56 protein-coding genes and 2 pseudogenes (2 of these 58 only partly in view) are annotated in these 54811 nt (G+C 66.3%); 16 read left to right on the plus strand and 42 right to left on the minus strand.

The genetic code is table 11. The features are described from left to right. The 10 genes in view from flgK to flgB are tightly spaced (at most 24 nt apart) and all read right to left on the minus strand, a layout consistent with a single transcriptional unit that may run on beyond the window. Positions 1-865: the 5' portion of a flagellar hook-associated protein FlgK gene (gene flgK, locus ACX17K_RS07000; protein ID WP_493774258.1), read on the minus strand. The gene continues 503 nt to the left of window position 1, outside the view; the window shows 865 of its 1368 coding nt (coding positions 1-865); the start codon lies at positions 863-865; the stop codon falls past the left edge of the window. 12 nt (positions 866-877) lie between these two features. Next, positions 878-1300, minus strand: coding sequence for a rod-binding protein (locus ACX17K_RS07005; RefSeq protein ID WP_493774259.1), 423 nt, complete (start codon positions 1298-1300; stop codon positions 878-880). After that, positions 1300-2406, minus strand: coding sequence for a flagellar basal body P-ring protein FlgI (locus tag ACX17K_RS07010; protein ID WP_046159087.1), 1107 nt, complete (start codon positions 2404-2406; stop codon positions 1300-1302). Before ACX17K_RS07010 ends, ACX17K_RS07005 begins: the two co-directional genes overlap by 1 nt. An 8-nt stretch (positions 2407-2414) precedes the next feature. Further along, positions 2415-3068 carry a flagellar basal body L-ring protein FlgH gene (gene flgH / locus ACX17K_RS07015; protein WP_493774260.1) on the minus strand — a complete coding sequence of 218 codons (654 nt, stop codon included), beginning with the start codon at positions 3066-3068 and terminating at the stop codon, positions 2415-2417. Further along, entirely contained in the window at positions 3065-3853 is a 789-nt protein-coding gene (gene flgG, locus ACX17K_RS07020) for a flagellar basal-body rod protein FlgG (RefSeq protein WP_231151382.1), read from the minus strand. The genes flgH and flgG overlap by 4 nt, the downstream gene beginning before the upstream one ends. 24 nt (positions 3854-3877) lie before the next feature. After that, positions 3878-4609: a flagellar basal body rod protein FlgF gene (locus ACX17K_RS07025; protein ID WP_493774261.1), complete on the minus strand. Its 732-nt coding sequence runs from the start codon at positions 4607-4609 to the stop codon at positions 3878-3880. 4 nt (positions 4610-4613) lie between these two features. After that, positions 4614-5795: a flagellar hook protein FlgE gene (locus ACX17K_RS07030; RefSeq protein ID WP_493774262.1), complete on the minus strand. Its 1182-nt coding sequence runs from the start codon at positions 5793-5795 to the stop codon at positions 4614-4616. Positions 5796-5814: 19 nt separating this feature from the next. Then, on the minus strand, positions 5815-6483 hold the full coding sequence (locus tag ACX17K_RS07035) for a flagellar hook capping FlgD N-terminal domain-containing protein (RefSeq protein ID WP_493774263.1): 669 nt from the start codon (positions 6481-6483) through the stop codon (positions 5815-5817). Further along, positions 6480-6884 (minus strand): flagellar basal body rod protein FlgC, encoded by a 405-nt coding sequence (gene flgC, locus ACX17K_RS07040; protein ID WP_021477632.1) that lies wholly within the window; start codon positions 6882-6884, stop codon positions 6480-6482. Before flgC ends, ACX17K_RS07035 begins: the two co-directional genes overlap by 4 nt. Before the next feature lie 3 nt (positions 6885-6887). After that, a complete protein-coding gene (flgB, locus tag ACX17K_RS07045) occupies positions 6888-7241 on the minus strand; it encodes a flagellar basal body rod protein FlgB (RefSeq protein WP_493774264.1) in 354 nt (117 codons plus the stop codon). 130 nt (positions 7242-7371) lie between these two features. Here flgB and flgA point away from each other — a divergent pair, with 130 nt between their 5' ends. The 5 genes and pseudogenes from flgA to ACX17K_RS07070 form a co-directional block, all read left to right on the plus strand. After that, entirely contained in the window at positions 7372-8070 is a 699-nt protein-coding gene (gene flgA, locus ACX17K_RS07050) for a flagellar basal body P-ring formation chaperone FlgA (protein WP_493774265.1), read from the plus strand. Between the two features lie 59 nt (positions 8071-8129). Continuing rightward, positions 8130-8387: a hypothetical protein gene (locus tag ACX17K_RS07055; RefSeq protein ID WP_493774266.1), complete on the plus strand. Its 258-nt coding sequence runs from the start codon at positions 8130-8132 to the stop codon at positions 8385-8387. Between the two features lie 361 nt (positions 8388-8748). After that, a complete protein-coding gene (locus ACX17K_RS07060; protein ID WP_493774267.1) occupies positions 8749-11325 on the plus strand; it encodes a TonB-dependent receptor plug domain-containing protein in 2577 nt (858 codons plus the stop codon). A 183-nt stretch (positions 11326-11508) separates the two neighbouring features. After that, positions 11509-12273 (plus strand): annotated as a pseudogene (locus tag ACX17K_RS07065) (PAS domain-containing protein); the annotation flags it as partial. 219 nt (positions 12274-12492) lie between these two features. Continuing rightward, positions 12493-12834: pseudogene (locus ACX17K_RS07070) on the plus strand (methyl-accepting chemotaxis protein); the annotation flags it as partial. 83 nt (positions 12835-12917) lie between these two features. Here ACX17K_RS07070 and ACX17K_RS07075 read toward each other — a convergent pair. The 11 genes from ACX17K_RS07075 to ACX17K_RS07125 form a co-directional block, all read right to left on the minus strand. Beyond that, on the minus strand, positions 12918-14114 hold the full coding sequence (locus ACX17K_RS07075; protein WP_493774268.1) for a tryptophan--tRNA ligase: 1197 nt from the start codon (positions 14112-14114) through the stop codon (positions 12918-12920). A 73-nt stretch (positions 14115-14187) separates the two neighbouring features. Beyond that, complete coding sequence (locus ACX17K_RS07080; RefSeq protein ID WP_493774269.1) at positions 14188-14829, minus strand: site-2 protease family protein; 642 nt, start codon at positions 14827-14829, stop codon at positions 14188-14190. 78 nt (positions 14830-14907) lie between these two features. Then, complete coding sequence (locus tag ACX17K_RS07085) at positions 14908-15549, minus strand: site-2 protease family protein (RefSeq protein ID WP_493774270.1); 642 nt, start codon at positions 15547-15549, stop codon at positions 14908-14910. A 25-nt stretch (positions 15550-15574) separates the two neighbouring features. Further along, positions 15575-16198 carry an L-threonylcarbamoyladenylate synthase gene (locus tag ACX17K_RS07090; RefSeq protein WP_493774271.1) on the minus strand — a complete coding sequence of 208 codons (624 nt, stop codon included), beginning with the start codon at positions 16196-16198 and terminating at the stop codon, positions 15575-15577. Positions 16199-16216: 18 nt separating this feature from the next. Beyond that, positions 16217-17074 (minus strand): 3',5'-nucleoside bisphosphate phosphatase, encoded by an 858-nt coding sequence (locus ACX17K_RS07095; RefSeq protein WP_493774272.1) that lies wholly within the window; start codon positions 17072-17074, stop codon positions 16217-16219. Next, positions 17061-17255, minus strand: coding sequence for an oxidoreductase-like domain-containing protein (locus tag ACX17K_RS07100; RefSeq protein WP_493774273.1), 195 nt, complete (start codon positions 17253-17255; stop codon positions 17061-17063). The genes ACX17K_RS07095 and ACX17K_RS07100 overlap by 14 nt, the downstream gene beginning before the upstream one ends. Before the next feature lies 1 nt (position 17256). Next, positions 17257-17472, minus strand: a complete 216-nt coding sequence (locus ACX17K_RS07105; RefSeq protein WP_115618681.1) for an RNA-binding S4 domain-containing protein — start codon at positions 17470-17472, stop codon at positions 17257-17259. A 207-nt stretch (positions 17473-17679) separates the two neighbouring features. Beyond that, positions 17680-18237, minus strand: coding sequence for an AAA family ATPase (locus ACX17K_RS07110; RefSeq protein ID WP_493774274.1), 558 nt, complete (start codon positions 18235-18237; stop codon positions 17680-17682). Between the two features lie 587 nt (positions 18238-18824). Next, on the minus strand, positions 18825-19820 hold the full coding sequence (locus ACX17K_RS07115; protein WP_493774275.1) for an asparaginase: 996 nt from the start codon (positions 19818-19820) through the stop codon (positions 18825-18827). Positions 19821-19901: 81 nt separating this feature from the next. Continuing rightward, positions 19902-20405: a hypothetical protein gene (locus ACX17K_RS07120; RefSeq protein WP_493774276.1), complete on the minus strand. Its 504-nt coding sequence runs from the start codon at positions 20403-20405 to the stop codon at positions 19902-19904. A gap of 36 nt (positions 20406-20441) precedes the next feature. Continuing rightward, the gene (locus ACX17K_RS07125; protein ID WP_493774277.1) at positions 20442-20954 is read right to left on the minus strand and encodes a hypothetical protein; all 513 of its coding nucleotides are present in this window, start codon (positions 20952-20954) and stop codon (positions 20442-20444) included. Between the two features lie 499 nt (positions 20955-21453). Between ACX17K_RS07125 and ACX17K_RS07130 the strand changes: the two genes are divergently transcribed. The 7 genes from ACX17K_RS07130 to ACX17K_RS07160 all read left to right on the plus strand — a co-directional run bounded on the left by ACX17K_RS07130 (position 21454) and on the right by ACX17K_RS07160 (position 28510). Then, a complete protein-coding gene (locus ACX17K_RS07130; RefSeq protein WP_031296427.1) occupies positions 21454-21765 on the plus strand; it encodes a (2Fe-2S)-binding protein in 312 nt (103 codons plus the stop codon). Then, positions 21762-23168, plus strand: a complete 1407-nt coding sequence (locus tag ACX17K_RS07135; protein WP_493774278.1) for an FAD/NAD(P)-dependent oxidoreductase — start codon at positions 21762-21764, stop codon at positions 23166-23168. Before ACX17K_RS07130 ends, ACX17K_RS07135 begins: the two co-directional genes overlap by 4 nt. A gap of 1 nt (position 23169) precedes the next feature. Then, positions 23170-24429, plus strand: coding sequence for a cyanide-forming glycine dehydrogenase subunit HcnC (gene hcnC, locus ACX17K_RS07140; protein WP_231151394.1), 1260 nt, complete (start codon positions 23170-23172; stop codon positions 24427-24429). 180 nt (positions 24430-24609) lie between these two features. Then, positions 24610-25710, plus strand: a complete 1101-nt coding sequence (locus ACX17K_RS07145) for an ABC transporter substrate-binding protein (protein ID WP_021477296.1) — start codon at positions 24610-24612, stop codon at positions 25708-25710. Positions 25711-25774: 64 nt separating this feature from the next. Continuing rightward, a complete protein-coding gene (locus ACX17K_RS07150) occupies positions 25775-26686 on the plus strand; it encodes an ABC transporter permease (RefSeq protein ID WP_493774279.1) in 912 nt (303 codons plus the stop codon). Then, positions 26683-27483, plus strand: a complete 801-nt coding sequence (locus tag ACX17K_RS07155) for an ABC transporter permease (protein ID WP_168227015.1) — start codon at positions 26683-26685, stop codon at positions 27481-27483. The genes ACX17K_RS07150 and ACX17K_RS07155 overlap by 4 nt, the downstream gene beginning before the upstream one ends. Positions 27484-27502: 19 nt before the next feature. Then, a complete protein-coding gene (locus tag ACX17K_RS07160) occupies positions 27503-28510 on the plus strand; it encodes an ABC transporter ATP-binding protein (RefSeq protein ID WP_231161878.1) in 1008 nt (335 codons plus the stop codon). A 3-nt stretch (positions 28511-28513) separates the two neighbouring features. Here the strand turns inward: ACX17K_RS07160 and ACX17K_RS07165 are convergent, their stop codons facing one another. The 9 genes from ACX17K_RS07165 to ACX17K_RS07205 all read right to left on the minus strand — a co-directional run bounded on the left by ACX17K_RS07165 (position 28514) and on the right by ACX17K_RS07205 (position 38756). After that, positions 28514-30364: a methyl-accepting chemotaxis protein gene (locus ACX17K_RS07165; RefSeq protein WP_493774280.1), complete on the minus strand. Its 1851-nt coding sequence runs from the start codon at positions 30362-30364 to the stop codon at positions 28514-28516. A gap of 80 nt (positions 30365-30444) precedes the next feature. Continuing rightward, positions 30445-31014 carry a nucleotidyltransferase family protein gene (locus ACX17K_RS07170; protein WP_046158576.1) on the minus strand — a complete coding sequence of 190 codons (570 nt, stop codon included), beginning with the start codon at positions 31012-31014 and terminating at the stop codon, positions 30445-30447. Continuing rightward, positions 31011-32015 (minus strand): XdhC family protein, encoded by a 1005-nt coding sequence (locus ACX17K_RS07175; protein WP_493774281.1) that lies wholly within the window; start codon positions 32013-32015, stop codon positions 31011-31013. Before ACX17K_RS07175 ends, ACX17K_RS07170 begins: the two co-directional genes overlap by 4 nt. Next, the gene (locus tag ACX17K_RS07180; protein ID WP_493774282.1) at positions 32012-32557 is read right to left on the minus strand and encodes a hypothetical protein; all 546 of its coding nucleotides are present in this window, start codon (positions 32555-32557) and stop codon (positions 32012-32014) included. Before ACX17K_RS07180 ends, ACX17K_RS07175 begins: the two co-directional genes overlap by 4 nt. 11 nt (positions 32558-32568) lie before the next feature. Next, positions 32569-34740 (minus strand): xanthine dehydrogenase family protein molybdopterin-binding subunit, encoded by a 2172-nt coding sequence (locus ACX17K_RS07185; protein ID WP_493774283.1) that lies wholly within the window; start codon positions 34738-34740, stop codon positions 32569-32571. A 9-nt stretch (positions 34741-34749) separates the two neighbouring features. Then, positions 34750-35202, minus strand: a complete 453-nt coding sequence (locus ACX17K_RS07190) for a (2Fe-2S)-binding protein (RefSeq protein WP_046158572.1) — start codon at positions 35200-35202, stop codon at positions 34750-34752. A gap of 147 nt (positions 35203-35349) precedes the next feature. Further along, the gene (locus ACX17K_RS07195; RefSeq protein WP_493774284.1) at positions 35350-36582 is read right to left on the minus strand and encodes a DUF1615 domain-containing protein; all 1233 of its coding nucleotides are present in this window, start codon (positions 36580-36582) and stop codon (positions 35350-35352) included. 66 nt (positions 36583-36648) lie between these two features. Then, positions 36649-37359: a substrate-binding periplasmic protein gene (locus ACX17K_RS07200; RefSeq protein WP_493774285.1), complete on the minus strand. Its 711-nt coding sequence runs from the start codon at positions 37357-37359 to the stop codon at positions 36649-36651. Between the two features lie 77 nt (positions 37360-37436). Next, positions 37437-38756, minus strand: coding sequence for a sodium-dependent transporter (locus ACX17K_RS07205; RefSeq protein WP_493774286.1), 1320 nt, complete (start codon positions 38754-38756; stop codon positions 37437-37439). Positions 38757-39359: 603 nt separating this feature from the next. Between ACX17K_RS07205 and ACX17K_RS07210 the strand changes: the two genes are divergently transcribed. Further along, complete coding sequence (locus tag ACX17K_RS07210; protein WP_046157466.1) at positions 39360-39839, plus strand: hypothetical protein; 480 nt, start codon at positions 39360-39362, stop codon at positions 39837-39839. Positions 39840-40158: 319 nt separating this feature from the next. Further along, positions 40159-41094, plus strand: a complete 936-nt coding sequence (locus tag ACX17K_RS07215; RefSeq protein WP_493774287.1) for a GGDEF domain-containing protein — start codon at positions 40159-40161, stop codon at positions 41092-41094. Here ACX17K_RS07215 and ACX17K_RS07220 read toward each other — a convergent pair. Further along, positions 41073-41561 (minus strand): hypothetical protein, encoded by a 489-nt coding sequence (locus ACX17K_RS07220; protein ID WP_493774288.1) that lies wholly within the window; start codon positions 41559-41561, stop codon positions 41073-41075. The two genes, ACX17K_RS07215 and ACX17K_RS07220, sit on opposite strands and share 22 nt — an antisense overlap. Before the next feature lie 6 nt (positions 41562-41567). Next, entirely contained in the window at positions 41568-42938 is a 1371-nt protein-coding gene (mpl, locus tag ACX17K_RS07225; RefSeq protein WP_493774289.1) for a UDP-N-acetylmuramate:L-alanyl-gamma-D-glutamyl-meso-diaminopimelate ligase, read from the minus strand. Positions 42939-43146: 208 nt separating this feature from the next. Here mpl and ACX17K_RS07230 point away from each other — a divergent pair, with 208 nt between their 5' ends. Next, positions 43147-43923, plus strand: coding sequence for a type 2 periplasmic-binding domain-containing protein (locus tag ACX17K_RS07230; RefSeq protein ID WP_493774290.1), 777 nt, complete (start codon positions 43147-43149; stop codon positions 43921-43923). 90 nt (positions 43924-44013) lie between these two features. On the opposite strand, the gene ACX17K_RS07235 is transcribed toward ACX17K_RS07230, so the two are convergent. From ACX17K_RS07235 to hemG, 9 genes are all read right to left on the minus strand, one after another. After that, positions 44014-45429 (minus strand): sodium:proton antiporter, encoded by a 1416-nt coding sequence (locus ACX17K_RS07235; protein WP_493774291.1) that lies wholly within the window; start codon positions 45427-45429, stop codon positions 44014-44016. A gap of 198 nt (positions 45430-45627) precedes the next feature. Then, positions 45628-46017 carry a lactoylglutathione lyase gene (gloA, locus tag ACX17K_RS07240; protein WP_046168771.1) on the minus strand — a complete coding sequence of 130 codons (390 nt, stop codon included), beginning with the start codon at positions 46015-46017 and terminating at the stop codon, positions 45628-45630. 20 nt (positions 46018-46037) lie between these two features. Then, positions 46038-46748, minus strand: coding sequence for a M48 family metallopeptidase (locus tag ACX17K_RS07245; RefSeq protein ID WP_493774292.1), 711 nt, complete (start codon positions 46746-46748; stop codon positions 46038-46040). After that, the gene (locus ACX17K_RS07250; protein ID WP_343481679.1) at positions 46708-47484 is read right to left on the minus strand and encodes a lysophospholipid acyltransferase family protein; all 777 of its coding nucleotides are present in this window, start codon (positions 47482-47484) and stop codon (positions 46708-46710) included. Before ACX17K_RS07250 ends, ACX17K_RS07245 begins: the two co-directional genes overlap by 41 nt. Positions 47485-47500: 16 nt before the next feature. Further along, the gene (gene gmhB / locus ACX17K_RS07255; protein WP_493774293.1) at positions 47501-48040 is read right to left on the minus strand and encodes a D-glycero-beta-D-manno-heptose 1,7-bisphosphate 7-phosphatase; all 540 of its coding nucleotides are present in this window, start codon (positions 48038-48040) and stop codon (positions 47501-47503) included. Positions 48041-48128: 88 nt separating this feature from the next. Beyond that, a complete protein-coding gene (glyS, locus tag ACX17K_RS07260) occupies positions 48129-50189 on the minus strand; it encodes a glycine--tRNA ligase subunit beta (RefSeq protein ID WP_493774294.1) in 2061 nt (686 codons plus the stop codon). Between the two features lie 15 nt (positions 50190-50204). After that, on the minus strand, positions 50205-50627 hold the full coding sequence (locus tag ACX17K_RS07265) for a surface-adhesin E family protein (protein WP_021475762.1): 423 nt from the start codon (positions 50625-50627) through the stop codon (positions 50205-50207). Between the two features lie 64 nt (positions 50628-50691). Further along, entirely contained in the window at positions 50692-51582 is an 891-nt protein-coding gene (glyQ, locus tag ACX17K_RS07270) for a glycine--tRNA ligase subunit alpha (RefSeq protein ID WP_046157480.1), read from the minus strand. Positions 51583-51638: 56 nt separating this feature from the next. After that, on the minus strand, positions 51639-52949 hold the full coding sequence (gene hemG / locus ACX17K_RS07275) for a protoporphyrinogen oxidase (protein ID WP_493774295.1): 1311 nt from the start codon (positions 52947-52949) through the stop codon (positions 51639-51641). 171 nt (positions 52950-53120) lie between these two features. Between hemG and ACX17K_RS07280 the strand changes: the two genes are divergently transcribed. Beyond that, positions 53121-54635 carry a methyl-accepting chemotaxis protein gene (locus tag ACX17K_RS07280; protein ID WP_493774296.1) on the plus strand — a complete coding sequence of 505 codons (1515 nt, stop codon included), beginning with the start codon at positions 53121-53123 and terminating at the stop codon, positions 54633-54635. Between the two features lie 63 nt (positions 54636-54698). Here ACX17K_RS07280 and tdh read toward each other — a convergent pair whose 3' ends face one another. Further along, positions 54699-54811, minus strand: the final stretch of a protein-coding gene (gene tdh, locus ACX17K_RS07285; protein WP_021478204.1) for an L-threonine 3-dehydrogenase. Its footprint extends 913 nt past the window's final position; 113 of the gene's 1026 nt are visible here — the last part of the coding sequence; its start codon lies off the right edge, out of view; it ends in the stop codon at positions 54699-54701.

Here is a 54811-nt window from a genome sequence, read left to right on the forward strand (position 1 = left end):
CCTGGGTCTGGACCGGCCGCAGGTTTTCCGTTTCGAAGCGGTTGAGTCCGCCCAGTTGACCGCCCAGATCGCCGCCCGGCATCGCGTACTTCTCGGTGCCGAAGGCCAGTTTCAGTTGCTGGCTGCCATCCGGCTGGCCTTCGCTGGACAGCGTCGCGGCGCTGTCGGAGAGCACCAGCGGCAAGCCGTTCTTCAGCGAAACGGCCTTGCTGCCGTCCGGCTGCGCCATCACTCTCACCTCGATCAGCGAGGAGAGCGCGTCGATCTGACGGTCGCGCTCGTCCTCCAGGCCGGAGGTATTGATGCCCTGGGCCTTGGCCGACATCAGTTTTTCATTCAGTTGCGCCAGGTTGGCGGTGGCGCTGTTGATCTGCGTCAGCGTGGCGTTGCGCTGCTCGGCGATGGCCGCCAGCTGCGAGGTGAGCACGCCGTCCAGATTGTTGAAGCGCTGCGCCAGCGCGCCGGCAGAACGGACCACCTGGTCGCGCATGGTGTTGGAATCCAGGCTGGCGGCGTTCAGCGCGGCGAAGAACTGGTCGAAGCCCTCGGACAGGCTGCCGCCCTTGCTGCCCATCACATTTTCCAGCTGCGCGAAGTAGGGCTGGGCCGCTGCCAGCGAGCCGAGATTGGAGCCGGCCTGCCACTGCAGCAGGTTCTTGTAATCGTCGCTGAAGCGGCGGACGTTGCTGACGTTGACGCCGTAGCCGGCGCTCAGCGGATCGCCGGCGCCCGGCGCCTGGGTGGCCAGCACCACGCCCTGGCGCGAATAGCCCGGCGTCTGCTGGTTGGCGATGTTCTGGCTGGCCGTGTTCAGCGCGACCTGCGCCGCCTGGGCGCCGGACAACGCGTTATTGATCATGCGCATGGTTGGCTGTCATCACTTGGTGAGTGGGAACATGGGCGGGGCGAAGGCCACCAGCCCCTGGCCGGCATCCCGGCCCTGCTTCAGACTGGCGACGGCGGCGTCCGCGTCCTTAACGGGAATATTCCCATTCTCCGGCAGCAGCTGCGCCAGGATGACCTTGGCGATGCCGAAGGTGCGCTGGCTGGCCAGCTGGTCGGCCAAGGCGCCGTCGGCGATGTCCAGCATGTCGGCGTTCATGGAGTTGGCGAAAATGCTGTCCTCGCCCGCCACCTCGCGCGTGGTCTTGCGCATCTGCTTGAACATCTCGCGGACGAACTGGGCCTCGAACATCTCCGCCGCCTTTTCCGCCTTCTTGCGGTATTCCGGGCTGGCGGCCGCCACCGGGGCGTCGCCTCCTCCCCCGGCGGACGGGTTCTGCAAATCGTTGTTCAGCATCAGATCACCACCAGTTCGCCGTCTATCGCGCCGGCCTGGTCCAGCGCCTGCAGGATGGCCATCACGTCGTCCGGCGTGGCGCCGGTGCGGTTGACCGTGTCGATGATGGCGCGCAGGCTGGCGCCGGCCGGCCACTTGAACATCCGTCCCTGGCCCTGCTCCACCTGCACCCGCGAATCGGGCACCACCTGGGTGGTGCCATTGCTGAACGGGCCGGGCTGGCTGACCTGGGACGACTCGGAAATCACCACGCGCAGGCTGCCGTGCGACACCGCCGCCGGGCGCACGGTGACGCCCTCGCTGATCACCACGGTTCCGGTGCGGGAATTGAACACCACGCGCGGAATTTCCGCGCCGACGTCCACGTTCAGCTTCTCCAGCCGCGCGACGAAGGCCACGCGCTCGGTCGGGTCCCCCGGCGCCCTCACCTCGATGGTGGTGGCGTTGCGGGTGGTGGCGATCTTGCCGTAGCTGCGGTTGATCGTCCGCACCACGTTGGTGGCGGTCTCGAAACTGGGGCGGCGCAGGCTCAGGCGTATGCTGTCGCCCTGCTCGAAATCGCTGGGAATCTCGCGCTCGATCGACGCGCCGTTGGGAATGCGGCCGGCGGTGGGCGTGTTGACTGTGACGCTGGAGCCGCTCTTGCCCTGCGCCGACAGGCCGCCTATCACCACGCTGCCCTGGGCCAGCGCGTACACTTCGCCGTTGGCCGCCTTCAACTGGGTCAGCAGCAGCGTGCCGCCGCGCAGGCTCTTGGCGTCGCCCAGCGACGACACGGTCACATCTATGGTCTGGCCGCGGTTGTAGCCGGGCGGCAGGCTGGCGCTGACCATCACCGCGGCCACGTTCTTGACGCGGGTGTCGGTCTTCTCCGGCATCTTCAGGCCGAACTGCTTGAGCATGTTGGCGACCGACTGGCCGGAGAATTTCACCTGCGAGTTGTCGCCGGTGCCGTCCAGACCCACGACGATGCCGTAGCCTATCAGCTGGTTGTCGCGGATGCCTTCCACATTGACCAGCTGCCGCAGCGGCCGCGCCGCGGCCGGCAGCGACAACGCCGCCAGCAAGGCGGCGGCGATCAGGCTTCGAATCTGTCTCGATATCATGAAAAACCTTAGAACGGCATCAGCGGGCTGGCGAAGAAACGCATCAGCCAGCCAGGACTGTTGGCGTCGGCCAGCGCGCCGCTGCCGGAATAGCCGATGCGGGCGTTGGCGATGCGCAGCGAGGAGACGCGGTTGTCGGTGTCGATGTCTTCCACCCGCACGTAGCCGGCCAGGCGCAGCATTTCCTCGCCCTGGTTCAACGCCAGCTGCTTCTCGCCCTTGACCTGCAACAGGCCGTTGGGCAGAACCTTGTGCACCACCACGGTTAGCGAGCCGGCCAGCGCGTTCTGCTGCGTGGAGCTGGACGAGCCGTTGAAGTCGCGGCTGGCGTCGATGCCGACCTGGGCGTTGAAGGTGGTGTTGCCGATCAGCGAGGGGCCGATCTTGGCGCCGGACTTCTTGCCGAAGCTGGTGCCGGCCTGCTTGCTGGCCTGGGTGGTTTCTTCCAGCACCACCGTCAGCACGTCGCCAGGACGGAAGGCGCGGTTGTCCGAGGTCAGCGACAGCGAGCCGCCGGACGTGAACACGCCGCCGCCGATCGGCAGCGAAGTCTGCTGCCGCATCAGCTCCGGCAGCGGGTCCGGCTCCGGCGGCGCCGGCTGAAACTGGGCGCAGGCCGCCAGCAGCAAGGCGGCCAGCGGCGCGAGGCGGGCAAGCGTCATCGTACCGACTGGCCCAGCTGCTGCAGCATATTGTCGGCGGCGGACAGCACCTTGGTGTTCATCTCGTAGGTCCGCTGCGCGGCGATCATGTCCACCATCTCTTCCACCACCTGCACATTGGAGCCTTCCAGGCTGCCCTGCTTGAGCTTGCCCAGCGCGCCGCTGCCCGGATCGCCGGCGTTGGCGTCGCCGCTGGCGTCGGTTTTCTGGAACAGGTTGTCGCCCAGCGCCAGCAGGCCGGCGGGGTTGATGAAGCCGGCCAGCTGGATGCGGTCCACCACTTCCGGCGTGGTGCTGGTGCCGCGCGTCACCGATACCTCGCCGGTTTCGCTGATGGAAATCTTGCCGGCGTCGCTGGGGATGCGGATCTCCGGCTCCAGCGGCAGGCCCTGGGCGTTCACCAGCTGGCCGTTGGGACCCGGCTGCAACTGGCCGGCGCGGGTATAGCCGATCTCGCCGTTGGCCATCTTCACCTGCAGAAAGCCCTGGCCGATGATGGCCACATCCAGGCTCTGGTTGGTGGTGGTGATGTTGCCCTCGGTGAACACTTTCTGGCTGCCCACCAGCCGGGTGCCATTGCCCATCTGCACGCCGGACGGCGAGGTATTGTTGTCGTCCACCTTGCTGCCCGGCTGCTTCTCGACCTGGTAGAACAGGTCTTCGAATATCATGCGGTCGCGCTTGAAGCCGGTGGTGTTGACGTTGGCCAGGTTGTTGGCGATGGCGGTCAGGCGCGCGTCTTGCGCCTGGATGCCGGTTTTGCTGATCCAAAGTGCCGGATTCATTGTCTCTCCCAATCAGTCTGGCGTTCAGCCGCGCACCAGGCGGTTGCCCGCCTCGTTCATGTCGCTGGCGGCGTTGAACAGCTTCATCTGCATCTCGAAATTGCGGTTGAGCGTCATGGTGGACACCATTTCCTCCACCGCGGACACGTTGCTGCGTTCCAGATGGCCGCTTTGCACGCGCACGCTGTCGTCCACCGGCAGCGGGCCGCCCTGGCGCGCGGCGATCAAGCCGTCGGGGCGCTTGCCCACTTCGCGCGCCTCCGGCTTGACCAGTTTGAGCTTGTCCACCGGCTGCATCGCGGGGTCATCCGGGTTCAGCACGGAAATCGTGCCGTCGGCGGCCACGCTGACCTTGAGGAAGCCTTCGGGCAGGCGGATCTGGCCGCCGTCGCCCAGCACCGGGTGGCCGTTGACGCTCAGCCCGCCGTCGGCGCCCACCGTCATGCTGCCGGCGCGGGTGTAGGCCTCGCTGCCGTCCGGCGCGGCGACGGCGAAGAAGCCGTCGCCCTGCAAGGCGATGTCTAGCTCGCGGCCGGTCTCCACCACGGTGCCGTTGCGGTCGGACAGCGCGGTCGGCGCGTTCAGGCTCAGCAGGCGGGCGTCGTAGCCGTAGCCCGGCACTTCCTGGCTCACGGCGGTGTCGATGTCGGCGCGGAAGCCGCCGGTTTCGGCGTTGGCCAGGTTGTTGGCGTGGATCTGCTGCGCGCGCAGCATCCGGCCGGCCCCGCTCATCGCGGTGTAGATCAGCTTGTCCATCGCCTTACACCGCCTGCATCAGCGCCTGCATCACCTGGTTCTCGGTGGAGATCACCTTGGTGTTGGCCTGATAATTGCGCTGCGCGGTCATCAGCGACACCAGTTCGGAGGTGACGTCGACGTTGGATTGCTCCAGCGAGCTGGTGACCAGCTTGCCGGCCATATTGCTGCCGGCCGGCGACAACAGCGCCGGACCGGAAGCGGTCGATTCCTGCCAGCTGGTCTGGGAGGCCGCGGTCAGCGCGCCCTGGTTGGCGAAGTTGGCGATGGCCAGACGCGCGACCACCTGCTTCTGGTCATTGCTGTAGCTGACGATGACTTCGCCGTTCTCGCCCAGGCTGACGCCGGTGCGCGCGCCCGGCGGATAGCCGTTGGCGGTGCTGCGGGTGGTGCTGCCTTCGCCGGCGTACTGGGTGGTGCCGCTGTAGTCCAGCGCCACTTTCAGCGCGCTGGCGCCGGCCGGGGAGCCCAGGTCCAGGTCCACCGGGGTGACAGGCTGCGTCATCTTGCCGTTGGTGTCGAACTTGAGATCGGTGGTGGCGGCCAGCATTTTGTCGCCCAGCTGGTAGTGGACGGTGATGGTGCTGTCGGCGCTCTTGCAGAAGTACTGGGTCAGGTTGTGCTTGTTGCCCAGCGAGTCGTACACCGGAGATACCGTGGAGTGGTTGAAGCTCTGCTGCAAGGCCTTATCGAACGGCACCGTCTGCACCGCCCAACCTGCCGACATATTGCCGGTGTATTTCAGCTGATCGCTGGGTTTGGCCGGAATATTGCCGGTGGGGATCTGAATGTCGCCCAGCCCGCCCAGCGCGCCGCCTTCCGACTGGGCGTAGCCCTGCACGCGGCCGCTGTAGTTGTCGACCAGATAGCCTTCCTTGTCGGTGTCGAAAATGCCCACCCGGCTGTAGGTCACCGCGCCGGCGGCGCTGCGCGACACATAGAAGCCGCGGCCATCGATGGCGGCGTCCAGCGCGCGGCCGGTATTGACCAGGCCGCCGTTGCGGCCGATGTTCTGGCTGTTGGGATTGGCGTTGACCCCCATCGCCTGGCTGCCCGCGTAGGCGGAGGCGAAAGTCACCCGGCCGGACTTGAAGCCGTAGGTGCCGGAGTTGGCGATGTTGTCGCTGACGCTGCCCAGCTGGTTGTTGACGGCGTTGATGCCGGAAAGGGCGATCTCGAAGCTCATGGTTATCTCCGGGGTGACTTTAAGCGGAAAGCAAGGCGGATACGGAAGAAGCGGGGAAGTCGCCGATGCCGGCCAGGCTCAGCACCGGCTCGCCGCCGTTGACCGGCAGGCGCACGCCGCCGACCTCGGCCTTGAGCTCGAACAGCCCCTTGCTGCCGGACGCGGTGGACAGCTCCAGCTGGTAGTTGCCGGCGGCGAGGTGGTAATCGGCCAGCTTGATCTTGAAATCGGAGGCGCCCGCCGCGCGCTTGCCCAGCTCGATGCGGGTGCGCTGGCCGGCTGCGTCGGTCAGGATCAGCGTCGCGCCCTCCTCCTGGCCGGCCAGCGTCAGGCGGCCGTTCAGCTCGCCCTGGCCGTCGCTGCGGATGCGGTCGGTCTGCACCAGCACCGGCTTGCCCACCTGCGCGCCCAGCGCCACGCCCTGCAGCTCGCGCAGCATCGCGCCCTGGCTCTGCAGCTGCTTGAGCATGTCCTGGGTGCTCTGCATCTGGCTCATCTGCGCCAGCTGGCTGACGAACTGCGACGGATCGGCCGGGTCCAGCGGACTCTGGTTGCGGATCTGCGCCAACAGCAGCGTCATGAACATGTCGTTGGTCGGCTGGGCGCCGTTCTTGGCCACGTTCTGCGCGCCGTCCTTCTGGCCGCCGTTGGCGGCGAGCTGCCTCGATTGCGCCTGTTCCACGCTCATGCGGTATCTCCCAGTTTCAGCAGGTCCTGCTGCATGGTTTTCACCTTGGCCAGCACCTCGACATTGGTCTGGAAGGCGCGGGTGGCGGACAACATGTCAGTCATCTCTTCCACCGCGTTGACGTTGCTGTAGAAAACATTGCCGTCGGTATCGGCCAGCGGATTGCCCGGCTCGTGCGCCTTGCGCACCGGCTCCTGGTTCTGCACCACGTCCAGCACCTGCACGCCCATGCCCTCGCCCTGCATCTGGCTGCTGAACACCGGCTTGCGGCCGCGGTAGGCGGCCTGCTCGGTGCCGGCGGAGGTGTCGGCGTTGGCGATGTTGCTGGCCACGGTGTTGAGGCGCACCGTCTGCGCGGTCATGGCGGAACCGGCGATGCGCGAGATGTCGCGGAATGACATGGTTTATTGCCCCGTTATCACTTTGGCCAAGCCGTGCAGCTTCATGTTGATGAAGGTGAGGCTGGTCTGGAATTCGGAAACGTTCTGCGAGAACTCGGCCTGCTCGACGCTGAGCTCGACGGTGTTGCCGTCGCGGGACGGATGGTTGGGAAGGCGGTACAGCAGATCGCCGCCGCCGTCGTCGAACGCCAATGGCGAATCGGCGGCCGCCGATGCCAGCGCCGCCTTGAAATCGATGTCACGCGCCTGATAACCCGGGGTGTTCTCGTTGGCGATGTTCGACGCCAGCACCCGGGTCCGATCCGCCCGCAGCCGCAAGGCCTCGGGATGGATGCTCAGGGCCTTGTCCAGATGCATGCCCATTGCCTTGACCCTATCAGTTCACTACCATGTTCAAGCTATTTGCTATGAATAGCCATTCAATTGGAAAGCGATACTAATAAGCGCGCCCGTCATCGTATACGCAACAATTACCACGCATTTTGTAATGGAAAAATTCGCCAAAACCCGCTACAGCCTCGGCTGCCTGTTGCTCGCCATCGCCCAGGCCGCCCTGGCCGCCTCTCCGGCCGAACAGGAAGTGGAGCGCCAGGCGCAGAAACTGGTCCGCCAGCGGCTGGCCGACGCCGGACTCGACCAGCCGGACATCCGGCTGCAGCTGCTGCCCCCGCGCGACCTGCCCGCCGCCTGCGCGTCGCCATGGCAGGCCGACGCAACCGACAGCCGCGCCTTCAGCCGCATGCGCTTCGATCTGCGCTGCCCCGCCACCGGCTGGCGCGGCGCCGTCATCGTCCGCGCCGCCGCCAGCGCCCGGGTGGCGGTGGCCGCGCGCGGCTTGCGAGCGGGCGAGCCGCTGCGGGAAGAGGACATCGCCTGGGCGAACCGGCCGGTCAGCGATCCGGCCGACCTGTTCGGCGCCGCCGCGCCGCCGCTGGGCCAGGCCTCCCGCGCCGCGATCGCCGACGGCCAGCCCTTGCGCCGCCGCCAGCTGCAGGCGCCGCTGCTGATCAAGCGCGGCGCCGAGGCCCGCATCGTCGCCCGCCAGGACGGCGTCGAGGTCAACGCCGCCGGCGAGGCGCTGGACAACGGCCATCAGGGCGAAACGATACGCGTGCGCAATCTCTCCAGCGGCAAGGTGATCCGCGGCCGCGTCGGCCCCGGCGGCGAGATCGAGCCGCTGGACTGAGCGCCGCGGATGGCGGTGGTGTATATCTCGATCAGGCATCCCGCCTCAAGGAGAACGCCATGAAGAAAGCGCTGACCGCCATCCTCGCCCTGCTGCCGTCGCTGGCGCTGGCCGCGCCCGCCGCCTCCGCGCCGCACGGCCGCGATCCGGCCCGCTTCGGCGAGATGAAAGCCAAGCAGCTGCAGATGCTGTCTCAGCACATCCAGGTGCTGCAATCCGCCCAGAGCTGCGTCCAGGCGGCGCAAACGCCGCAAGCGCTCCAAAGCTGCCGCGAAGCGCTGCGCCAACAGGTCGAGGCGATGCGGCCAGGCCGTTAGCGTCCGTCTCCGCGCTCTACTTCTCTCCCCATCCCTGGCTGGCGGCAAATCGCCGCGCACCCCGCTCCGCCGCGCCGGCCAAGCCTCGGACCAAGCCCAACCCTCAAGCCGCCCGCCGTTCGAGGGCCGTGGAATCCGCGCGCAAAATCCCGCCAAGGGAATTTACTAAGCGGAAACTTTCATTTCACATATCCGTTTCGCATCGATACATTTTGCATACCAGATAATTATGTATTTTGTATCCACCATGCAAAGCATCAAGCACTCCTCTTCCGCGCGGCCCATCCGCTGTCGCAGCCTGTCCGGCTAATTCCTTCCGGACAGGCGCACCGCTTCCTCCCATAACAAAGAAAGTTTCGTGATGATCAAACACACCCTGCTGCTGGCCGGGCTGGGCGCCGCTTTGCCTTTTTCCGCCCACGCCGCCGACGCCGGCGACAATTCGCTGGAACGCGTCACCGTCACCGGCTCCAACTTGCGCGCCAGCTCCAAGGCCAAAACCAACCCGGTTCAAGTCATCAGCGCCGCCGACATCGAGCGCAGCGGCAAGACCAGCCTGCCCGACGTCTTGCGCTCGCTGGCCGTCAACAGCGGCAACAGCTTCAACGAGCAATACACCGGCAGCTTCTCCGCCGGCACCGCCGGCGTTTCGCTGCGCGGCCTGGGCCAGCGCAACACGTTGGTTCTGGTCAACGGCAAGCGCGTGTCCAACTACGCCACCGCCCAGGACCTGCAGGAAACCTTCGTCGACCTGAACTCGCTGCCGCTGAAGGCGGTGAAGCGCATCGAAATCCTGAAAGACGGCGCGTCGGCCATCTACGGCTCGGACGCCATCGCCGGCGTGGTCAACATCATCCTGTACCCGTCCTACCAGGGACTGGAACTGGGAGCCGACATCGGTCGCGACACCAGCACCGGCCAGGACGAGCGCCGCTTCAATCTGCTGGCCGGCAAGGGCGACCCGGACAAGGACGGCTACAACGTCTGGTTCTCCTTCGACGCCCAGAAGCGCGACCGGCTCGACCAAAGCGGAGTGGACTGGCTGAAGGACAACGACTTCCGCGGCCTGCCCGGCGGCAAGCTGGTGCGCACGCCGACCAACTACTACAACGGCAACCCGACCCAGCGCTTCCCCGCAGCGACCGGGCCGCTGCAGGATCTGGACTACGGCGCGGTCAACCCCGGCAAGAGCGGCCGCATCTGGGCCTACAATCCGGCGCAGTACACCACGCTGATACCGGGCATAGAGCGCTATCACGCCGCGCTGCACGGCAGCTACCGGCTGAACGCCGCCACTGAGGCCTACGCCGAATTCCTGTACGGCGCCAATCACAGCACCCAGATCTTCGGGCCGCCGCTATCCGTCTCCAGCAGCCTCCGCGCCTGGGACGCGGCCTCGCAATCGCTGACGTCGATCAGCAACGTTCTGCCGGCCGGCAACCCCTCCAATCCCAACGCCTCGCCGACGCCGATCACCGCCAACCTGTTCGATCTGGGCCAACGGAACAAGACCGACAGCGTGTCGTTCCGCCGCCTGCTGCTGGGCGTCAAGGGCAGCGGCGACGCCTGGGACTGGGACGTATCCGGCCTGTACTCCGACAGCCGGCTGCGCGAATACGCGTATAACTTCGTCAACCGCTACGCCTACGAGCGGCTGCTCGCCAACGGCGGCTACAACTTCATCGATCCCTCGCGCAATAGCGAGGCGGTGCGCGACAGCCTGCGCATCAGCACCATGCGCCCGGCCTGGTACCGCGTCGCCAGCCTGGACGCCACCGCCAGCACCGAGCTGGCGCAGCTGCCGGCGGGCCCGGTGGGCTTCGCCGCCGGCTACCAGCTGCGGCGCGAGATGATGAACGCCGGCACTTCGTCGGAAGTGGCCAGCGGCGCCGAGCTGCGGCCGGCGCTGGACCTGATCCGCGGCGGCCGCACCATCCAGGCGGCCTACGGCGAATTCAACGTGCCGCTGCACAAGACGCTCAGCCTCAGCGCCGCCGCCCGCGCCGACCACTACAGCGACTTCGGCAACGCCTTCTCGCCCAAGCTGGGCCTGCGCTACCAGCCGCTGCAAAGCCTGACCCTGCGCGGTTCGGTGTCGCGCGGCTTCCGCGCGCCGTCGCTGCCGGAGATCACCAGCAGCACTGCCGTCAGCTACAGCTCGGCGCAGGACCCGTACGATCCGCTGACGCCCGGCCAGAACGTCGCCTTCACCCACCTGATCACCGCGAATCCGAACATCAAGCCGGAGCGCTCCACCAACGCCAACCTGGGCCTGGTGCTCGCGCCTAGCGCCGACACCAGCATAAGCCTGGATTACTACCGCATCCGGCAACGCGACGTGATCGGCCTGGAAGACGTGGGCAACATCATCCGCAATCCCGGTGCCAACCCCGGCGCCGTCGTCCGCGATGCCCAAGGCCGGCTGCAAACCATCACCCAGCAGTTCACCAACCTGGGCGACCGCGACACCTCGGGCTTCGATATCGAGCTGCGCCAGGGCTGGAAACTGCCCGGCGGCAAACTGACCCTGGCCGCGCAATGGAGCCGGCTGCTGTCGTTCCGTCAGCCGCTGGAACAGGGCGGCGACATGCAGGAAGGCGCCGGCAGCAATCTGCTGGGCGCGCTGCCGCGCTGGAAGGGACAGACCTCGGCCAGCTGGGATGCCGGCAACTGGTCGTCCACCCTCACCTGGTTCCACACCGACGGCTACACCCAGACCGGCAGCGATACCACGCAACAGCAGGTCAATGGCCTGGACACCTTCAACCTGAGCGCCAGCTACGCCGGCATCAAGCGCACCACGCTGACCGCCGCCGTGCAGAACCTGACCAATCGCCGGCCGCCTTGGGACTCCAGCGCCAGCCACTATTACGACGCCACCCAGTACGACCCCGGCGGCCGCGCCTTCACCCTGGGCGTGCGCTACAAGCTGGACTGACCCTCAAATCACCGGCATGGCGGCGCTCCCCAAATGGGCGCCGTTTTTTATTGCCGCGGTATCAAAGATCAGTAAATCTACCTATTCTGTATTAATCTGCACTAGACAGTACCCATAAGACCGCCCGCGCAAGGACGGCTTGAACACGCTACTCGCCCTAGTTTTGATTGAAGGAATGCAGGAATGGTCTTTTTCAACCGATCTCTTACCCGACAGCTTGAAACCGCCCAGCACGGCCTGGCGCAAGTCCACAGCAGGCTGGCCGCCATCGAGCGCTCAATGGCGGTGATCGAATTTTCCGCCAATGGCGACATTGTTCAGGCCAACGACAACTTTTTGAACGCAATGGGCTACCGCGCCGACGAAATCGTCGGCCGCAACCACCGCATGTTTTGCCCGCCCGGCTTCGCGAACAGCGCGGACTACCGGGAGTTCTGGCACAAGCTAGGCCGCGGGGAATTCCAATCCGGCCACTTTCTCAGGCTGCGCAAGGACGGCGGCGAAATATGGCTGGAGGCCAATTACTCGCCAATCGTCGACGAAGCGGGCAAGGTGACCGGGGTGATCAAGGTGGCCACCGACATCACCGCCCAGGTGCAGGCGGAGCAGGACAGCAAGGCGCTGCGCCAGGCGATAGACCACTCCATGGCGCGGATCGAGTTCGATCTGGACGGCAACATCCTGGACGCCAATGACAATTTCCTGAAAGTATTCGGCTACCAGCGGGCCGAAGTGCTCGGCAAGCAGCACCGCATGCTGTGCGAGGCCAGTTACGCGCAAAGCCCTGAATACGGCCAGCTGTGGCAGCAACTGCGGCAGGGGCGCTTCCTGGAAGGACAATTCCGCCGAGTGAACCGGAACGGCGACGTGATCTGGCTGCAAGCCACCTACAATCCGGTGCTGGACCCGAACGGGCGGCCGGTGCGGGTGGTGAAGTTCGCCAGCGACATCAGCGAGCAGATGACGAAGCTGCGGCAGCAGGCGGAAAACGCCCAGTCGGCGGTGCACGCGTCGGAAAACACCGAGCAGCTGTCGATACAGGGCAGCTCGGTGCTGGAGCAAGCCACCACCGAGATCAACCGCGTGGCCGGCAGCGTGGAAACCTCGTCCGGCATCCTGTCCAAGCTGGGCGACAGCTCCGACCAGATCGGCAGCATCGTCAACACCATCAGCGACATCGCCGACCAGACCAATCTGCTGGCCTTGAACGCGGCGATCGAGGCGGCGCGCGCCGGCGAGATGGGCCGCGGCTTCGCGGTGGTGGCCGACGAAGTGCGGAAACTGGCCGAACGCACCAGCCAGTCCACCGGCGAGATATCCGGCATCGTCAAGAGCATCCAGGACGATTCCCGCTCGGCCATCGACGCGATGCGGCAGATGCAGGAGCTGGCCGGCAACAGCCTGCAGCTGGCCGACCAGGCGCGCAGCGCGATCCAGGAGATCCGCACTGGCGCGCGCGACGTGGTGCTGGTGGTGAAAGAAGTGTCGGAATTGCTGCAACAGAGCTGAAACGCAGAAACAGCAAAAAAAACGGGCCGCGATCATGCGGCCCGTTTCTCATTCCATCCGGTTGCGCCGGAGGCGGCTCGGCGTCAATAGCCGAGACCCAGCGCGGCGCGCACGTCGTTCATCGTCTCGCGCGCCACCTTCTCGGCGCGGGCATTGCCGTCGGCGAGGATTTCGGACACCAGCTTCGGATTGCTCAGGTATTTTTCCGCGCGCTCGAACATCGGCTGCTGCTCGCGCACCACGGCGTCGATCACCGGCTGCTTGCAGTCCAGACAGCCGATGCCGGCGGTGGTACAGCCGGCCTTCACCCACTCCTTGGTGTCGCCGTCGCTGTATACCTCGTGCAATTGCCACACCGGGCACTTGGACGGCGTGCCCGGATCGGTGCGGCGCACGCGGGCCGGATCGGTCGGCATGCCGCGGATCTTCTTGCTCACCGTCTCCGGCGCTTCGCGCATGGTGATGGTGTTGCCATAGGACTTGGACATTTTCTGTCCGTCCAGGCCCGGCATCTTGGACGCGGCGGTCAGCTTGGCCTCGCACTCCGGCAGAATGATCTTGCCCTTGTTCTCCAGCCAGCCGTACAGGCGCTCGCGATCGGCGGCGCCCAGATTCTGGCTGGCCGCCAGGATATCGCGCGCCTGCATCAGCGCCTCCACTTCGCCGTCCTGCAGATAACGGTTGCGCAGCTGCTCGAACAGCTTGCCGGCCTTGCCGATTTTCTTCACCGCGGCCTTCGCCAGCTCTTCGAAGTTGGGTTCGCGGCCGAACATGTGATTGAAGCGGCGCGCCACTTCACGCGTCAGCTCGATGTGCGGCACCTGGTCCTCGCCCACCGGCACCAGCCCGGCCTTGTATACCAGGATGTCGGCCGCCTGCAGCAACGGGTAGCCGAGGAAGCCGTAGGTGGTCAGGTCCTTATGGCTCAGCTTCTCCATCTGGTCCTTGTAGGTCGGCACCCGCTCCAGCCAGCCCAGCGGCGTCACCATCGACAGCGCCAGATGCAGCTCCGCGTGCTGCGGCACCTTGGACTGCACGAAAACGGTGGATTTTTCCGGATCGACGCCGGAGGCCAGCCAGTCGATCACCATCTCGTTGATGGACTTGCCGATGATGGACACATCGTCGAAGTTGGTGGTCAGCGCGTGCCAGTCGGCCACCATGAAGAAGCATTCGTGGCTGTGCTGCAGCTCCACCCAGTTCTTGATCACGCCATGGTAATGGCCAAGATGCAAGCTGCCGGTGGGGCGCATGCCGGAGAGAATGCGGTTGGCGGACATATTGTTATGCTCTCGGTTGCGCGGGAAATGAAAAGCCGCCGGCTCCATCCGGCGGCTTGGCCCGCTCAGGGTTCTAGAAAAACAATTGCAGCAGATGATACATCAAGACATACAGCGGCTGCAGGATGACGCCCAACAGGCCGCTGGCCACCAGCAGCAACAGCAGCCACATGCCCCAGCTTTCGGTCTGCGCGTAGCGCCAGGCGATGCCCGGCGGCAGCAGGCTGTAGACGATGCGCCCGCCGTCCAGCGGCAGGATGGGCAGCAGATTGAGCAGCATCAGCGAAATGTTGATGCTGATGCCGGCCTTGCTCATCAGCATCAGCGGATCGCGATAAGCGCCGTCCATTCCCAGCGCCAGCTTCAGCATGGCCGCCCAGGCCAGCATCATCGCCAGATTGGCCAGCGGCCCGGCCGCCGCCACCCAGCGCATGTTCTGCCGCGGCTTGCGCAAGGCGTTGAAATTGACAGGCACCGGCTTGGCCCAGCCGAACACGAAGCTGCCCAGCCAGATGGTCAACAGCGGCAGCAGCACCGTGCCTATCGGATCGATGTGCTTGAAGGGATTCAGCGTCATCCGCCCCTGCAGATAGGCGGTGTCGTCGCCGAAGCGGCGCGCGGCGTAAGCGTGCGCCGCTTCGTGCAAGGTGATGGCCAGCAATACCGGCAAGGCATAAATCGTGACTTGCTGCACCAGCTGATTGGGGTCGAACATGTCCGCTCTCCGCGCTCTGCCACGCTATGAACATGACAGCCCCGCGCCGATTTGGCAAATCCGGCCGCAATCGCGCCGCTACAGAACCAGGCTCAGAATCAGCATGTTGACCAGCTTGAGCAGCGGCATCAGCAGGCCGCCCAGCACGCCGGTGAACATCAGCAGCAGCAGGATCCAGAAGCTGTAAGGCTCCACCTTGGAAAACTGCCAGGCCGCGCGCGACGGCAGCAGCGACTGCAGGATGACGCCGCCCGGCAGCGGCGGCAGCGGAATCAGCGTGAAGATCATCAGCGCCACATTGACCTTGATGCCGATCAGCCCCATCCATTGCAGCGGCTCGCGGAAATAGTCCGGCGCGTAGCCGGAAGCGGCGATCACGCCGGCCCACAGCAGCGCCATGATCAGATTGGCCAGCGGGGTGACCACCGCCACCTTGGCCAGGGCGGTGCGCGGCTTGCGCATCGCGCCCGGATTCAGCTGCAGCGACTTGGGCCAGCCGATGATGAAGCCGCCCATCGCCACGCCTATCATCGGCAGCACGATGGAGCCGATGGGATCGATGTGGGCGAAGGGGCTGAAGGTGCGCCGCCCGGTCATGTAGGCGGTGCGGTCGCCCAGACGGTCGGCCATGAAGGCCTGCGCGCCGGCGGGCATGGTGATGGCGAACAGCACCGGCAGTATCGACACCGCCAGCGTCTGGATCAAAGAGAGTTCCTGCATGATTTCCTAACAGACGAAAAATGAATCAAAAACCGAATGGCGCGAGCGCGCCCTTGCCTTCGCGAACCAGCTCCACGCCGTCGGTCATGTCGATCACGGTGGTCGGCTCGGTGCCGCACCAGCCGCCGTCGACGACGGCATCCACCTGGTGCTCCAGCCGCTCGCGGATTTCATAGGGATCGGAAATCGGCGCTTCGTCGCCCGGCAGCATCAGGGTACAGGACAAGATGGGTCCGCCCAGCTCTTCCAACAAGGCCAGCGCCACCTTGTGATCGGGCACGCGCAGGCCGATGGTGGCCCGCTTCGGATGCAGCGTGCGGCGCGGCACCTCCCGCGTGCCCTGCAGGATGAAGGTGTAGCTGCCCGGCGTGGCGCTCTTCAGCAGCCGGTACTGACGGTTGTCCACCTTGGCGTAGTTGGCCAGCTCGGACAGATCGTGGCACACCAGCGTCATCATCCGCTGCTTCAGGTCCACGCCGCGGATGTCCAGGATCCGCTCCATCGCCTCCTTGTCGCCGAGCGCGCAGCCCAGCGCGTAACAGGAGTCGGTGGGATAAGCGATCACCCCGCCCTCGCGCAGGATCTTCACCGCCTCGCGGATCAGCCTGGCCTGGGGATTGTCGGGATGGATCACGAAGAATTGCGCCATGTTCTTGTCCTTGTTGTGTCAGCCCGCCGGTCTCAGGACGCGCGCTTCCAGCTCGCGCCAGATCGGCTTGCAGATGGGCGGCAAGTCCTCGGTGTGGCCGACGTCGCGCCCGCCCTCGCCCGGCGCGTGGAAATCGCTGCCGCTGCTGGCGTAAAGCCCGTGGCGGGCGGCGTGCAGCGCGAACTTGTGCATGTCGTCCAGGCTGTGGCTGCCGCAAGCCACCTCGATGCCCTGGCCGCCGGCGGCCTGGAAATCCAGGATCAGCCGCTCGATCAGCGTCTTGCCCATATCGTAGCGGCCGGGATGGGCGATCGCCGCCATGCCGCCGGCGCCGACGATCCAGCCGACGGCGTCCGCCAGGCTGGCCCATTCGTGCGCGACGTAGCCCGGCTTGCCCGGCGTCAGATATTTGCGGAACACGGTGCGCATGTCCTTGACCGCGCCGCTGTCCACCAGATGGCGGGCGAAATGGGTGCGGCTGATCATTTCCGGATTGTCGCACCAGCGCATCGCCCCCTCGAAACAGCCCGGAATGCCGGCCGCCTCGAGCGAAGCGCCCATCTGCCGCGCCCGCTCCAGTCGGCCATCCCGTATCGATTTCAAGCCAACGGCCAGCGCGGGCTCGTCCGGGTCTATGCCCAGGCCGACGATGTGCACCGTGTGCCGGCCCCAGGTCGCCGAGATTTCGACGCCGTTGAGGAAGGGGATGCCGTGCCGCGCGGCGGCGGCGGCGGCCTCAGCCAGGCCGCCGGTGCAATCGTGGTCGGTCAGCGCCAGCAAGGACGGCGCGCGCGCAGCGGCGCGGTCTATCACCTCGGTCGGCGTCAACGCGCCGTCCGAAGTTCTGGAATGGAAATGCAGATCAATATTGGCCATCGTCGCCTCCCGCGGCCCGCCGCTCCGCCTGGCGCTTCTCCCAGGCGGCCAGCCGCGCGCGGTAGACGCGCAGCTCCTGCTGGTGGATATCCAGAATGCACGGTTCGCAGCCGCTGCCGCAGCACATGTCGTCGTCCACCTCGAACGGCGGCTCCGGCATGATGTCGGCGGGGTCTTCCATGTCAGGCCGCCTCGACCGCTATCACAAAGCCATCGCCGCTGACCTGCTGGCCGGCGCGGATCTTGCAGGTCTTGCGCAGCTCGACCTGGCCATCCACCGACACATTGCCCTCGGCGATGAAATGCTTGGCCGCGCCGCCGGAATGGCAGACGTTGCAGGCTTTCAGCAAATCGCACAGCGCAATGTACTCGCCGGAGAGTTGGTAAGTTTCCTTCATGTTTTGCACACTCGTTCTGGACAGGCTTGTGAGCGGCCTGTGGACAAGGCCGCCAAGCCCTTAATCTGTCTGATGTTTTCTTCGCTGCCCGTTTTTTAGGCAGCTTCGCCGGACTATCCACCCCGCCGGCGAACAATATTGTGGAGCCGCTGTGGACAAGCGCGGCAAACCGCTGATTCGCTTATCCATTTCCAGGCTGATTATTTTTTAGGCAGGCAGCAGCGGCAAAAGTGCCGCCATCGCCCGCGCCAGCCGCGCCTCATGCGCGCCGACCAACTCCACCGCCGCGATGCCCTGCCGCGCCAGTTCCTGCCGATGCAGGTCCAGCAGCCAGTCGCGCTGGGCAGGATGGCTGCGCAGCGGGTCAGGCTCCCAGGGAATGTCCGGACAAGCGAGCACGGTCAACGCGTAGTCGCGCGGCCGGTACAGGGCCAGCAGCGCGTCCGACGCCTGCCCATGCGCCACTTCGGCCCAGATCTTGCAAGTCAGCGCCGTAGTGTCGCACAACAGGATGCCGGCGCCGGCTTCCGCCGCCCTCGCCTCCGCCGCCAATTGTCCGGCGGCGATCGCCTCGATATCGGCGAGGCTGGACACATAGGGCCTGTCCGCATAATAGGCCCGGGAATACTCCTCCACCCACGCGGCCTTCATGCCCAAATCCCGCAATCGGCGCGACCAGTCGCGCGCCAGCGTGCTCTTGCCGCTGGATTCCGGACCGACGATCGCCACCCGGATAGGCCCCGCGGCCCTTTGCTGCCCCATCATCCGTCTTTCCCGGCCTTCGCCGGCCATTGTTCAGGCCAAGCCGGACATTATACCCCGACGGACCGTGGTTTCCCGGATTTTCACAAGCGCCGGGGACAGCCCTGTGAGCCGGCTGTGGACAAGAACCGCAAGATGTTGAATGTCTTGGCCTTTCCTGATGCTGATTATTTTTTAATCATTTCAATATTTTTTCCCCACCACCGGTGCAGAGCCGTGTGGACCGGTTGTGGATAGTCGCGGCAAGCCGCTGTATGGGAAGGAAAAACCAGCGCCGCCTGTTTTTTAGGCAGTTTTTGCGGGCCGGCGGCCTGGAGCCATCCCCCGCGCCGGTACACAAAGCTGTGCGCGGCATGTGGACAAGTCACCCAAGCGCCTGATTTTCCATGCCCCGCCCCTTCCTGATTATTTTTTAAGCAAAAATGCCGTCCATTCCCCATGAAAGCAAAGCCGGACCATCACGCCGGTTTCCCACACTCGCGGTGCAAAGCCATGTGGAAGCGTTGTGGACAAGCCGCGCAAGTCCCTGAGCGCAAAGCATGAAAAAAGGCTGCCTGTTTTTTAGGCAGCCTTCGTTTCAACGGGGAAACTCAAACCGTCATTTCGCCGCGCAGCGGGCGGACCAGCTGCTTGCGCAGCTCTTCGCCGGACATTCCCGCAGACAGCAGCGCCTGCAGCTTGGCCAGCGCGGCCTCCGGCGTCAGATCCGCGCCCGGCAGCGCGCCGGCGCGGGCCAGCGGCTGGCTGGCGGCGTACGCGCCCACCTCCACCGCACCGCTGGGCGCCTGGGTCAGCGTCAGCACCGGCGCGCCCCGCGCCGTCATCGCCGCGATGCCCTGCAGCAGAATGGGATCGGCCGGCGCGTTGCCGCTGCCGTAAGCCAGCAGGACGGCGCCGTCCAGCCCGCCGTCGCGCAGCGTCTGCCCCGCCAGCGCGCTGCCATGGCCCGGCGTCAGCATCAGCGCGGCCAGCTTCAGGCTTTCGTCTATCCGCAGCGGCCGCCATTCGCCGTCCGGCTTCAGCCAGCGCTCCTGGCGCCAGTGCGCGTGGATGGCGAACTCGGCCAGCGGCTCGGCATTGGGGCTGTTGAAGCCGGCGAAACGCTCGACATCCATCTTGCGGGCGCGGCTGCCGCGCAGCAGCAAACGGTCGAAGGCGACCGCCACTTCGTTGAGGTCCGGCTGGCAGGCCGCCTCCAGCGCATCGGCCAGATTGCTCCAGCCGTCGGAGCGCGGATGCACCAGCGGCAGCTGGGCGCCGGTCAGCACCACCGGCTTGGCCAGTCCGCGCAGCGCGAACGCCAGCACGCCGGCGGTGTAGGCCATGGTGTCGGTGCCGTGGATGACGACGAAGCCGTCATAGTCTTGATAGCGGGAAACCAGCGCGTCCAGTATCTGGTTCCACTGGCGCGGCGTCAGCGCGGAAGAATCGATCAGCTGTTCGAATTCGACGATGTCGAACTCCAGGCCCGGGCGGGCGAAACGCTGCAGCAGGCGCGGCAGCAGGCCCGGCACCGGGGCCAGGCCTTCGGGGGTGTGGTCCATGCCTATGGTACCACCGGTGTAGAGCACCAGGATTCGGCTCATTGCATACTCCATCGCACTTGGTCTGCGGACGATGGTAGCGCAAGCCTCACCCGGCGTCACACGCCGGCGGGACAGGCGGGATCAGCGCAGCGCGTCGGACACCGCCACGTCGATCGCGCGGCGGGCTTCGTCGATGTGATGGACGATGTCGCGCTGCAGCGAGCGCAGGTAAGGGTCGTCCTCGCGGTGGGTTGCGTCCTGCCGGGCCTTGTCCAACAGCATCTTGGCCTGATGGAAGCGGTCTTCCGGCCGCCAGCGCGCATCCGGCGCGGTGCGGTCGTAGATGTCCTTGCCGTCGTCGATGGCGGCGTCGCGCATCTTGCGCATCGCCTTGTTGATTTCATCGACGGCATGGCGCTCGTCGTCCATCACCCGCGGATAGTCCGGGCGGGCCAACAGATCGCGCGCCTGCCGCAGATCGCTCATCGCGTGCAGGTAGTAGGGGTGCTCCTCGGGATGCCATTGATGCTGCTGCCAGGTCCACGCGTCGCCTTCATGCCAGCCATCGGCCAACGCCGGGGCGCTCAACATCGCATTGCCGGCGGCGGCGAGCGCCACAATGGCCAGAATTCCACGCAGTTTCATGATTGTCTCCTCGTATGATCGAAATCGGTCCGGCGCTCAGCGCAGAGCGTCGTTGATGGCTTGCTGCACCGCGTGGTGCGCGGCGTCGACGTGATGCAGGATGCGGCGCTGCAGATCGCGCACCCAGGGGTCGTCTTCCTGGTGGCCGGCGTCGCGGCGCGCCGCGTCCAGCAGCTCCAGCGCGCGGTGGAAGCGGTCGGTCGGACTCATATGGCCATCGGGCTGCTCATAGCGCCAGGGATCCTTGCCGTCCTCGATGGCGGCATGCTGCATCTCGCCCAGCGCCGCGTCGATCTCGGCCACCGCGCGGCGCTCGTCGTCGGCGATCTGCGGATAGTCCGGCCGCGCCAGATAAGCGCGCGCCTGGCGCAGATCGCTCATCGCATGCAGATAGTAGGGATGTTCGGCGGGCCGCCAGTTGCGCGGCGCCTCCACCTGCACCGTCACCGGCCGGTACACCGTTCTAGGCGGCGCCACCACGCAGGCGCTGAGCCCGCATGCCGCCGCCAGCGGCAGCAACCGGATGATGCCGGCAATCGTCGTTTTCACCATTCGTCTCCTTGAGTCCGGGCCGGATCGGCTCAGCCGTCCGGCCTGCTGTATTCAGTTCCATGCCAAACCGATTACAGCTTGACCGCTGCCGGCAATGAATTCAGCAGGATTCAGGTTTCGGCGTGTAAGCGTTTGTAGCCGTCCAGGCTCAAATGCATAGCCGTTTTTCCCGCCGATGTCCGAATTTCCCCACTTGGTTAACGAAGATGAAGCGCGTTCGAATCTGCATATATACAGTCGGCAAAAAAGTAACAGACAGAACTACTGTTCGTCATTTTTATAGAGTTTAAATTCAAAAATTGACATGAGTTAAACAAATGCAAGTTTCATAATGCTAAAACGAACTTTGCTTGCATTAAGCAAGTTCATTTGCATCAAATTTGAAAAGCATTTCACCGAAAAGCGAACAAACCCTGTATCGCGCTCATGAGCCGGAGCGATGGCGGAACTCCGGTTTCACTGTAAGAAACCGCCAGCTAGCCAAGCAAGGTGCACCATGTCCTTACATCGCAGTCACGATATCCAGGCATTGCAGGGCCAGACCCTGACGATACACATCAACGATCAACCGGTTGTTGCGGCAAGCGGCGAAACCGTGCTGAGCGTGCTCAGCGCCGTCGGCCTGCGCCAGCTCAGCCGCAACGACAACCAGCAGATCGCCGGTTCCTATTGCGGGATGGGCGTGTGCCATTGCTGCCTGGTCAAGATAGACGGCCGCCACAAGCGCCGCGCCTGCCAGACCGTGGTCAGCCCCGGAATGAAAGTGGAAACGGCCCATAACCGCCTGAACACGGAGGGCCTGAGATGAGCGCCAAACCCGTGATCGTCGGCGGCGGCCCGGCCGGCATGTCGGCCGCTATGGAACTGGCCCGCCATGGCGTGGACAGCGTGCTGCTGGATGAAGCTTCCCGCGTCGGGGGCGTGGTCTACCGCGGCCCGCTGCGCCAGGGCGTGGTGCTGGACTATCTGGGCGAACGCTATCGCGAGAACATGCAGGCGCTGCACCGGGAGTTCGAACAATACCGCAGCCGTATCGACATCCGGCTGGACACCCGCATCGTCGGCGGCGGCGACGGCGAGCTGTTCGCCCTGACGCCGGACGAGCAGGTCGAAGCCATTCCCTACTCCCAGCTGCTGCTGGCCGCCGGCTGCCATGAGCGCAGCGTGCCCTTCCCCGGCTGGACCCTGCCCGGCGTGATCATGCTGGGCGGCCTGCAGCTGCAGATCAAGAGCGGCGTGGTCAAGCCGCTGGGCCGCACCGTGCTGGTGGGCACCGGCCCGCTGCTGCCGCTGGTCGCCTGCCAGCTGCACCGCGCCGGCGTGGAAGTGGCCGGCGTCTACGAGGCCAGCGCCTTCGGCCGCCTGGCCAAGGAGGCGATCGCTCTGCTCAACCAGCCGCAGCTGTTCCTGGACGGCCTGAGCATGGTGGCCTACCTGAAGCGCCATGGCGTGCCGCTGCACTATGGCTGGGGCGTGGTGGAGGCCCACGGCGACGCCGAACTGGGCGAAGTGACCGTCGCGCCGTACGACGCCGAATGGCACGCCGACCTGACGCGCAGCCGCCGCCTTCAGGTGCAGACGCTGGCCGTCGGCTATGGCTTCATCCCGCGCACCCAGCTGACCCAGCAGATGGGCCTGGAGCACCGCTACGCCGACGACGGCTACCTGAAGCCGGTCAACGACGACTGGCAGCGCGGCAGCCGCGACAACGTCCACCTGGCCGGCGACATCGGCGGCCTGCGCGGCGGCGACGCCGCCATCGTCACCGGCCGCATCGCCGCGCTGTCCATGCTGCTGCAGCTGGGCAAGCTGGACCAGGCGCAGGCGCTGAGCCGGCGCCAGGCCTGCCTGGACGAGCTGGCCTCCATCCTGCGTTTCCGCAAGGGCATAGACAGCTTCACCCGCCGCGGCCGCGGCCAGCTGGCGCTGCCGGCGCGCGACACCGTGATCTGCCGCTGCGAGCACGCCACCCGCCAGGACATCGACACCGCGCTGGAACAGGGCGTCAACGACCTGATCAGCCTGAAGATGCGCACCCGGGTCAGCATGGGCGACTGCCAGGGCAAGATGTGCGTCGGCTATTGCAGCGACCGCCTGCGCGAGCACACCGGCAAGCGCGACGTGGGCTGGATACGCCCGCGCTTCCCGCTGGACCCGCTGCCGTTCTCGGCGTTCTCCGCAATCGATGCCCAACAGACTGAAGAGATTTGACATGAGCAAGCAATACGACATCGTGATCGCCGGCGGCGGCGTGATCGGCGCCTCCTGCGCCTACCAGCTGTCCAAGAACCGCGATCTGAAGATCGCGCTGATCGACAGCAAGCGCCCCGGCAACGCGTCGCGCGCGTCGGCCGGCGGCCTGTGGGCGATCGGCGAGTCGGTGGGCCTGGGCTGCGGCGTGATCTTCTTCCGCATGACTTCAGCCAAACGCAAGCGCGACGCAGCCGGCGCGGCGGTGGCCGTGGACGCCACCACGCCGCACATCCTGCCGCAGAGCTTCTTCGACTTCGCACTGGCTTCCAACGCGCTGTACCCGACGCTGCACCAGGAGCTGATGGAAAACCACGGCATGGACTTCAAGTTCGAGCGCACCGGGCTCAAATACATCATTTACGATGAGGAAGACCAGCTGTACGCCGAGCATATCGCCGCCCAGATTCCGCATCTGGCCAGCGAAGTGCGCTGGCTGGACCGCGCCCAGCTGCGCGCGGACGAACCCTATGTCAGCGACCAGGCGCAAGGCGCGCTGGAATTCCTCTGCGACCACCAGGTCAGCCCCTTCCGCCTGACCGACGCCTACACCGAAGCGGCGCGCCAGAACGGCGTCGACGTGTTCTTCAACGTCAACGTCACCGGCGTCGCGCGCCAGGGCAGCCGCGTCACCGGCGTGAGCACCGCCGAGGCCGGCGACTTCTCTTGCCACACGCTGATCAACGCCGGCGGCTCCTGGGCGGCCGAGCTGTCGCGCTGGGCCACCGGCCGCACCATCCCGGTCAAGCCGGTCAAGGGCCAGATCGTGCTGTCCGAGAAGATGCCCAAGCTCTTGCGCGGCTGCATCACCACCAGCGACTGCTACATCGCGCAGAAGGACAACGGCGAAATCCTGATCGGCAGCACCACCGAGGACAAAGGCTACGACACCACCATCACCTATCCGGAAATCAACGGCCTGGTGCAGGGCGCGATCCGCTGCGTGCCGGAGCTCGCCAACGTCAACATCAAGCGCTGCTGGGCCGGCCTGCGTCCCGGCACGCCGGACGAGCTGCCCATCCTGGGGCCGGAAGACGGCGTCGAAGGCTATCTGAACGCCTGCGGCCACTTCCGCACCGGCATCCTCACCTCGGCCATCACCGGGGTGATGCTGAACGGGCTGGTGCGCGGCGAGCCGCTGCCGCTGGACGTCACGCCCTTCCTGGCCGGCCGTTTCCCCAACCGCACCGAAAAACAGATGGATTTCGCGCTGCACGCCTGATCAAGTTCCTCTCACTGAGCCGCCACGGCCTGATGGCCTGGCGGTTTTTTTTCGCCCGCGCCGGCGGACATCGACGGGTGAAACCGTTTTGTCATATTAATGACGTCGTTTTGTCATCAATCCCTCATACCATCGCATCAGTTTTTCGATAGATAGGCCACCGGCCGCAGAAGGGGAGCAATGATGAAGCACAAACTGGGTTACATCGCCGTCGCCGGCGCCTTGGGTCTGATCGCCAACGCGGCCATCGCCGACAATCTCGCCGCGCTGGTCCAGGCCGCCAAGAAGGAAGGCGAACTGAACACCATCGCCCTGCCTCACGACTGGTGTGGCTACGGCAATGTGATCGCCGGCTTCAAAGCCAAGTACGGCATCAAGGTCAATGAACTGAATCCAGACGCCGGCTCTGCCGACGAGCTGGAAGCCATCAAGGCCAACAAGAACAACAAGGGCCCGCAGGCGCCGGACGTGATCGACGTCGGCCTGTCCTTCGGCCCGCAAGCCAAGGCCGCCGGCCTGCTGCAGCCGTACAAGGTATCCACCTGGAAGAGCATTCCGGACAACGTCAAGGACAAGGATGGCTACTGGTACGGCGACTACTACGGCGTGCTGACCTTCCAGGTCAACCGCGACCTGATCAGCAAGGCCCCGGCCGACTGGTCCGACCTCCTGAAGCCGGAATACAAGAACGCCGTGGCGCTGGCCGGCGACCCGCGCGCCGCCAACCAGGCCATCCAGGGCGTGTTCGCCGCCGGCCTGGCGCAAGCCAAGGGCGACGTGGGCAAATCCGCCGACGCCGGCCTGAAATTCTTCTCCCAGCTGAACAAGAACGGCAACTTCGTGCCGGTGATCGGCAAGGCCGCCTCGCTGGCTCAGGGCACCACCCCCATCATCGTGCGCTGGGACTACAACGCGCTGGCCGACCGCGACACCCTGAAGGGCAACCCGAAAGTGGACGTGATCGTGCCGAAGAGCGGCGTAGTAGCCGGCGTCTACGCCCAAGCCATCAGCGCCTACGCGCCGCACCCGAACGCCGCCAAGCTGTGGATGGAATACCTGTTCTCCGACGAAGGCCAGGTAGCCTGGCTGAAGGGCTACTGCCACCCGATCCGCTTCAACGACCTGACCGCCCGGAAGAAGATCCCGTCCGAGCTGATCAGCAAGCTGCCGGACGCCGCCGCCTACAAGAAAGCGGTGTTCCCGACCATCGAGCAACAGGAAGCCTACAAGGCCGGCATCACCAAGCAGTGGGACAGCGTGGTCGGCAGCAACGTGAAGTAAAACGATCTCCCAGTTTCACCTCGGGGCCGCCGCTGGCGGCCCTTTTATCTGACGAGAAACATTGATGTCCGCATCCTCAGAATCCATGCCGACGCCCTCCTCCCGCACAGCCAATCCGCCCAGCGCCGCCCGCGCCTCGCTGCTGTCGTGGCTGGGCGTTGCGCCCTTCCTGATCTTCGCGCTGCTGTTCCTGATCCTGCCGACCGGCATGCTGATGGTGGGCGCCTTTCAGGACGCGCAGGGCCATTTCACGCTGAACAACATCGTCCGCCTGTTCGACGACAACATCCTCGGCGCCTACAAGATCAGCCTCCAGATCAGCGCCGCCTCGGCCATTCTGGGCACCTTGCTGGGCCTGCTGCTGGCACTGGCGGCGATACGCGGCGGCCTGCCCGCCTGGATCCGCCCGACGCTGACCACCTTCTCCGGCGTCGCGTCCAATTTCGCCGGCATCCCGCTGGCTTTCGCCTTCCTGTCCACCTTGGGCCGGATGGGCCTGGTGACCATGCTGCTGCGCAAATACCTGGACTTCGACCTGTACGCCGGCGGCTTCTCCATCCTCAGCTTCGCCGGCCTGACGCTGACCTATCTGTACTTCCAGGTGCCGCTGATGGTGCTGATCATCGCCCCCGCCGTGGAAGGGCTGAAGGACGAATGGCGCGAGGCCTGCGAGAGCCTGGGCGGCTCCGGCTTCGCCTACTGGCGGCACATCGCGCTGCCGGTGCTGTGGCCCAGCATGGTCGGCGCCGCGCTGCTGCTGTTCGCCAACGCCTTCGGCGCGGTGGCCACCGCCTACGCGCTGACCGGCAGCTCGCTAAACATCGTCACCATCCTGTTGTACGCGCAAATCCACGGCGACGTGCTGCACGACCAGAACCTGGGCTACGCGCTGGCGCTGGGCATGGTCCTGATCACCGGCAGCGCCAACGCCGGCTACATCTGGCTGCGCAAACGCAGCCAGAGGGAGGCCGCATGAAACCCACCGCCACCTCGCGCCTAGGCGCCTGGCTCGCCATCCTGCTCGGCAGCGGCTATTTCCTGCTGCCCCTGATCGCCACCTTCGAATTCAGCCTGAAGATGAAACGCGAAGGCTACAGCTTCGAAGCCTATAAAGTCGTGCTGACCGATCCTGGCTTTCAGGCGAGCTTCGGCTACTCAGCGCTGCTGGCCTTGCTGACCATTTTGGCCGGCATCCTGCTGGTGGTGCCCACCGCCTTCTGGATCCAGCTGAAGCTGCCGCGGCTGCGTCCGTTGATCGAATTCATCACCCTGCTGCCGCTGGTGATTCCCGCCATCGTGCTGGTGTTCGGCTACCTGCGCCTCTACGGCAGCGGCGGCTGGCTGCCGTTCACCGGCAGCGAGCGCGGCACCGACGTGCTGCTGGTGTTCGGCTACGTGACGCTGGCCCTGCCCTATCTGTACCGCTCGGTGGACACCGGCCTGTCGGCGATAGACGTGCGCTCGCTGACCGAGGCGGCGCAAAGCCTGGGCAGCGGCTGGTTCGACATCCTCAGGCTGGTGATCTTCCCCAATCTGAAAACCGCCATCCTGTCCGGCGCCTTCCTGACCTTCGCCATCGTCATCGGCGAGTTCACGCTGGCCAGCCTGCTGGCCCGCCCGGCCTTCGGCCCCTATCTGCAGCTGATCGGCGCCAACCGCGCCTACGAGCCGGCCGCGCTCGCCATCATCGCCTTCCTGGTCACCTGGGCGGCGATGGGGCTGATGCAGGTGTTCAGCCGCAACCGCGCCGCCTTCGGCGCAGACGAACATTGAATTGGAAACGGAAAGCATCATGGCATTTCTGCAAATCGACCATCTGAACAAGCGCTTCGGCCAGCAGGCCGTGGTCCACGATTTCAACATGCAGGTGGAGGCCGGCGAGTTCGTCACCTTCCTCGGCCCGTCCGGCTGCGGCAAGACCACGGTGCTGCGCATGATCGCCGGCTTCGAGACGCCCAGCGGCGGCGCCATCCGCCTGGCCGGCGACGACATCACCCACCAGTCGCCGCAGAAGCGCGGCATCGGCATGGTGTTCCAGAGCTACGCGCTGTTTCCCAATATGAACGTGGCCGACAACATCGCCTTCGGCCTGAAGATGCAGAAGCGCTCCGCCGACGAAATCCGCCGCAAGGTGGGCGAAGTGATCGCGCTGGTGGAGCTGAACGGCCGCGAGCGCCACCTGCCGCACCAGTTGTCCGGCGGCCAGCGCCAGCGCGTGGCCCTGGCCCGCGCGCTGGTGGTGGAGCCGCGCGTGCTGCTGCTGGACGAGCCGCTGTCGGCGCTGGACGCCCGCATCCGCAAGAACCTGCGCGAGCAGATCCGCGACATCCAGCGCCGCCTGGGATTGACCACCGTCTTCGTCACCCACGACCAGGAAGAGGCGCTGACGATGTCGGACCGCATCTTCGTGATGAACCAGGGCAAGGTGGAGCAGGAAGGCGCGGCGGAGACCATCTACACCCAGCCAGCCACCGAGTTCGTCGCCCGCTTCATGGGCAACTACAATCTGCTGACCGCCGAGCAGAGCCACGCGCTGCTGGGCCTGGAAATCCGCGGCCACCTGGCGGTGCGGCCGGAATCGATCGAGCTGCTGGGCAACGACGATGACGCCGACGATCAAGCCCTGCCGGCGGTGATCCGCCAGCACCAACTGCTGGGCAACATCATCCGCTACCAGGTGGACGCCGGCGGCGCGACGCTGCAGGTGGACCGGCTCAACCGCCACGCGGCCGACCTGCTGCCGGCCGGCGCGCCGGTGCGGCTGCGCTTCGACCGCGACAATCTGCGCGAGGTGCGCTGAGCGTCAATCCGCGGGCTCGGTCCCCTGCTGGAAGTAATGCATCTGCTGGCGCAGGCTGTCGGCGCGCATCGCCACTTCCTGCGCCGCCGCCGACAGTTCCTCGCTGGCGGCGGCATTGTCCTGCGACAACTGGTTCAGCCGCCGCATCGCCTGGTTGATATTGCCCACCCGCTGCGCCTGCGCCGTCGCCTCGCTGGAAATCCCCTTCACCAGATCCAGGGTCTGGCGGCTGGACTCGACGATGTCGCTCAGCTGCTGGCCGGCGCTCTCCGCCAGCTCCACGCTGTCTATCGCCACCCGGCCGATCTCCTTGGCCGCGGTCTGGCTGCGCATCGCCAGCTTGCGCACCTCGTCCGCCACCACCGCGAAGCCCCGGCCATGCTCGCCGGCCCTCGCCGCCTCTATCGCCGCGTTCAGCGCCAGAAGGTTGGTCTGGTAGGCGATGTCGTCGATGATGTCGGTGCGTTTGGCGATCTGGCGCATCGCCGCTATCGTCTGCTGCACCACCCGGTTGCCCTCGGCCGCCTGCGCGCTGGCGGTGTCCGCCATGCCGCCGGCGTGATTGGCGTCGCCGGCCATGCTGAACATGCTGCAGGCGATGTCGTCAATCGCGCTGCTGCTTTCTTCCGCGTCGGACGAGGTTCGCGCCGCGCCCTGCGACAGGCCCTGCGACGCGGAATTCAGCTCGGTGGACGCGTTGGCCACCGCGTCGGCGTCCTCCTTCACCTGCAGGATCACGCCGGACAGCCGCTCGCCCATCTGGCGGATGTGGGCGGCCAGGCTGTGGTCGTCGCCGCGCCGCAGCGGCAGGAAGAAGTCCAGCCGGCCGGCGGACAGCTCGCGCATGCCCCGCGCCACCTCGTCCGGCTCCGCTCCCAGGGTGCGGATGATGTTGCGGCCCACCAGCACGGCCAGGCCGATCGGCAACAGCAGCAGCAACAGGCCCAGCAGCACCAGATAGCCGTACACCCGCGCGCTGCTCGCCTGCGCGTCCAGCTGTCCGCGGATCTGCTGCAACAGCTGGCCCTGCAACTGGTACAGCTCCGCCACCCGCAGGCCGGCGACGCGGAACCATTCATCCGGCGTCTCGCTCTGCATCGCGCCGGCGCCGCGCGCCAACACCGCGTCGCGGGCCGACTCGAACTGCCGGCTGCGGTCCATCGCCGCCCGCAGCGCTGCCTCGTCGCCGCCGTATTGCCGATATTGCGACCGGCACAGCTCTTCCTGCGACTCCACGCCGCTGACCAGCCGGAAATTGGTGATGCTGAAGCTGCCCACGGTCAGCACGCCGGTCACCAGCCCGCGGGTGCGGCTGGTGAATTCCTTCTGGCAATTCACCGCCGACCACTGCAACAGCAGGGCTTGCACCTCGGGCGTCTGGGCATTGAACAGGGTGATGATGCCGGACAGCTGCTCGATCATGTCCGAATAGCGGTTGAACTCCGGCGCGGGCGAGATGTGGCGGGCGTCGATGTCGCGGCGCAGCTGGTCCAGATCATTCTGCGTCGGCACGCTGTGGCCCAGATAGGCTCGCAGGCCGTCGGACAGCTCGTCCTGCGGCTGGGCTCGCAGCTTCTGCAACACGATATCGGCCGCCGCGCGCGCCCGGACCAGCTCGGCAGGCAGCGCCTGATGGCGGTTGAGATAACCATAGCCCAGCCCGCGCTCGACCTGCAGCTGCTGAATCAGCTCTCCCACCATCTCGATATTCGCGCTCAGCACCTGATCGCGATCCAGCACCTGCAGCAACTGTCGCTGATGCCAGGCGTAGCCTATCGCCACGCAGGACAGGGCCAGCACCAGCGGCGCGATCAGCAGCACCAGTTTGTGGGCAACCGTGAAGCGAACCCGCATATCCGTCATCCACCCCGAGCCGGAACACTTCCCACTATAGGAGAGGCTGGCCGCTAAGCGTAAATACCAGGGTGCGCGGTTCAGACCAGCTTCGTCAGATCCTCCGGCTGATCGATGTCCAACAGCACGCCCGGATCGTCCAGTTCCAGCCTCAGGGCCCCATTCCAGTCCAGGATGTCGCGCGCGCCGGCATCGCCCCGCAAATCGAGCAATCCGGGCAAACAATCCGCCGGCAGCCCGCGCGGATGGCCCGCCCGCCCCTGATAGCAGGGCAGCACCAGTTGGCCGTGCGCCAGCGCCGCCGCCACCTGGCTGACTGTGTGCGGCCGCACCGCCGGCATGTCCGCCAACCCCAGCACCAGGCCGCGGCAACCCGGCAGCCCCAGCGCCCAGGCGGCGGCGCAGGCCAGCGAATGCCCGATGCCGCCGCGATTGAGCCGGCAGGCCAGCGGCTGCAGGCCCAGCCTGCCGCACAGCTCCAGCCCGAAGGCGTCGTCTTCCGGCAACACCAGCGCCAACGGCCCGAGCCGGCCGATAAACGCCTCGGCGCTGGCCTCCAGCAACGTGCGGCCGTCCGGCAGCCGCGCCTGCCGCTTGTCGGCGCCGAAACGGCGCGCCTGGCCCGCCGCCAGCAGGGCGCCCGCCATCATGTCCGGCAACTCCTTTCCTCGCCATGAGCCCCCTCCCGGTGACAAGCGCTGCGGCTGGCGATCAGATCGGCGGCGATGGAGACCGCGATCTCGGCCGGGGTGCGCGAGCCTATCGCCAGCCCCACCGGTCCGTGCAATCTGTCCAGCTCTGCCGGCGTCAGGCCGAAGTACTCGGCCAGCCTCGCCTTTCGTTTCATCGTAGTCGTGGCCGAGCCCAGCGCGCCGACATAATGGCAAGGCAGCCTGAGCGCCTCCATCAGCGCCAGGTCGTCCAGCTTGGGATCATGCGTCACAGCCACCACCGCGGTGCGCTCGTCGCAGCCGAAAGCCAGCACCAGGTCGTCCGGCATCTCGGCCGACAGCGCAACGCCGCCCAGTTCCCAGCCCGCCGCGTACTCCTCGCGCGGTTCGCACACTGTCACCGCGTAGTCCAGCGTCTGCGCGATCTGCGCCAGATAGCGGCCCAATTCGGCGCCGCCGATGATCAGCAGCCGCCAACGCGGCCCGTGCAGCACGGAGAAACCCGCCTCATCCTCTGCGAAGGCGTCCGCCGGCCCTTCATTCAGCAGATAAGCCGCGCCATTCTGGTAATCGACCCGCCGCCACAGGCAGCGGCGCTGCCGCACCGCGGCCAGCAGCGCCTCCAGCTGCGCCGGGTCAGGCATCGTTTCCACCGCCACCCGGAGACTGTTGCCGCAGGGCAACCGGTAACGCTGCCTCTCCTCGACGCTGGCGCCGAAGCTGCGCACCCAGGCAGTACGGCCATCACCAAACACGCCGCCCTCGGCGATCTCCCGCCGCAGATCGTCCTCGACGCAGCCGCCGGACACCGAGCCGCAGATCACGCCGTCGTCGCGTATCGCCGCCAGCGCGCCGGGCGGCCTGGGGCTGGCGCCGTAAGTGCCCAGCACCGTCAGCAGCGCCACGCGGCGGCCCTGCCGCAGCCAGTCCAGCGTCTGCGCCAGCACGGTCTCGTCGTTGCCGCGCACCGCCGCGCTCATTTCGGACAGTAGGCGCCGGTATCGGCCCAGCGCCGCACCGCGTCGTGGAAATCGTTTTGCGACAAAGGCGGCAACGTGCGCCGCCCGCCCGGATGCCAAGCCCACTGCACCAGCGGGTCCGTCGTCATGTGGGCGACCAGCGCGGGAACGTCGCGGTTGCCGTTGCGCGACTTGTCCACCAGCCGGCGGCACATCTGGCCGGCGCTCAGCCCCTCCCAGCCCATGCTCAGCGGCGCCAGGTGCCAGTTGGGCGCGCCCGGCACGCCGCCGTCGGCTGAATTGGCCGTCTGATGGCAGGCCAGGCACATCAGCGACGGATGGCCCATGTCCGCCGGTCCGCGTTTGATCATCTGCTGGTGCGGATGGCGGTCGTCGCCCTGGCGCGGAAAATCGGTGACGGTGTGGCAGTTCAGGCAACGCGGCGACTGCAGCACCCTGACCACATCGCCGAAGGCCTGCCGCGACGCGGCCGGGTCGCCTGCCGCCCACGCGGCCGGCAGCCAGGCGGCCAGCGCCCAGCACAAGACTATCGAGATTTTCATGTCCGTCTCCCTCACACCATCTGGTAGCCGTGCCGGCTCAGCGGCAGCTCGCGCCGCCTTTGGCCGGAAGCCGCTTGGATGGCGTTGGCCAGCGCCGGCGCGACCACCGGCACCGCCGGCTCGCCGGTGCCGCCCGGCGCTTCCTCGCTGGCGACGATGGAAACATCCACCTTGGGCGCCTGGAACATCCTGACGATGGGGTAACCGTCGAAATTCTTCTGCTCCACCTCGCCGTCCTTGAAGGTGATCTCGCCGAACAGCGCCGCCGACAGGCCGAACATGATGCCGCCCTCCATCTGCGCCGCCACCTGGTCGGGATTGACCACCACGCCGCAATCGACCGCGCACCAGACATGCACCACTTTCAATTCCTTGCCCTTGACCGACACCTCCACCACCTGGGCGATATGGGAGCCGAAGGACGTGTGCACCGCCGCGCCCAGGCCATGGCCCTTGGGCAGCTTGCGGCCCCAGCCGGCCATCTTCGCCGCCTCGCGCAGCACCGCCTGCTCGCGTGGAGCCTTGTCCATCAGCGCCAGCCGGTAAGCCACCGGGTCCTGGCGCGCCAGCCGCGCCAGCTCGTCGATATAGCTTTCCTTGGCGAAGGCGCTGTGGGAATGGCCGACCGAGCGCCACCACAGCACCGGCAGCGGGATCTCCGGCGTGTGCAGGTCCAGCGAGACCGCCGGCAGCGCGTAGGGCATGTCGTCGGTGCCTTCCACCGACACCGCGTCGATGCCGTTCTTGATCATCATCGGCGCGAACGGCGTGCCGGCGATGATGGACTGGCCGACGCCGGTCTGCAGCCAGGCGGCGGGCTTGCCATCGGCGGCTATGCCGCCGCGCACGCGGTCCAGCCACATCGGCCGGTAGTAGGCGCCGGCCAAGTCGTCGTCGCGGGTCCACATCAGCCGGACGGGCACGCCCTGGCCGTGATGCTTGGCCACCTCCATCGCCTCCTTCAGCCAGTCGGAGCCGACCGGCACCGCGCGCCGGCCGAAGCCGCCGCCCAGCAAGGTGGTGTGCAGCGTGACCTGCTCCGGCTTCAGCCCCGACATCGCGGCCGCCATGCCGGCGTCTATCGTCTGCGACTGGGTGCCGCTCCAGATTTCGCAGCTGCCAGGCTTCAGCCAGACCACGCAGTTCAGCGGCTCCATCGGCGAATGCGAGAGGTACGGCACCTCGTACCAGGCCTCCAGCTTCTTGGCCGCGCCGGCCAACGCCGCCTTGGCGTCGCCTTCGCTTCGATAAACCTGCCCGGGCTTGGCCGCGCGGGCGCGGTAATCCGCCCGCTGCCGGGCCGAGTCCCGCTCGGCGTTGGCGCCGCGGTCCCACTCCACCTCCAGCAGATCGCGCGCCTTCTTGGCCGGCCAGAAGCCATCGGCCAGCACGGCGACGCCGTTGCTGATCGCGAACACGTCCTTGACGCCGGGCACCGCTCTGGCCGCGTCGGCATTGAAGCCCTTGGGCTTGCCGCCGTAGCTGGGGCAGCGCTTGACCAGCGCGGTCAACATGCCGGGCAGGCGGACGTCCATCGCGAACTGCGCGCGACCATCCAGCTTCTCGTCGCCGTCCACCCGGTGCACGCGGGTGCCCAGCAGCTTCCAGCGGTGGCGCGGCTTCAGCTCCACCGTGTCCGGCACCGGCAGCTTGCCGGCGGCCTCGGTCAGCTCGCCGTAGCCCAGGCTGGCGCCGTTGGCGTTGTTGAACACCCGGCTGTTTTCGGCGCGGCATTGCGAAACCGGCACGCGCCAGCGTTGCGCGGCGGCCAATATCAGCATGTCGCGCGCGGCGGCGCCTATCTTGCGGTACTGGTCATAGCTGGACAGCGTGCTGGTGCTGCCGCCGGTGATCTGGATATGGAAGGCGGTATGGACGTAGATGGGCGCCGCCGGGGCGGACACCACCTTGATCCGGTTCCAATCGCATTCCAGCTCCTCGGCGATCAGCATCGCCAGCGAGGTGTAGATGCCCTGCCCCATTTCCGACTTGTTGCTGACGATGGTGACGCCGCCGTCCTTTTCGATGCGGACGAAGGCGTTGGGAGAAGGAATGGCGTTCTTGGCCTCGGCCGCTTCGGCCCTGCGCCCGCCCTCGCTCAGAACGAAACCCAGGCATAGCGCGCCGCCGACCGCGCCGCTCATTTTCAGGAAACTGCGGCGGGACACTCCGGTAGTCGTCATCCTGGTCTCCTACAGCAGCTTGGCGGCGGCGTGGATGGCCGCGCGAATGCGGGGATAGGTGCCGCAGCGGCACAGGTTGCCGCTCATCGCCAGGTCGATGTCCTGATCGGAAGGATGGGGATTGGCACTGAGCAAGGCGGTGGCGGCCAGCACCTGGCCGCTCTGGCAGAAGCCGCACTGCACCACGTCCAGCTCATGCCAGGCCTGCTTGACCGCCTGGCCCACCTTGTCGGCGTTGCCTTCCACCGTGGTGATGCTGTCGTCCGCCGCCAGCGTGGAGATCGGCGTCACGCAAGAGCGGATCGGCAACCCGTTCTTCAACACCGTACAGGCGCCGCACAAGGCCGCGCCGCAGCCGAACTTGGTGCCGGTCAGGCCCAGTTCGTCGCGCAATGCCCACAGAATGGGCGTGTCCGGAGAGGAGTTAAGCTCCACCTCCTTGCCGTTGATGGAAACCTTCATGCCTTGCCTCCCGAGCCGAGAAACAGAAGACGACGGCCATGCCATGGCCGCCGTCCGGATGCGAACCGGCGCCGGGCGGAATCCCGCCTCGGCGCCGCTGCAATCACTATAGGCGCTATCGGTTCAGACTCAAGCCGGCGGGCCCGCTCAGCCTCCCCGCTGCAGGCAGCGCTGGTAGCGGCCGTCCACGCGGCGCGCGAACCACTCGGTGGTCAGCTTATGGGTGAACTTGGGGCTGACCAGCACGATCTGCGGGATGATTTCGCGTGGGGCCTTGGGGCCGGCCAACGCGAACACTTTCTGGTACAGCGGACTCTGGCCGAAGCCGGACAGCTTCTCCAAGCGCAGGTCGCGCATCATGTCGGCGTCGCTGATGCCCAGCCGGCCGGCGATGGACTGCAGCGCGCGCTGGGTGTCGCTGGTTTCGCCGGACAGCACGCGGTTCATCTTGTCGCTGTAGAGCATGATGTCGCCGTCCAGCGCCAGCTTGCGGCCGGACAGGCGGGCCACCGCCTGCTGGAAGGCGGCGTTGCGGCTGGCGTAGCGGCCGGCGTTGTAGTCGGCGAAGCGGTACACCATCTCGTGGTACGGCGCCGGGTACTGCAGCAGGATGGCGGTGCCGAAGTAGACGCTGCCGCGGCGGCCGAACACCTCGTCGCGCAGGCTGGAATAGCTGTACGGGTACGGCCAGGCGCGGATGTGGGTTTCGGCGAAAGCGACGCTGACCTGCATCGGCCCGCCGTCGCGGATCGGATTTTTATGCTCGAAGATGGTCTGGCCGAACGGCAGCTCGCGCACCATGTCCTCGTACAGCGCGTTCATCTCGCGCTTGGTGCGCAAGGCGTCCACCCGCTGCTTGAAGGTGCGGCCGTCCGGCGATTTCTTGCTCATCGCCGCGTCGACGACGAACTGCGGAATCAGGTACTTCTGCCGGCGCTGCTCGATCTCGCCCCAGACGATCCTGGACAAGCCGGGCACCACCGGGTCTGGACTGAAGCCGGACTCCTGCTCCGCCACCGCCAGCACCGCGCAGAAGAACTGCGGCGTGTATGGAATCTTCAGATGGCTGAACGCGCCCATCACGTCGTTGCTCCAGCCCTTGCGGTCCGGGATGCCCGGCAGCAGCAGCCGGTCCAGCAAGGCGCGGCCCTGGCTGTCGGAAATGGCCGCAGGCGGCTGCACCGGCCGCGCCACCGGGCGAGACGGCAGCGTCACGGCCGGCGCGGAGGCCGGCTGGGGCGGAACCGGCACATCGACGGCGGGCGCGGAGGCGGACATGTCCGGCGCGACGATGGGCGCCGGTGCGGAAGCGGGATTGGGGGGCGTGGCGCAGGCGGCCAGCAGCAGGCTGCCTGCCAGCAGGGTCAGACGGGCTTTCAACGTGTTCTCGCAGACGGGCAAAAACGGCAGTGTAGCCCAGCGCGGGCCCATTTGGCATGTCCGCCGTCAACGCAGATCGAAACGGGCCATGCTGCCGTCGGCGCGCATCGCGGCGATGGCGCGGTCCAGCCGGGCGATCAGCGCGTCGTCGACTTTCCGGTTGCAGGCGAAGGATACGTCCAGCGTATCCATCACCCAGGCTACCCTGGGCGGCGGCATGTCCAGACGCTTGGCCAGCGACGAAATGCCGACGTCCAGCATCGCCCACAGGTCCAACCGGCCCAGCCGCAGCTTCTCCAGCCCGCTCAGATAATCGGCGCTCTCCTCCACCGCCACGCCCCGCTCTTTCAGCCGCGCCGCCGCCATGGTGCCGCGCATCGCCCCCACCCGCAGCGACTGAGCCTGTTCCAAGCCGCCCAGCTGACGGCCGTCGTCCGCCCTGGCCAGCAACACCAGGCGCATGTGCAGCAGCGGCGCGGTCCATTTGTACTTCGCCTGCAATTCGGGCAAGCGCCCGACGGGAAAGCAGGCGTCGGCCTGCTGTTCCACCAGCAGGCGGGCGCGCGCCTGGGGATAGGCCTCGAAGCGCAGCGCCACGCCGGCCCGGCGCCCCACTTCCTTCATCAGGTCGACGCCGGTGCCTCGCATGGACTCGCCGTCCGGCGCCAGCTCGATGACGCCGGGAATCTGCGTCAGCAGCATGCGCAGGGTTTCCGCTTGCGCCCCCCCCACCTGCAACGCGCCCAACAAGACCGCCGCCGCTCGCCATCCAGACATCGTCTCTCCAGGCTATCCGTACTGTCTGAACCATAGCAAAACGGGGAGCCATCGCTCCCCGTCTTCTCATGCCGGCGTCAGATGCCGGCCAGCATGATCCAGCCTATCAGCAAGGGTGCCAGCGCCATGCAGAAGCCGCGCATGCACTGCATCGCCCGCGGCGAGCGGCCCGATGACAGCTCGGCCTTCACCACCGGCCAGGCTTTCCAGCCGACAAACAAGGCCAGCAGCAATTCGCCGGCCGGCATCAGCAGCTTGGAGGTGACGAAGTCCAGCAGGTCGAAGAAATTCATGCCGCCCAGCTGGTAGTCGCCCCACACGCCCAGCGACAGCGAGGCCGGGATGCCCAGCAGGAAGGTGCCGGCGGCCATCAGGATGGCGGCGGCGCGGCGCGACAGGCGCAACTCGTCGATGGCGAAGCTGGTCACCACTTCCAGCAGCGAAACGGAGGATGTCAGCGCCGCCAGCAGCAGCAGGCAGAAGAACATCACCGCGAACAGCTGCCCCAGCGGCAGGTGAGCGAACACCGCCGGCATGGTGATGAAGGTGAGGCCGGGACCCGCGGATGGATCGAAGCCGAAGGCGAACACCGCCGGCAGCACCATCAGGCCGGCCAGGAAGCAGGTGGCCACCGTCAGCGCGATCACCCACAGCGCCGAGCTCACCAGCTTGGATTCGCGGCCGACATAGGAGCCGTAGGTGATCATGATGCCCAGGCCCAGCGACAGCGAGAAGAAGGCCAGGCCCAGCGCGTCCACCAGCATCGCCGCGCTCACCTTGGAGAAGTCCGGCGCGACGAAGTAGCTGACGCCCTCCAGCGCGCCCGGCAACGTCAGGCCGCGCGCGATCAACACCAGCATCAGCACGAACAACGCCGGCATCAAAAACTTGGACAGCGCCTCGATGCCCTTCTGCACGCCGCCGATCACCACCGCCAGCGTCAGCAGCGCGAAGCCGCCGTGGTAGAGCACCGGCTGCACCGGGTCGCTGATGAAGCCGGTGAAGATGGCCCCCAGCGCCTTGGGATCGGAAGTCATGATGCTGCCCTGCAGCGACTTGACGATATAGGCGACGGTCCAGCCGCCCACCACGCTGTAAAACGACAGAATGAGGAAGCACACCAGCACGCCCATATAGCCGATCACCGGCCAGAAGCCGCCGGCCAGCTTGCGGAAGGCACCGACGGCGCCGGCGTTGGCGGCGCGTCCCAACGCCATTTCCGACACCATCAGCGCCAGGCCCAGCGTCAGGCAGATGCCGAGGTAAATGAACAAAAACGCCCCGCCGCCATTGGTGGCGGCCACGTAGGGAAACTTCCAGATGGCGCCCAGCCCGATGGCCGAGCCGGCTGCCGCGAGAATGAAACCGAGGCGCGAGCCCCATTGAGATCTAGCCATGTCCTGTAAATCTTTGTCGTGTAATAGGTTTTATGTGTGCCGCCACGCGCGTTCGGGCACGCGCAATCGCCCCGCCGAAACGGAGCCGGTCTAACGTGCACGGGAAGCGCGCGATGCCGCGGCGTCGCCGAACGTCCGCGCCTGCCGATGCGGCAAACCGCGGAGTCGAGATGTCCGTCGCGCGCATTACGGGCCGCTGGAGCGAGCCGCGCCGCCTGCGCGGCGGAACCGGGGGAGGAAGCCGTCTGTTGAACGGTTGCTACTGGCGCTCCGGGGTGGTGGAGCCTGCCAGTCCTCGCGATGCATCTTGGAGATGCGTTTCAGAATGTAACACGATTGCGAGCAGTCTCTAATTCATGCCAGTGTAAATAGTCGTTTACATGACATTCACTAGGTAAAGAATCAGCCGCCGGCAGGACAAGACCGGCGGATTTCCGCGTTGCCACCAGCTTCCGCCTGCGCCGACCCGCCCGCTTAACACTTTATTCACCATTGCAAAACAAACACATCACTTTTATTGCAATTGAAACATAAGCCTTATTCATCATCACTAGAATGACTCTCGCATTAAAACAATGTCATTAAAACTACAAGGGTCATGAAATGAAGAAACTTGCTTTGGCCGCCTGCCTGCTGGGCGTTTCCTTCGCCGCGCTGGCGGACGCCAAATCCGACTGCCGCGCCGCCGCCGGCAGCTATCTGACCGGCACCGTGGTGAGCGGGCCGACTTTCGCCTCCGGCCAGTCGCTCAACGGCGTCGAGCTGTCGCACACCCACGTCCGCCTGCGCGCCGACCAGGACGGCCGCACCTACGACGTGGCGATGGACAATGTCTACGCCTACGGCTACGACTACGCCGGCGAAGACGTTCCCTCCCCGCTGAACACCATTCAGCAAGGCGACCGCCTGCAGCTGTGCGGCCAGCTGTACACCAGCGGCGTAGGCATCCACTGGGTGCATCCCAACTGCGGCGCGCAGCCGACCAGCCGGCAGCCCAACGGCTGGGTGAAGAAGATCTACAACGACGGCACGGTCAGCGACAACTACGAAGCGAACACCGAATACTGTCAGCTCTGGCAATAAGAAGCCGCCATCTTCATGCGAAAAGCGCGCCCTCGGGCGCGCTTTTTCATGGTTCTGCCGCTTGCCAGGCCGGACTGGCCGGCCGGTTGTCCCATGCGCGCGAAACGATGCGCCGCCGATTCCGCCCTATCCCGGCGAAAAGCCCGCCCAGCCTGGAACACAGATATCTAATTGAAAATTAAGCAGTTAATCTTCATCAAACAACGTGAAAATGGCGAAAACTATGAATAAACTAAGTAGAAGAACGTAGTGTGCTGCGACGCCTCCCCCGGGTGCCCGAGCCGCGTCATTACCTTCGGCAGCCACGGGAGACGGAGAGATGGTTACATTGCAGGCATTCCAGCCATTGATAGACACGGTGCAAGGCAGCCTGCTGCTGGCCTCGCCCGAGGATGGCCGCATCTACTGCGCCAACCAGCTGGCCTGCATCCTGCTCGCCAGCCCCCAAAGCGAGCTGCTCAAGTCGTCGGTCTACGATTTTCTGCCGGACAAGACCGAGGCTTACAACATCTGCCGCGAGCTGGCCGGCAACAATATGATCTACAACCGCGGCATGCAGCTGAGCACCGGCACCGGACGGCTGTTCGACGTCCAGCTGTCGGCGCGGCGCATCATGCTGGATCAAGTGCCGCTGCTGGTGGTCAGCTTCTCCGACCGCACCGAGACCAAGGTGCTGGGACAGCTGCTGGATTTCGAGCGCCAGCTGGTGGAGCGCTCGCTGAGCATCGTCAAAACGCTGAAGGAAGAAGGCCGGCAGAACGAAGACGAAGACAAGCTGACCGGCGTAGTGGGCATGCACAGGCTGATGTCCAGCGCGCATGCAGAAACCAGCCGCGCCAAGCGTTACGGCGGCAGCCTGTCCAGCCTGGCGCTGGAACTGGTCAACATCCCCGAGATGGTGCCGCGCGAGGACGACGGCTCCGCCTACAGCCATCTGATCCAGCTGGCGGGCAGCCTGTGCCTGCAAAGCAGCCGCGACAGCGACCTGGTGGCGCGCCGCAGCGCCAATACCTTCGTCATCCTGCTGCCGCACACGCCGATCGGCGGGGCCCATGAGATGGGGCGGCGCCTGATCAAATCGCTGCGCCAGCTCACCTTCCTGTATCAGGGCGCCGAAAACCAGGCGGCCGCCTGCGTAGGCATCAGCACGCTGCGGCCGGAGGAAGCCAGCCCCGCCCCCATGCTGGAGCGGCTGGAGGATGCGCTGACCAAAGCCCGCGCCGGCGGCGCCAACTACATCATCGAACTGCCCTGATCCGGCAGACCGAGATAGGCGCGCAACCGGGCCACGCGGGCTGGCCGGCCAAACATCCGGTACAGCTCCAGCCAGTCCTCGGCCGCCATGAACGGCAAGCCGTCCCGCAACATCACCCGCTGCGGATCAAACCGCCAGCGCAGCAACCCGTCTTCGCGCCGCACGGCGATGCCGGCCATCAAATCCAGTTCCACGCCGAACGGCGACCGATAACGGATGAAAACCTCGCTGGCGTAATCGGCGTGAACGGGACGAGGCAGCCGCTCCAGCCTGTCATCCAACGTTGCGGCGGCCGCCTCCGCGTGCTCAGGAGCCACGACGATGTCTAGATCGCGCGGCGCATTCTCCAAACCCAGCCGCCACAACAGCGCGCTGCCGCCGATTCCCCAGTCCAGGCCATCCAGAACCGGGGCCAGCTCATGCGCCAGAAGGATCGGCGCGGGAAGCGCGTCGGCAGCAAAGCGCATGGCGGCTCAGCCCAGCCGGTCCAGCAACTTCTGGTGGATGCCGCCGAAACCGCCGTTGCTCATCACCAGCACATGGTCGCCCGGCTTGGCTTCGGCGACGATGGCGCCGATCAGCGCGTCGAAATCGCCGAAGGTCTGCGCCTTCGCCCCCATGACTTGCAGCGCCTCGCCCGGATTCCAGTTCAGCCCCGCCGCCGAGCAGAACACCTTGTCGGCCAGCTCCAGCGAGCCCGGCAGCGCGTCCTTCATCGTGCCCAGCTTCATGGTGTTGGAGCGCGGCTCCAGCACCGCCAGGATACGCGCGGCGCCCACCTTGCGGCGCAGGCCTTCCAGCGTGGTGGCGATGGCTGTCGGATGGTGGGCGAAATCGTCATACACCGTGACGCCGTTCGCCATGCCCTTCACTTCCATCCGTCGCTTGACGTTGGCGAAGCGGGACAGCGCGGCTATGGCGTCTTTCACCGCCACGCCGGCGTGGCGGGCCGCGGCGATGGCGGCGATCGCGTTCAGGCGGTTGTGCTCGCCCATCAGGCCCCAGCTCACCGCGCCCTGCATCTCGCCGTTCAGCAGCACATCGAAGCCGCCGTCCTCGTGCAGCGCGCCCAGCTGCCAGCCGACGTCCGCGCCGAAATGCTCCACCGGGGTCCAGCAGCCGCGCTCCAGCACGCGGTCCAGATTGGCCTCGCGGCCGTTGCTGACGATGCGGCCGTTGCCGGGAATGGTGCGCACCAGATGGTGGAACTGGGTTTCGATGGCGGCCAGGTCGGCGAAGATGTCGGCGTGGTCGAATTCCAGATTGTTCAGGATGGCGGTGCGCGGCCGGTAGTGGACGAATTTGGAGCGCTTGTCGAAGAAGGCGGTGTCGTACTCGTCGGCCTCGATCACGAAGAAGGGGCTGACGCTGTCCGGATCCAGCGCCGGCTTGCCCGGCAAACGCGCCGACACGCCGAAATTCTCCGGAATGCCGCCGATCAGGAAGCCCGGCGCCAGGCCGGCGTCTTCCAGAATCCACGCCAGCATGGAGCTGGTGGTGGTCTTGCCGTGGGTGCCGGCCACCGCCAACACCCACTTGTCCTGCAGCACGTTCTCGGCCAGCCACTGCGGGCCGGAGATGTACGGCAGGCCGCGGTTGAGGATTTCCTCCATCAAGGGCTTGCCGCGCGTCACCACGTTGCCGATCACGTACACGTCCGGGTTCAACGCCGCCTGCTCCGCGCCGAAGCCTTGCGTAAGCTCGATGCCCATCGCCTCCAGCTGGGTGCTCATCGGCGGATAGACGTTGGCGTCGCAGCCGGTCACCTTGTGGCCAGCCTGTTTGGCGATGGCGGCGATGCCGCCCATGAAGGTACCGCAAATACCCAGGATGTGGATGTGCATATCGGTTCAGCGCAGGAAAAACAGACGAAACCGCAAGGATACCGGAAAGCCGGCCGAGCCGACACCGACGCGCCTCTGCGCCGCTCCCGGCATCCTCGGCGCGCGGCCGGACATTCCCGGCTGACGCCCCTTGTGCTACACCCAAATCAACAAGCGCCATCCGCGCTCAAGACGCGGAACAACGCCTGAGACAACCAGGGGAACCGCCATGATCGCGCCGAGAACGCTTTGCCTGCCGCTGGCCCTGTGCGCCGCGCAGGCCTTCGCCTGCAACGGCACCGTCACGCCGGAAACCGCGTCCCGGGTGGATGCTCCCGATCTGCGCGGCATCGCGGTGTTTCTGCCCCAGGTACTGGAAAACAGCGAATCAGGCCCCTTCGCCGACTTGCTCAAGACCATCGCCCGCCATTATCCGGAGGGGAAAATCAGCTTCGAGATCAAGCCGGTCAAACGCGTGTACCTGGACACCGACGACCAAGGCGCGGACTTCCGCTTCCCCATCATGAAGGTACGCGACAACGCCGACAGCGCCACGCCCTACCAGTTTTCCCACGAGATGATGGGCAAGGTCGCCTTCGTTCTCTACTCCAACAAGGCCAGGCCATTGCGCAAGATCGACATCCTGCGCACCGCCAACCTCGCCCGCTACACGGTGGAAGCGCCGCCGGTGAACTGGGGCTTTCCCAGCAAAAGCGTGGTCAAGCTCGAACTGTCGCTGAAGCAGCTGAATCTGGGCCGCATCGACGCGGTGCTGTGGGCGCAGGAGGAGGCCGACTATCTGGTGCGCAAGTACAAGCTGACCGACATTCACCGCGAGCATTTCGACGACTTCCCCGACGTGTTGTTCATGTCATGCAACCGCCGCGGCGACTTCGTCAACCAGGCGCTCAGCCGCGCGATACGCGCCGCGCGCGCCAGCGGCGAGCTGCAGAAGGCCTATGCCCGGGTGCATCTGCCCTATCAGGACTGGCAACCCAGTCCATGACCGCTCGCCGCGCCGGATGGCGGCCCCCTCTTTCCGACAAAAAAGCCCACCGCGTTTGCGATGGGCTTTTGCTTGCGGGCCGAGCCGGGATCAGAAGTGGAAGAACACCAGCGTCAGCAACAGGAAGCACGGCAGCAGCACCGCGCCCGACCACAGCATGTAGCCGAAGAAGCCCGGCATCTTGACGTGGCGGTGCTCGGCGATGGCCTTGACCATGAAGTTGGGCGCGTTGCCGATATAGGTCATCGCCCCCATGAACACCGCGCCCATCGAGATGGCGAGCAAGGTGCTGGCGAACGGGCCCATCAGCTCCGCGGCGTCGCCGGACGCCAGGTTGAAGAACACCAGGTAGGTCGGCGCGTTGTCGAGGAAGCTGGACAGGATGCCGGTCATCCAGAAGTACATGCCGTCCAGCGGCTTGCCGTCCGGGCCCGACACCGTCTGCACCAGGCCGGCCAGCGCGCCGTGGTCGCCGGCACGCAGGATGGCGATCACCGGCGCGATGGTGATGAAGATGCCTGCGAACAGCTTGCCCACCTCCAGGATGGGCAGCCAGTTGAACTCGTTGCCGGCGCGCACCTGCTTGGGGGTGATCCACAGCGAGGCCAAGGCCAGCAGCAGCAGGATCAGATCGCGCAGCAGGTTTTGCAGCTCAAGATGGACGCCGGGCAGCTCGAAAGCGATGCCGGGCTTCCACAGGCCTGACATCAGCACCGCGGCCACCACCCCGCCCAGCAGCCAGAAATTGCGCTTGCCGTGCAGCTTCAGCGGCTTGTCGTGGCTGGTGTCCACCGGCTTGAGCGTGCCCTCCTTCGCCTCTTTGGCGAACATGTGGCGGTCCAGGAAGTAGAAGATGATCAGCAGCAGGGCCGACAGCAGCAGCACCGGCATCAGCATGTGCTGGAAGGTCCAGCCGAAAGTCACGCCCTTGAGGAAGCCCAGGAATAGCGGCGGATCGCCCAGCGGCGTCAAGCCGCCGCCGACGTTGGCCACCAGGAAGATGAAGAACACCACCACGTGCACATTGCGCTTGCGGCCCTCGTTGGCGCGCAGCAGCGGCCGGATCAGCAGCATCGCCGCGCCGGTGGTGCCCATGATGGACGCCAGCGCGGTGCCTATGGCCAGGATGAGGGTGTTCAGCCGGGGCGACGCGTGCAGCGAGCCCCAAACCAGGATGCCGCCCGACACCGTGTACAGCGCGAACAGCAGCACGATGAAGGGGATGTATTCGGTGAACAGCGCGTGCAGCACCAGCGCGCCGGTATGCCCCAGCCCGAAGGCCGCGGCGAAAGGCAGCAGGAACAGCGCGGTCCAGACCGCGGTGATCTTGCCGAAATGGTGGTGCCAGATGCCGGGAGCCAGCATGGGAAACAGCGCGATGGACAGCAGGATGCCGGCGAACGGCGCGCCCCAGCCCAAGCCAAGCGTGGCGCCGTCCAGATCGGCGGCGCCGGCGAACGCGGGGAGCAGCAGCCCTCCCGCCAGTGCAATCAGTTTTTTATTCATCAGTCCTTCCCGAACGAGCAGGTGCCCGTGATGCCAAAACGCAGCCGCGGCTGCCGGAACATTCCCGGTTGTTGTTGGAAGCGGACCGGCTTCCGGGTGCCGGTCCGCCTGGGCGGCCCCTCCCGCCCATGGCCGGCCGCGTCGAAACGGCCGGCGAATTCGGCAAGACGCCCGCGTCGGGCATCCCGCCGGCAGCGCTTAGCGGCTGCCTTTTTGGATGAACTCGATCTTGTAGCCGTCCGGATCCTCGATGAAGGCGATCACGGTGGTGCCGTGCTTCATCGGGCCGGCCTCGCGCGTCACCTTGCCGCCCTTGGCACGCGCCATGTCACAGGCGGCGTAGGCGTCTTCCACCTCGATGGCGATGTGGCCGTAGCCGCTGCCCAGGTCGTAGGATTCGGTGTCCCAGTTGTGGGTCAGCTCCAGCACGGTGTGGGCGGCCTCGTCGCCGTAGCCGACGAAAGCCAGCGTGAAACGCCCTTCCGGAAAATCGTTGCGGCGCAGCAGCTTCATGCCCAGCACTTCCTGGTAGAAGGCGATCGAGCGATCGAGGTTGCCGACGCGCAGCATGGTGTGGAGCATTCTCATGGCGTTTTCCTTTTTAAAGATCAGTCTAAGACAAACAAGCCGCCGCCGTGCTGGCGCAGCCAGCGGCGGGCGTCGCGCCAGCCCGGGCAGAGACGCTCGGTCTCGGCCCAGAACGCCGGCGAGTGATTCATGTGTTCGAGATGGGCCAGCTCGTGGGCGGTCACGTAATCGACCACCGCCAGCGGCGCCTGCGCCAGCCGCCAGTTCAGGCGGATGCGGCCATCTGCGCTGCAACTGCCCCAGCGGGTGCGCGCCGACGACAGCTGCAACCCGCTTGGTTTGCGGCGGCAATGCGCGGCCAAAAGGGAAAGGCGGCCGGGAAACAGTGTCGCCGCCTCGCGTTTCAGGAATTTGGCCAGAACGGCTTTCAGCGCGGCAGCGTCGCCGTCGGCGACGCCCGCCACCAGCAACTCGCCGCCCTCGCGCCGCGCCGCCTTGCGCGCGCCGCCTGTCAGCCTGATAGCCAGCTGCTCGCCCAGCAGCGTCAGGCTGCTCAACGCCTCGCCGGCCGCCAGATGGCTGCGCTGGCGCAACACGTGGCCGACGATCCAGTCGTAGCGCTGCTGCAGCACTTGATGCAAACGCTGTTGACTGACACCCGGCGCGGCGATCAGTTCCACCACCCCGCCGTGGACCTTGATGCCTATGCTCTGACGCGACCGGCGCGTCAGCAGCACGGGCACCTCGCCGTCAGGCAGAGGCAGGCGGTGCCAGACGCTGGCGTTTTTCATCGGGATGGGCGAACGGGCCGACGCCGCCGATTTCGCGCTGGCGGGCCTCGATCCAGGCCTCGGCCTCGGCCATCATCGCCTCGGGGCCGGTTTCTTCGCCGGGATGGATGGCGGGGCCGATCACCACAGTGATCTCGCCGGGATATTTCAGGAAGGCGTTGCGCGGCCAGAACTCGCCGGCATTATGCGCCACCGGCACCATCGGCATGTCGAACTGCTTGGCCATGCGCGCGGCGCCCAGCTTGTACTTGCCGCCCACGCCGGGCTTGGTGCGGGTGCCCTCCGGGAACACGGTGATCCAGAAACCGTGGCGTTTGCGCTCCAGGCCCTGGTCCAGCAGCCGCTGGTTGGCGCGGGCGCGGTCGGAGCGGTTGATGATGATGGGGTTCATCAGCACCAGGCCCCAGCCGAACAACGGAATCCAGGTCAGCTCGCGCTTGGCCACATACACCTGCCACGGGAAGATTTTTTGCAGCGCCAGCGTTTCCCAGCCGGACTGGTGCTTGGACGTGATCACCGACGGCACCGACGGAATATTCTCCGCGCCGATCACCTTGTATTTCAGGCCGATCACATGCTCAAGCATCCACAGCAGGGTCATCGCCCAGCTCACGCCGAACACGTGGCGGCTGCGGCGCGGCAGCGGCGCGGCCAGCATCAGCAGCAGGAAAAACACCGGCGTGGCGATAATCAGCACCACCCAGTACAGCAAGTTGCGTATCCACAAACCAATCATGCTTTCAGTCTCTGCCTCAATGATGGTTGATCAGATGCTCGGCGGCATCGTACAGGTCGTTGAACACCAGCGTGGTCTCGGGCAGGCCGCCCTTGGCCAGCGTCTTGGCGCCCTTACCGGTCTTGACCAGGATAGGCTGGCCGCCGACGGCGGCGATGGACTCCAGGTCGCGCAGGCTGTCGCCTATCATCGGCAGGCCTTCCAGCTTGACGTTGAAGCGCTCGGCGATCTCCAGCACCATGCCGGGCAGCGGCTTGCGGCATTCGCAGCCGTGGTCCGGCCCGTGCGGACAGAACACCACCGCGTCGATGCGGCCGCCGGCCTGGCCGACCAGCCGGTGCATCTTCTCGTGCATCGCGTTCAGCGCATGCATGTCGAACAGGCCGCGGGCGATGCCGGACTGGTTGGTCGCCACCACCACGCGCCAGCCGGACTGGGTCAGGTTGGCGATCGCCTCCAGGCTGTGATCCAGCGGCACCCATTCGATGGTGTTCTTCACGAAATCGTCGCGATCCTCGTTGATCACGCCGTCGCGGTCCAGAATGACTAGCTTCACCCGATAATCCTTTCACGCAGCCATCTTGTCAAAACGGGAGGCCGGCCGCGTCGCCGCGACCCCCTCCCATCCATTGCCTGCCCGCCGCTTATTCCGCCAGCAGCGAAATGTCGGCCACGCGATTGAACAGCGCGGCCAGGCTGGCCAGCAGCGCGATGCGGTTGGCGCGCACCTTGGCGTCCTCGGCCATCACCATCACGCCGTCGAAGAACGCGTCCACCGGCGCCTTCAGGCTGGCCAGCTGCGACAGCGCCCCGGCGAAGTCGTGGGCGGCGAACTTGGTCTCCACCGCCGGCGCCAGTTCCTGCACCGCGGCGTACAAGGCCTGCTCGGCGGTTTCCTGCAGCAACGCGGCATCCACCGCGCCGATTTCGCCCTCGGCCTTCTTCAGGATGTTGTTGACGCGCTTGTTGGCGGCGGCCAGCGCGGCGGCTTCCGGCAGCGACTTGAACGCGGCCACGGCGGCCAGCACCGCGCGCACTTCGTTCAGGCGGCTGGGCGAAAGCGCCAGCACGGCGTCGATCTCATCGCCCTTGTAATCGGCGGCGAGGAAGTTCTTCAGCCGGTCCATCATGAAGCCGAACACTTCCTCGGCGACGTTGGCGGACAGCTTGCCGGCCGGGAAGGCCTCGGCGACGACGGCCAGCAGGCGCTTCAGGTCCAGGTCGGCTTCCAGCGCCATCCGCACCACGCCCAGCGCGGCGCGGCGCAGCGCGAACGGGTCCTTGTCGCCGGTCGGGATCAGACCGATGCCCCAGATGCCGACGATGGCCTCCAGCTTGTCGGCCAGCGCCGCCGCGGTGGCGATCTTGCCTTCCGGCAGCGTGTCGCCGGCGAAGCGCGGGTGGTAATGGCCCTCGATGGCGGCGGCCACTTCGGCGTTCTCGCCGTCGTGCTGGGCGTAGTACATGCCCATGATGCCCTGCAATTCCGGGAATTCGCCGACCATGTCGCTGACCAGATCGGCCTTGGCCAGATAGGCAGCGCGGGCGGCCAGCGCGGCGTCTGCGCCCAGCTCATGCGCGATGCCGCCGGCGATGCTCTGCAGGCGCTCGACGCGCTCCAGCAGCGAGCCGATCTTGTTGTGGTAGACCACGTTGGCCAGGCGCGGCAGGCGGCTGTCCAGGCGGTGCTTCTTGTCCTGCTCGAAGAAGAACTTGGCGTCGGACAGACGGGCGCGCAGCACGCGCTCGTTGCCGCCGACGACGAAGGACGGATCCTGCGGATCGACGTTGGACACCAGCAGGAAGCGGTTCATCAGCTTGCCGTTCTTGTCCAGCAGCGGGAAGTACTTCTGGTTCTGCTGCATGGTCAGGATCAGGCATTCCTGCGGCACTTGCAGGAACTCGGCCTCGAAGCCGGCCTCCAGCACCACCGGCCACTCCACCAGCGCGGTCACTTCGTCGAACAGCTCATCCGGCGCGGCGATGGTGGCGCCGAGCTTGGCGGCGGCCTCGGCCAGCTTGTGGCGGATCAGCTCGCGGCGCGCGTCGAAGCTGGCGATCACCTTGCCCTGCTCGTGCATCGCGCGGGCGTAGGCATCGGCGTTGGCGATGGCCACGTCGCCCTGCGACAGGAAGCGGTGGCCGCGGGTGGCGCTGCCGCTCTTCAGGCCCAGCACCTCGCCGTCAATCACCTTGTCGCCGTGCAGCATGATCAGGCCGTGCACCGGACGGACGAACTGCACGTCGGAATCGCCCCAGCGCATCAGCTTGGGCACCGGCAGCTTCTTCAGCGCCAGCGACACCACGTCAGCCAGTTGCGCGGACAGCGCTTCGCCCGCCTTGGTACTGGAATAGGCGTAGACATCCTGCTTGCCGTTGCTGACGATGGACAGTTCGGACACGTCCACGCCGCAGGAGCGGGCGAAGCCGGCCAAGGCTGGCGTCGGCTGGCCGTCCTTCATGCCGGCGGCGGCGGCCGGGCCCTGGCGGGTGATGCGTTGTTCCGGCTGCACGGCGAGCACGCCGGACAGCTGCACCGCCAGGCGGCGAGGCGACGCGTACACCACCGCCTCGGCGTCGGCGGCGGCGAACTGCATCTTCTTCAGTTCTTCGGCGATAGTCTGGGCGAAACTGGCGGCCAGACGCGGCAGGGCCTTGGGCGGCAGCTCCTCGGTCAGGAGTTCGATCAACAGGGTCGCGTTCATTCTCTCAAGCTTCAATTATCGGGATGCGGATCCCGCCGCCTCGCAAATCACCTTCATCATGGCGTGGGCGACCGAATCCTCGTTCACCGGCTGCCACTTCCAGGCATAGCGCGGCACCGGGAACATGGTGGAAAACAGATGCTTGTTGTTCTTGTCGAAATACTCGGAACCAACAAACACGTACTGATACTGCTTGCAATCGGCGTAGCCGGTGGTGCGGCGGATATAGAAGTTCAGCCGGTACGACTTCTCGTAGCGTTGCTTGGCGAAGCGTTCCTGGTTGATGAAATGCACCAGTCCGTCCTTGCCCAGCCACAGCGAATTGCCGTCTATCGCCAACTGCATCTGGCCGCCATCCTGATACACCACCCAGTCGGCGGCCGGCTGCGCCCAGGCCGGCAAAGCGAACAACAGCCAGAATGCGGCTTTGACTCTCATATCCACCCCCTGTCAGGCGCGACGACGATTGCCGCCGCCCCTAACAGCATAGACTTCCCTCGGCTCAGTCCTTGCGGCACATCGGGAAGCCCAGCGCCTCGCGGGCATCGTAATACGCCTGCGCCACGCCGCGGGACAGATTGCGGATGCGGCCGATATAGGCGGCGCGCTCGGTCACCGAGATGGAGCCGCGGGCGTCCAGCAGGTTGAAGGCGTGGCCGGCCTTCAGGATCATCTCGTAGGCCGGCAGCGGCAGGCTGGCGTCCAGCAGCGTCTTGGCTTCGGCTTCGTAGTCGTTGAACTGGCGGAACAGCAGCTCGACGTTGCTGTGCTCGAACGCGTACTTCGACTGCTCCACCTCGTTCTGGTAGAACACATTGCCGTAGGTGACCGGCTGGCCGTCCGGCAAGTGGGTCCAGATCAGGTCGTAAACGTTCTCCACGCCCTGCAGATACATCGCCAGGCGTTCCAGGCCATAGGTGATCTCGCCCAGCACCGGCTTGCAATCCAGGCCGCCCACTTGCTGGAAATAGGTGAACTGGGTCACTTCCATGCCGTTCAGCCATACTTCCCAGCCCAGGCCCCAGGCGCCCAGCGTCGGGTTTTCCCAGTTGTCCTCGACGAAGCGGATGTCCTGCACCGTCGGGTCCAGACCGAGCTCCCGCAGCGAGCCCAGGTACAGTTCCTGGATATTGGACGGCGACGGCTTCAGCACCACCTGAAACTGGTGGTGCTGGAACAGGCGGTTCGGGTTCTCGCCGTAGCGGCCGTCCTTCGGGCGGCGGCTGGGCTGGACATAGGCGGCGTTCCAGGGTTCAGGCCCCAGCGCGCGCAGGAAGGTGGCGGTATGGGAGGTGCCCGCGCCCACTTCAGTGTCGTACGGTTGCAGCAGCGCGCAGCCCTGGCGGTTCCAGTAGTGCTGGAGCGTGAGGATGATTTCCTGGAAGGTAAGCATAAAGGTGGTGTTGGAAAATTGAAGAAACAGGGGTCGATTCTACCCCCTGCGGCCGCTCACGCAAAGCCGGACGCCCTCGCCGCCAATTGCTTCGCCAGCCTTCGCCCCTTTCCCAGACAATCCGGCAGGGAGGCGCCGTCCAGCCAGTTGGCGCACAGATGCAGCCCCCTGCCGCTCCACGGCGCCGCCGCGCCGCGCAGCCTGCGCTGCAAGCCGGTGCCCTGCGGCAGCGCCTGCGGCCAGCGGGCCAGGTATTGCGCCAGCGGCTTGCCGCGCATGCCGAACAGCTTCTCCAGCTCGGCGTTGAGCCCATCGAGCAATGCGGCGTCGCTGCTCTCCAGCGATTCCGGATGCCTGCGGCCGCCGATGAAGCTGGTCACCAGCCGGGTGCCCGCCGGACAAACATGAGGGTAGATATTGCTGACCGTCAGGTGGCCCAGCGTCAGCGCCCCCTCCCCGCTCGGATGCAGCGCGCCGTAGCCGGGCAGCGGCCGGTCCATCGCCTCGCCGTCCAGCAAGGTGGACACCACCGCCAGCGGCGCGTACGGGATTCTCCGGCAGATGTCGGCCATCTCCGGCGCCAGCGGATGCAGCAGCTCGGCCGCGGCGTCGGCCGGCAGGGCCAGCACCACCCGCTCGGCCCGCGCCCACCCCTCGCGGGTGCGCAGCAGCCAGCCCTCGCCGTCGCGGCGCAGCGCGGTCACCGGCGCGCCCAGCCTCACGTCCAGGTCTTGCGCCAGCCGCCGCGGCAACTGCTGCAGCCCGCCTTGCAGCGTGCACATCCGGGCGCGCGCGGTCCTTTGCCGCCACAGTCCCCGCCACAAAGGCAGCGGCTGCGCCGCCGCCCGCGCCAACCGGGGAAGCGTCTCCTCCAGCGCCAGTTCTTCCGGATCGCCGGCGAACACGCCGCCGGCCAGCGGGTCCAGCAACTTGTCCAGCACCTCCTGGCCGAAACGGCGGCGGCAGAACTCGGCCAGGCTGGCCTCGGCCTCCTTGGGACTGCCCGGCCGCAGCAAGCCGCGCAGCAAGGCCCACTTGGCCGGCCAGCTCAAAAAGCTCCCCGCCAGCAACTGCCAAGGCCCGGATGGCAGCGGCCGGTACCGGCCCCGCTGCAGCACATGCCGCAAGCCGCCGCCCTGCTCCGGCCACAGCGGAGACAGGCCCAACTCGGCCAGCCACTGCTGAAGCTCCTCGTCCAATAACAGCATATTGGGCCCCTGTTCGCACAAGGCGTCAGCCGCCAAGGTGCTCACCTTGCCGCCGACGCGCTCCGCCGCCTCGAATACCCGTACCGCCACGCCCTGCCGTTGCAGCCACCAGGCGCAGGACAGCCCTGAAACGCCCGCGCCGATTATCGCGATCATCATCGTCTCCCAAAAAACCGTTCAAGCACGATTATCGCTGCCCCCGCCCCGCCCTCATTGACTGCGGTCAACAGCGGCCGGCATCGCGCGGGAACGCGAAGACTCGGTCGCGGCGGGCTATACCGATAGCAACCAGCCCAATGCGAAGAAATGCCGATGCAAAAAGCTCTCAGCATGAAAACCAGGCTCTGGCTCCTGGCCCTGATCAACCTGACGGTCCTGCTTCTGCTGTCCCTATCCTGCCTGGGCCAGCTGCGCGACATGGCGGAAAACACCCGGCGGGAACTGGAGCAAGTCAGCCGCGGCAGCCGGATCAACCATGCGATGCAGCTGGCCAATCTGCACTTCAAGGTGCAAGTGCAGGACTGGAAGGACGTGCTGCTGCGCGGCAACAATCCGGCCGACTACCAGCGCTACCTCGCCGCCTTCGAAGCCGAGCGCGCCATCGTCGAGCAAACGCTGGCCCAAGCCTCCGCCGCGCTGCGCGACGACGGCGAGTCCAGCGCGGCGATAGACGCGGTGCGCGACGAGCATCTCCGGCTGACCGTCCGCTACCGCGCGGCGCTGGCCTCCTTCCGCCAGGAAGACCCGCTCTCCGGGCAAGCCGTCGACAAGCTGGTGCGCGGCATGGACCGCGCGATGACCGATCAGTTGCTGCGGCAGAGCGCCCAGGTCCAGGACGGATTCGAGAAGATGCTGGCCGACCGGATCGCGGAAGCCGACCGCGGCTACCGCCAGACCCTGAGCCTGTTCATCGCCGTCGCCGCCCTCAGCCTGCTGGTCCTGGCCGGCGCCATCGGCCACATCGGCCGGGGCCTGTTCCGCCAGGTGGGCGGCGAGCCGGCGGCGGTGGCCGAGATCGCCCGCAGGGTGGCCGGCGGCGACCTGACGGCAAGGCCGATGCTGCGCGACGGCGACGATCGCAGCGTGCTGGCGGCGATGCAGCACATGGTGAGCCGGCTGACCGGAGTGATCGAGCAATTGCGGCTCGACGCCGAGCAGCTGAACGCCACCTCGTCCGAAGTCGCCGCCTCGGCGCAGGCGCTGAGCCAGAACGCGTCGCAGCAGGCCGCCAGCCTGGAGGAGACCAGCGCTTCGGTAGAGGAGATCGCGGCCACGGTGACTCAGAACGCTGAAAGCGCCCGCCTCACCGACGCCATGGCCAGCCAGGCGGCGCAAAGCGCCGGCGGCGGCGGCGAGGCCGTGACCCGCACCGTGGCGGCGATACGCGACATTTCCAACCGGATAGACGTGATAGACGACATCGCCTACCAGACCAATCTGCTGGCGCTGAACGCCGCCGTCGAGGCCGCCCACGCCGGCAGCCAAGGCAAAGGCTTCACCGTGGTGGCCGCCCAGGTGCGCAAATTGGCCGAGCACAGCCAGACGGCGGCGCGGGAAATCGGCTCGCTGGCCGGCTGCAGCGTGGACATGGCGGAACAGGCGGGCGCGGCGCTGGACGAAATGCTGCCCGCCATCCGCAAAACCGCCAGCCTGGTGCAGGAGATCGCGCTGGCCTCGCATGAGCAAAGCGAAGGCCTGCAGCAGATCAACGCCGCGGTCAACCACCTGTCGCTGGCCACCCAGATGAACGCCTCCACCTCCGAACAGCTGTCCGCCGCCTCCGACCAGTTGAACACGCAGGCGGAACACCTGCGGCGGATGATCGCCTATTTCCAAACCGCCTGAGCGGGCATGAAAAAAGCGGCTCCTCGCAGAGCCGCTTCGCATGCGGTGGAAACGGGACGATGCTCAGCGCCAATCCAGAATCACTTTGCCGCTTTGGCCGGACAGCATGGCGGCGAAGCCCTGCTCGAACTCGTCCACCTTGAAGTGGTGGGTGATGATGGGGCTGATGTCCAGAC

It is taken from the genome of Chromobacterium sp. INPA-IVC (assembly GCF_059047085.1).

What these genes read in the sequence shown, in the direction of transcription:
- ACX17K_RS07005 (WP_493774259.1), bottom strand. Translation starts at nt 1,300, where the DNA reads ATGCTGAACAACGATTTGCAGAACCCGTCCGCCGGGGGAGGAGGCGAC.
- ACX17K_RS07010 (WP_046159087.1), bottom strand. Translation starts at nt 2,406, where the DNA reads ATGATATCGAGACAGATTCGAAGCCTGATCGCCGCCGCCTTGCTGGCG.
- flgH (WP_493774260.1), bottom strand. Translation starts at nt 3,068, where the DNA reads ATGACGCTTGCCCGCCTCGCGCCGCTGGCCGCCTTGCTGCTGGCGGCC.
- flgG (WP_231151382.1), bottom strand. Translation starts at nt 3,853, where the DNA reads ATGAATCCGGCACTTTGGATCAGCAAAACCGGCATCCAGGCGCAAGAC.
- ACX17K_RS07025 (WP_493774261.1), bottom strand. Translation starts at nt 4,609, where the DNA reads ATGGACAAGCTGATCTACACCGCGATGAGCGGGGCCGGCCGGATGCTG.
- ACX17K_RS07030 (WP_493774262.1), bottom strand. Translation starts at nt 5,795, where the DNA reads ATGAGCTTCGAGATCGCCCTTTCCGGCATCAACGCCGTCAACAACCAG.
- ACX17K_RS07035 (WP_493774263.1), bottom strand. Translation starts at nt 6,483, where the DNA reads ATGAGCGTGGAACAGGCGCAATCGAGGCAGCTCGCCGCCAACGGCGGC.
- flgC (WP_021477632.1), bottom strand. Translation starts at nt 6,884, where the DNA reads ATGTCATTCCGCGACATCTCGCGCATCGCCGGTTCCGCCATGACCGCG.
- flgB (WP_493774264.1), bottom strand. Translation starts at nt 7,241, where the DNA reads ATGCATCTGGACAAGGCCCTGAGCATCCATCCCGAGGCCTTGCGGCTG.
- flgA (WP_493774265.1), top strand. Translation starts at nt 7,372, where the DNA reads ATGGAAAAATTCGCCAAAACCCGCTACAGCCTCGGCTGCCTGTTGCTC.
- ACX17K_RS07055 (WP_493774266.1), top strand. Translation starts at nt 8,130, where the DNA reads ATGAAGAAAGCGCTGACCGCCATCCTCGCCCTGCTGCCGTCGCTGGCG.
- ACX17K_RS07060 (WP_493774267.1), top strand. Translation starts at nt 8,749, where the DNA reads ATGATCAAACACACCCTGCTGCTGGCCGGGCTGGGCGCCGCTTTGCCT.
- ACX17K_RS07075 (WP_493774268.1), bottom strand. Translation starts at nt 14,114, where the DNA reads ATGTCCGCCAACCGCATTCTCTCCGGCATGCGCCCCACCGGCAGCTTG.
- ACX17K_RS07080 (WP_493774269.1), bottom strand. Translation starts at nt 14,829, where the DNA reads ATGTTCGACCCCAATCAGCTGGTGCAGCAAGTCACGATTTATGCCTTG.
- ACX17K_RS07085 (WP_493774270.1), bottom strand. Translation starts at nt 15,549, where the DNA reads ATGCAGGAACTCTCTTTGATCCAGACGCTGGCGGTGTCGATACTGCCG.
- ACX17K_RS07090 (WP_493774271.1), bottom strand. Translation starts at nt 16,198, where the DNA reads ATGGCGCAATTCTTCGTGATCCATCCCGACAATCCCCAGGCCAGGCTG.
- ACX17K_RS07095 (WP_493774272.1), bottom strand. Translation starts at nt 17,074, where the DNA reads ATGGCCAATATTGATCTGCATTTCCATTCCAGAACTTCGGACGGCGCG.
- ACX17K_RS07100 (WP_493774273.1), bottom strand. Translation starts at nt 17,255, where the DNA reads ATGGAAGACCCCGCCGACATCATGCCGGAGCCGCCGTTCGAGGTGGAC.
- ACX17K_RS07105 (WP_115618681.1), bottom strand. Translation starts at nt 17,472, where the DNA reads ATGAAGGAAACTTACCAACTCTCCGGCGAGTACATTGCGCTGTGCGAT.
- ACX17K_RS07110 (WP_493774274.1), bottom strand. Translation starts at nt 18,237, where the DNA reads ATGATGGGGCAGCAAAGGGCCGCGGGGCCTATCCGGGTGGCGATCGTC.
- ACX17K_RS07115 (WP_493774275.1), bottom strand. Translation starts at nt 19,820, where the DNA reads ATGAGCCGAATCCTGGTGCTCTACACCGGTGGTACCATAGGCATGGAC.
- ACX17K_RS07120 (WP_493774276.1), bottom strand. Translation starts at nt 20,405, where the DNA reads ATGAAACTGCGTGGAATTCTGGCCATTGTGGCGCTCGCCGCCGCCGGC.
- ACX17K_RS07130 (WP_031296427.1), top strand. Translation starts at nt 21,454, where the DNA reads ATGTCCTTACATCGCAGTCACGATATCCAGGCATTGCAGGGCCAGACC.
- ACX17K_RS07135 (WP_493774278.1), top strand. Translation starts at nt 21,762, where the DNA reads ATGAGCGCCAAACCCGTGATCGTCGGCGGCGGCCCGGCCGGCATGTCG.
- hcnC (WP_231151394.1), top strand. Translation starts at nt 23,170, where the DNA reads ATGAGCAAGCAATACGACATCGTGATCGCCGGCGGCGGCGTGATCGGC.
- ACX17K_RS07145 (WP_021477296.1), top strand. Translation starts at nt 24,610, where the DNA reads ATGATGAAGCACAAACTGGGTTACATCGCCGTCGCCGGCGCCTTGGGT.
- ACX17K_RS07150 (WP_493774279.1), top strand. Translation starts at nt 25,775, where the DNA reads ATGTCCGCATCCTCAGAATCCATGCCGACGCCCTCCTCCCGCACAGCC.
- ACX17K_RS07155 (WP_168227015.1), top strand. Translation starts at nt 26,683, where the DNA reads ATGAAACCCACCGCCACCTCGCGCCTAGGCGCCTGGCTCGCCATCCTG.
- ACX17K_RS07160 (WP_231161878.1), top strand. Translation starts at nt 27,503, where the DNA reads ATGGCATTTCTGCAAATCGACCATCTGAACAAGCGCTTCGGCCAGCAG.
- ACX17K_RS07165 (WP_493774280.1), bottom strand. Translation starts at nt 30,364, where the DNA reads ATGCGGGTTCGCTTCACGGTTGCCCACAAACTGGTGCTGCTGATCGCG.
- ACX17K_RS07170 (WP_046158576.1), bottom strand. Translation starts at nt 31,014, where the DNA reads ATGATGGCGGGCGCCCTGCTGGCGGCGGGCCAGGCGCGCCGTTTCGGC.
- ACX17K_RS07175 (WP_493774281.1), bottom strand. Translation starts at nt 32,015, where the DNA reads ATGAGCGCGGCGGTGCGCGGCAACGACGAGACCGTGCTGGCGCAGACG.
- ACX17K_RS07180 (WP_493774282.1), bottom strand. Translation starts at nt 32,557, where the DNA reads ATGAAAATCTCGATAGTCTTGTGCTGGGCGCTGGCCGCCTGGCTGCCG.
- ACX17K_RS07185 (WP_493774283.1), bottom strand. Translation starts at nt 34,740, where the DNA reads ATGACGACTACCGGAGTGTCCCGCCGCAGTTTCCTGAAAATGAGCGGC.
- ACX17K_RS07190 (WP_046158572.1), bottom strand. Translation starts at nt 35,202, where the DNA reads ATGAAGGTTTCCATCAACGGCAAGGAGGTGGAGCTTAACTCCTCTCCG.
- ACX17K_RS07200 (WP_493774285.1), bottom strand. Translation starts at nt 37,359, where the DNA reads ATGTCTGGATGGCGAGCGGCGGCGGTCTTGTTGGGCGCGTTGCAGGTG.
- ACX17K_RS07205 (WP_493774286.1), bottom strand. Translation starts at nt 38,756, where the DNA reads ATGGCTAGATCTCAATGGGGCTCGCGCCTCGGTTTCATTCTCGCGGCA.
- ACX17K_RS07210 (WP_046157466.1), top strand. Translation starts at nt 39,360, where the DNA reads ATGAAGAAACTTGCTTTGGCCGCCTGCCTGCTGGGCGTTTCCTTCGCC.
- ACX17K_RS07215 (WP_493774287.1), top strand. Translation starts at nt 40,159, where the DNA reads ATGGTTACATTGCAGGCATTCCAGCCATTGATAGACACGGTGCAAGGC.
- ACX17K_RS07220 (WP_493774288.1), bottom strand. Translation starts at nt 41,561, where the DNA reads ATGCGCTTTGCTGCCGACGCGCTTCCCGCGCCGATCCTTCTGGCGCAT.
- mpl (WP_493774289.1), bottom strand. Translation starts at nt 42,938, where the DNA reads ATGCACATCCACATCCTGGGTATTTGCGGTACCTTCATGGGCGGCATC.
- ACX17K_RS07230 (WP_493774290.1), top strand. Translation starts at nt 43,147, where the DNA reads ATGATCGCGCCGAGAACGCTTTGCCTGCCGCTGGCCCTGTGCGCCGCG.
- ACX17K_RS07235 (WP_493774291.1), bottom strand. Translation starts at nt 45,429, where the DNA reads ATGAATAAAAAACTGATTGCACTGGCGGGAGGGCTGCTGCTCCCCGCG.
- gloA (WP_046168771.1), bottom strand. Translation starts at nt 46,017, where the DNA reads ATGAGAATGCTCCACACCATGCTGCGCGTCGGCAACCTCGATCGCTCG.
- ACX17K_RS07245 (WP_493774292.1), bottom strand. Translation starts at nt 46,748, where the DNA reads ATGAAAAACGCCAGCGTCTGGCACCGCCTGCCTCTGCCTGACGGCGAG.
- ACX17K_RS07250 (WP_343481679.1), bottom strand. Translation starts at nt 47,484, where the DNA reads ATGATTGGTTTGTGGATACGCAACTTGCTGTACTGGGTGGTGCTGATT.
- glyS (WP_493774294.1), bottom strand. Translation starts at nt 50,189, where the DNA reads ATGAACGCGACCCTGTTGATCGAACTCCTGACCGAGGAGCTGCCGCCC.
- ACX17K_RS07265 (WP_021475762.1), bottom strand. Translation starts at nt 50,627, where the DNA reads ATGAGAGTCAAAGCCGCATTCTGGCTGTTGTTCGCTTTGCCGGCCTGG.
- glyQ (WP_046157480.1), bottom strand. Translation starts at nt 51,582, where the DNA reads ATGCTTACCTTCCAGGAAATCATCCTCACGCTCCAGCACTACTGGAAC.
- hemG (WP_493774295.1), bottom strand. Translation starts at nt 52,949, where the DNA reads ATGATGATCGCGATAATCGGCGCGGGCGTTTCAGGGCTGTCCTGCGCC.
- ACX17K_RS07280 (WP_493774296.1), top strand. Translation starts at nt 53,121, where the DNA reads ATGAAAACCAGGCTCTGGCTCCTGGCCCTGATCAACCTGACGGTCCTG.